The following is a 57671-nucleotide window of genomic DNA, read 5'->3' as shown; positions in this document are numbered from 1 at the left end:
TTAGTGTTACCCAACCTTCAACCTGCCCATGGATAGATCGCCCGGTTTCGGGTCTATACCCAGCGACTGTCGCCCTATTAAGACTCGCTTTCGCTACGCCTCCCCTATTCGGTTAAGCTCGCCACTGAATATAAGTCGCTGACCCATTATACAAAAGGTACGCAGTCACCCAACAAAGTGGGCTCCCACTGCTTGTACGCATACGGTTTCAGGATCTATTTCACTCCCCTCTCCGGGGTTCTTTTCGCCTTTCCCTCACGGTACTAGTTCACTATCGGTCAGTCAGTAGTATTTAGCCTTGGAGGATGGTCCCCCCATATTCAGACAAAGTTTCTCGTGCTCCGTCCTACTCGATTTCATTGATAAGAGATTTTCGTGTACGGGGCTATCACCCACTACGGCGGCACTTTCCAGAGCCTTCCACTAATCTCAAATCAACTTAAGGGCTAGTCCCCGTTCGCTCGCCACTACTAAGGGAATCTCGGTTGATTTCTATTCCTCAGGGTACTTAGATGTTTCAGTTCCCCTGGTTCGCCTCACACACCTATGTATTTAGTGTGTGATAACCAGCTTATGCTGGCTGGGTTCCCCCATTCAGAGATCTCCGGATCAAAGTCTGTTTGCCGACTCCCCGGAGCTTATCGCAGGCTACAACGTCTTTCATCGCCTCTGACTGCCAAGGCATCCACCGTATGCGCTTCTTCACTTGACCATATAACCCCAAGCAATCTGGTTATTGTCTCTAACGTGAAGACGACATTCGCCGAAAATTTGCAATTGAGAACTACAAATTTTACCTTGACCAAATTAATTACCAGTGAAAGTAATTAATCAGTCACTTCTATCACATACCCAAATTTTTAAAGAACGATTTTCTTACTGGTCAAAGACCAGAAATCAACATTCATCTGCTGTTAGCAGGAACGTTCATTTCTGAACTCTTACTATGCTGTATATGGTGGAGCCAAGCGGGATCGAACCGCTGACCTCCTGCGTGCAAGGCAGGCGCTCTCCCAGCTGAGCTATGGCCCCATATTCGTACAAGGCCAAACCCCACAACAATTGGTGGGTCTGGGCAGATTCGAACTGCCGACCTCACCCTTATCAGGGGTGCGCTCTAACCAACTGAGCTACAGACCCAATCGTCTTTTTCAATGAATCAAGCAATTCGTGTGGGAACTTATGAAGAAGCTGAAGTCTTCGATTAAGGAGGTGATCCAGCCGCAGGTTCCCCTACGGCTACCTTGTTACGACTTCACCCCAGTCATGAATCACACCGTGGTAACCGTCCTCCCGAGGGTTAGACTAGCTACTTCTGGTGCAACCCACTCCCATGGTGTGACGGGCGGTGTGTACAAGGCCCGGGAACGTATTCACCGTGACATTCTGATTCACGATTACTAGCGATTCCGACTTCACGCAGTCGAGTTGCAGACTGCGATCCGGACTACGATCGGTTTTATGGGATTAGCTCCACCTCGCGGCTTGGCAACCCTTTGTACCGACCATTGTAGCACGTGTGTAGCCCTGGCCGTAAGGGCCATGATGACTTGACGTCATCCCCACCTTCCTCCGGTTTGTCACCGGCAGTCTCCTTAGAGTTCCCACCATTACGTGCTGGTAACTAAGGACAAGGGTTGCGCTCGTTACGGGACTTAACCCAACATCTCACGACACGAGCTGACGACAGCCATGCAGCACCTGTGTCTGAGTTCCCGAAGGCACCAATCTATCTCTAGAAAGTTCTCAGCATGTCAAGGCCAGGTAAGGTTCTTCGCGTTGCTTCGAATTAAACCACATGCTCCACCGCTTGTGCGGGCCCCCGTCAATTCATTTGAGTTTTAACCTTGCGGCCGTACTCCCCAGGCGGTCAACTTAATGCGTTAGCTGCGCCACTAAGAGTTCAAGACTCCCAACGGCTAGTTGACATCGTTTACGGCGTGGACTACCAGGGTATCTAATCCTGTTTGCTCCCCACGCTTTCGCACCTCAGTGTCAGTACCAGTCCAGGTAGTCGCCTTCGCCACTGGTGTTCCTTCCTATATCTACGCATTTCACCGCTACACAGGAAATTCCACTACCCTCTACCGTACTCTAGCTCAGCAGTTTTGGATGCAGTTCCCAGGTTGAGCCCGGGGATTTCACATCCAACTTACTGAACCACCTACGCGCGCTTTACGCCCAGTAATTCCGATTAACGCTTGCACCCTTCGTATTACCGCGGCTGCTGGCACGAAGTTAGCCGGTGCTTATTCTGTCGGTAACGTCAAAGTAGCAACGTATTAAGTTACTACCCTTCCTCCCAACTTAAAGTGCTTTACAATCCGAAGACCTTCTTCACACACGCGGCATGGCTGGATCAGGCTTTCGCCCATTGTCCAATATTCCCCACTGCTGCCTCCCGTAGGAGTCTGGACCGTGTCTCAGTTCCAGTGTGACTGATCATCCTCTCAGACCAGTTACGGATCGTAGCCTTGGTGAGCCATTACCTCACCAACTAGCTAATCCGACCTAGGCTCATCTAATGGCGCGAGGCCCGAAGGTCCCCCGCTTTCTCCCGTAGGACGTATGCGGTATTAGCGTCCGTTTCCGAACGTTATCCCCCACCACTAGGCAGATTCCTAGGCATTACTCACCCGTCCGCCGCTCTCAAGAGAAGCAAGCTTCTCTCTACCGCTCGACTTGCATGTGTTAGGCCTGCCGCCAGCGTTCAATCTGAGCCATGATCAAACTCTTCAGTTCAATACTGCTTGGGTTTTGAGAAAACCCTAAACCTAGCTCAGCAATCGTTGGTTACATCTTTGATTTCTCGCGGAGTAACTTGTGATGCTGATAATCTTGCGACTAGCAGTCTTACCTCACAAGCACCCACACGAATTGCTTGATTCAGTTGTTAAAGAGCGGTGGTTAAGTCTTTCGTCTCAACCGAGGCGCGAATTCTACAGCAGCCTCTTGTTTAGTCAAGCTGTTTTTCGAAGATTTCTCTTTCTAGTCAACGACTTGCATTACATCTCTAGGTAGTAGTTTTGATCGCTCAAAACTTCATGCCTGTACTAATAGTAAAACCCCCGACCAGTTTCCTGATCGGGGGTTTTGGTATAGGTGCTTGACGATGACCTACTCTCACATGGGGAAACCCCACACTACCATCGGCGATGCATCGTTTCACTACTGAGTTCGGGATGGGATCAGGTGGTTCCAATGCTCTATGGTCGTCAAGCGATTCAGCTGGAGTATCGTCGTTAGACGCTGCTCCGAATTGGGTATGTGATAAAGGTAGCTGTGTTCTTACAAATTTTCGGCTGTTGCAGTCTTCATAGAGACACACAAACATCAAATTGTTTGGGTGTTATATGGTCAAGCCTCACGGGCAATTAGTATTGGTTAGCTCAACGCCTCACAGCGCTTACACACCCAACCTATCAACGTCGTAGTCTTCGACGGCCCTTTAGGGAACTCAAGGTTCCAGTGAGATCTCATCTCAAGGCAAGTTTCCCGCTTAGATGCTTTCAGCGGTTATCTTTTCCGAACATAGCTACCCGGCAATGCCACTGGCGTGACAACCGGAACACCAGAGGTTCGTCCACTCCGGTCCTCTCGTACTAGGAGCAGCCCCTTTCAAATCTCAAACGTCCACGGCAGATAGGGACCGAACTGTCTCACGACGTTCTAAACCCAGCTCGCGTACCACTTTAAATGGCGAACAGCCATACCCTTGGGACCGGCTTCAGCCCCAGGATGTGATGAGCCGACATCGAGGTGCCAAACACCGCCGTCGATATGAACTCTTGGGCGGTATCAGCCTGTTATCCCCGGAGTACCTTTTATCCGTTGAGCGATGGCCCTTCCATACAGAACCACCGGATCACTAAGACCTACTTTCGTACCTGCTCGACGTGTCTGTCTCGCAGTCAAGCGCGCTTTTGCCTTTATACTCTACGACCGATTTCCGACCGGTCTGAGCGCACCTTCGTACTCCTCCGTTACTCTTTAGGAGGAGACCGCCCCAGTCAAACTACCCACCATACACTGTCCTCGATCCGGATAACGGACCAGAGTTAGAACCTCAAGGTTGCCAGGGTGGTATTTCAAGGTTGGCTCCACGCGAACTGGCGTCCACGCTTCAAAGCCTCCCACCTATCCTACACAAGCAAACTCAAAGTCCAGTGCAAAGCTATAGTAAAGGTTCACGGGGTCTTTCCGTCTAGCCGCGGATACACTGCATCTTCACAGCGATTTCAATTTCACTGAGTCTCGGGTGGAGACAGCGCCGCCATCGTTACGCCATTCGTGCAGGTCGGAACTTACCCGACAAGGAATTTCGCTACCTTAGGACCGTTATAGTTACGGCCGCCGTTTACCGGGGCTTCGATCAAGAGCTTCGCGTTAGCTAACCCCATCAATTAACCTTCCGGCACCGGGCAGGCGTCACACCCTATACGTCCACTTTCGTGTTTGCAGAGTGCTGTGTTTTTAATAAACAGTCGCAGCGGCCTGGTATCTTCGACCGGCATGGGCTTACGCAGTAAATGCTTCACCCTCACCGGCGCACCTTCTCCCGAAGTTACGGTGCCATTTTGCCTAGTTCCTTCACCCGAGTTCTCTCAAGCGCCTTGGTATTCTCTACCTAACCACCTGTGTCGGTTTGGGGTACGGTTCCTAATTACCTGAAGCTTAGAAGCTTTTCCTGGAAGCATGGCATCAACCACTTCGTCATCTAAAAGATAACTCGTCATCAGTTCTCGGCCTTGAACGCCCGGATTTACCTAAGCATTCAGCCTACCACCTTAAACACGGACAACCAACGCCGTGCTGGCCTAGCCTTCTCCGTCCCTCCATCGCAGTAATTAGAAGTACGGGAATATTAACCCGTTTCCCATCGATTACGCATTTCTGCCTCACCTTAGGGGCCGACTCACCCTGCGTCGATTAACGTTGCGCAGGAAACCTTGGTCTTTCGGCGTGGGAGTTTTTCACTCCCATTGTCGTTACTCATGTCAGCATTCGCACTTCTGATACCTCCAGCAAGCTTCTCAACTCACCTTCACAGGCTTACAGAACGCTCCTCTACCGCTCATCCTAAGATGAACCCGTAGTATGGTTTGAGCCCCGTTACATCTTCCGCGCAGGCCGACTCGACTAGTGAGCTATTACGCTTTCTTTAAAAGATGGCTGCTTCTAAGCCAACTTCCTAGCTGTCTAAGCCTTCCCACATCGTTTCCCACTTAACCATAACTTTGGGACCTTAGCTGACGGTCTGGGTTGTTTCCCTTTTCACGACGGACGTTAGCACCCGCCGTGTGTCTCCCGTGCTGACACTTGTTGGTATTCGGAGTTTGCATCGGTTTGGTAAGTCGGGATGACCCCCTAGCCGAAACAGTGCTCTACCCCCAACAGTGATACACGAGGCGCTACCTAAATAGCTTTCGAGGAGAACCAGCTATCTCCGAGCTTGATTAGCCTTTCACTCCGATCCACAGGTCATCCGCTAACTTTTCAACGGTAGTCGGTTCGGTCCTCCAGTTAGTGTTACCCAACCTTCAACCTGCCCATGGATAGATCGCCCGGTTTCGGGTCTATACCCAGCGACTGTCGCCCTATTAAGACTCGCTTTCGCTACGCCTCCCCTATTCGGTTAAGCTCGCCACTGAATATAAGTCGCTGACCCATTATACAAAAGGTACGCAGTCACCCAACAAAGTGGGCTCCCACTGCTTGTACGCATACGGTTTCAGGATCTATTTCACTCCCCTCTCCGGGGTTCTTTTCGCCTTTCCCTCACGGTACTAGTTCACTATCGGTCAGTCAGTAGTATTTAGCCTTGGAGGATGGTCCCCCCATATTCAGACAAAGTTTCTCGTGCTCCGTCCTACTCGATTTCATTGATAAGAGATTTTCGTGTACGGGGCTATCACCCACTACGGCGGCACTTTCCAGAGCCTTCCACTAATCTCAAATCAACTTAAGGGCTAGTCCCCGTTCGCTCGCCACTACTAAGGGAATCTCGGTTGATTTCTATTCCTCAGGGTACTTAGATGTTTCAGTTCCCCTGGTTCGCCTCACACACCTATGTATTTAGTGTGTGATAACCAGCTTATGCTGGCTGGGTTCCCCCATTCAGAGATCTCCGGATCAAAGTCTGTTTGCCGACTCCCCGGAGCTTATCGCAGGCTACAACGTCTTTCATCGCCTCTGACTGCCAAGGCATCCACCGTATGCGCTTCTTCACTTGACCATATAACCCCAAGCAATCTGGTTATTGTCTCTAACGTGAAGACGACATTCGCCGAAAATTTGCAATTGAGAACTACAAATTTTACCTTGACCAAATTAATTACCAGTGAAAGTAATTAATCAGTCACTTCTATCACATACCCAAATTTTTAAAGAACGATTTTCTTACTGGTCAAAGACCAGAAATCAACATTCATCTGCTGTTAGCAGGAACGTTCATTTCTGAACTCTTACTATGCTGTATATGGTGGAGCCAAGCGGGATCGAACCGCTGACCTCCTGCGTGCAAGGCAGGCGCTCTCCCAGCTGAGCTATGGCCCCATATTCGTACAAGGCCAAACCCCACAACAATTGGTGGGTCTGGGCAGATTCGAACTGCCGACCTCACCCTTATCAGGGGTGCGCTCTAACCAACTGAGCTACAGACCCAATCGTCTTTTTCAATGAATCAAGCAATTCGTGTGGGAACTTATGAAGAAGCTGAAGTCTTCGATTAAGGAGGTGATCCAGCCGCAGGTTCCCCTACGGCTACCTTGTTACGACTTCACCCCAGTCATGAATCACACCGTGGTAACCGTCCTCCCGAGGGTTAGACTAGCTACTTCTGGTGCAACCCACTCCCATGGTGTGACGGGCGGTGTGTACAAGGCCCGGGAACGTATTCACCGTGACATTCTGATTCACGATTACTAGCGATTCCGACTTCACGCAGTCGAGTTGCAGACTGCGATCCGGACTACGATCGGTTTTATGGGATTAGCTCCACCTCGCGGCTTGGCAACCCTTTGTACCGACCATTGTAGCACGTGTGTAGCCCTGGCCGTAAGGGCCATGATGACTTGACGTCATCCCCACCTTCCTCCGGTTTGTCACCGGCAGTCTCCTTAGAGTTCCCACCATTACGTGCTGGTAACTAAGGACAAGGGTTGCGCTCGTTACGGGACTTAACCCAACATCTCACGACACGAGCTGACGACAGCCATGCAGCACCTGTGTCTGAGTTCCCGAAGGCACCAATCTATCTCTAGAAAGTTCTCAGCATGTCAAGGCCAGGTAAGGTTCTTCGCGTTGCTTCGAATTAAACCACATGCTCCACCGCTTGTGCGGGCCCCCGTCAATTCATTTGAGTTTTAACCTTGCGGCCGTACTCCCCAGGCGGTCAACTTAATGCGTTAGCTGCGCCACTAAGAGTTCAAGACTCCCAACGGCTAGTTGACATCGTTTACGGCGTGGACTACCAGGGTATCTAATCCTGTTTGCTCCCCACGCTTTCGCACCTCAGTGTCAGTACCAGTCCAGGTAGTCGCCTTCGCCACTGGTGTTCCTTCCTATATCTACGCATTTCACCGCTACACAGGAAATTCCACTACCCTCTACCGTACTCTAGCTCAGCAGTTTTGGATGCAGTTCCCAGGTTGAGCCCGGGGATTTCACATCCAACTTACTGAACCACCTACGCGCGCTTTACGCCCAGTAATTCCGATTAACGCTTGCACCCTTCGTATTACCGCGGCTGCTGGCACGAAGTTAGCCGGTGCTTATTCTGTCGGTAACGTCAAAGTAGCAACGTATTAAGTTACTACCCTTCCTCCCAACTTAAAGTGCTTTACAATCCGAAGACCTTCTTCACACACGCGGCATGGCTGGATCAGGCTTTCGCCCATTGTCCAATATTCCCCACTGCTGCCTCCCGTAGGAGTCTGGACCGTGTCTCAGTTCCAGTGTGACTGATCATCCTCTCAGACCAGTTACGGATCGTAGCCTTGGTGAGCCATTACCTCACCAACTAGCTAATCCGACCTAGGCTCATCTAATGGCGCGAGGCCCGAAGGTCCCCCGCTTTCTCCCGTAGGACGTATGCGGTATTAGCGTCCGTTTCCGAACGTTATCCCCCACCACTAGGCAGATTCCTAGGCATTACTCACCCGTCCGCCGCTCTCAAGAGAAGCAAGCTTCTCTCTACCGCTCGACTTGCATGTGTTAGGCCTGCCGCCAGCGTTCAATCTGAGCCATGATCAAACTCTTCAGTTCAATACTGCTTGGGTTTTGAGAAAACCCTAAACCTAGCTCAGCAATCGTTGGTTACATCTTTGATTTCTCGCGGAGTAACTTGTGATGCTGATAATCTTGCGACTAGCAGTCTTACCTCACAAGCACCCACACGAATTGCTTGATTCAGTTGTTAAAGAGCGGTGGTTAAGTCTTTCGTCTCAACCGAGGCGCGAATTCTACAGCAGCCTCTTGTTTAGTCAAGCTGTTTTTCGAAGATTTCTCTTTCTAGTCAACGACTTGCATTACATCTCTAGGTAGTAGTTTTGATCGCTCAAAACTTCATGCCTGTACTAATAGTAAAACCCCCGACCAGTTTCCTGATCGGGGTTTTGGTATAGGTGCTTGACGATGACCTACTCTCACATGGGGAAACCCCACACTACCATCGGCGATGCATCGTTTCACTACTGAGTTCGGGATGGGATCAGGTGGTTCCAATGCTCTATGGTCGTCAAGCGATTCAGCTGGAGTATCGTCGTTAGACGCTGCTCCGAATTGGGTATGTGATAAAGGTAGCTGTGTTCTTACAAATTTTCGGCTGTTGCAGTCTTCATAGAGACACACAAACATCAAATTGTTTGGGTGTTATATGGTCAAGCCTCACGGGCAATTAGTATTGGTTAGCTCAACGCCTCACAGCGCTTACACACCCAACCTATCAACGTCGTAGTCTTCGACGGCCCTTTAGGGAACTCAAGGTTCCAGTGAGATCTCATCTCAAGGCAAGTTTCCCGCTTAGATGCTTTCAGCGGTTATCTTTTCCGAACATAGCTACCCGGCAATGCCACTGGCGTGACAACCGGAACACCAGAGGTTCGTCCACTCCGGTCCTCTCGTACTAGGAGCAGCCCCTTTCAAATCTCAAACGTCCACGGCAGATAGGGACCGAACTGTCTCACGACGTTCTAAACCCAGCTCGCGTACCACTTTAAATGGCGAACAGCCATACCCTTGGGACCGGCTTCAGCCCCAGGATGTGATGAGCCGAGACATCGAGGTGCCAAACACCGCCGTCGATATGAACTCTTGGGCGGTATCAGCCTGTTATCCCCGGAGTACCTTTTATCCGTTGAGCGATGGCCCTTCCATACAGAACCACCGGATCACTAAGACCTACTTTCGTACCTGCTCGACGTGTCTGTCTCGCAGTCAAGCGCGCTTTTGCCTTTATACTCTACGACCGATTTCCGACCGGTCTGAGCGCACCTTCGTACTCCTCCGTTACTCTTTAGGAGGAGACCGCCCCAGTCAAACTACCCACCATACACTGTCCTCGATCCGGATAACGGACCAGAGTTAGAACCTCAAGGTTGCCAGGGTGGTATTTCAAGGTTGGCTCCACGCGAACTGGCGTCCACGCTTCAAAGCCTCCCACCTATCCTACACAAGCAAACTCAAAGTCCAGTGCAAAGCTATAGTAAAGGTTCACGGGGTCTTTCCGTCTAGCCGCGGATACACTGCATCTTCACAGCGATTTCAATTTCACTGAGTCTCGGGTGGAGACAGCGCCGCCATCGTTACGCCATTCGTGCAGGTCGGAACTTACCCGACAAGGAATTTCGCTACCTTAGGACCGTTATAGTTACGGCCGCCGTTTACCGGGGCTTCGATCAAGAGCTTCGCGTTAGCTAACCCCATCAATTAACCTTCCGGCACCGGGCAGGCGTCACACCCTATACGTCCACTTTCGTGTTTGCAGAGTGCTGTGTTTTTAATAAACAGTCGCAGCGGCCTGGTATCTTCGACCGGCATGGGCTTACGCAGTAAATGCTTCACCCTCACCGGCGCACCTTCTCCCGAAGTTACGGTGCCATTTTGCCTAGTTCCTTCACCCGAGTTCTCTCAAGCGCCTTGGTATTCTCTACCTAACCACCTGTGTCGGTTTGGGGTACGGTTCCTAATTACCTGAAGCTTAGAAGCTTTTCCTGGAAGCATGGCATCAACCACTTCGTCATCTAAAAGATAACTCGTCATCAGTTCTCGGCCTTGAACGCCCGGATTTACCTAAGCATTCAGCCTACCACCTTAAACACGGACAACCAACGCCGTGCTGGCCTAGCCTTCTCCGTCCCTCCATCGCAGTAATTAGAAGTACGGGAATATTAACCCGTTTCCCATCGATTACGCATTTCTGCCTCACCTTAGGGGCCGACTCACCCTGCGTCGATTAACGTTGCGCAGGAAACCTTGGTCTTTCGGCGTGGGAGTTTTTCACTCCCATTGTCGTTACTCATGTCAGCATTCGCACTTCTGATACCTCCAGCAAGCTTCTCAACTCACCTTCACAGGCTTACAGAACGCTCCTCTACCGCTCATCCTAAGATGAACCCGTAGCTTCGGTGTATGGTTTGAGCCCCGTTACATCTTCCGCGCAGGCCGACTCGACTAGTGAGCTATTACGCTTTCTTTAAAAGATGGCTGCTTCTAAGCCAACTTCCTAGCTGTCTAAGCCTTCCCACATCGTTTCCCACTTAACCATAACTTTGGGACCTTAGCTGACGGTCTGGGTTGTTTCCCTTTTCACGACGGACGTTAGCACCCGCCGTGTGTCTCCCGTGCTGACACTTGTTGGTATTCGGAGTTTGCATCGGTTTGGTAAGTCGGGATGACCCCCTAGCCGAAACAGTGCTCTACCCCCAACAGTGATACACGAGGCGCTACCTAAATAGCTTTCGAGGAGAACCAGCTATCTCCGAGCTTGATTAGCCTTTCACTCCGATCCACAGGTCATCCGCTAACTTTTCAACGGTAGTCGGTTCGGTCCTCCAGTTAGTGTTACCCAACCTTCAACCTGCCCATGGATAGATCGCCCGGTTTCGGGTCTATACCCAGCGACTGTCGCCCTATTAAGACTCGCTTTCGCTACGCCTCCCCTATTCGGTTAAGCTCGCCACTGAATATAAGTCGCTGACCCATTATACAAAAGGTACGCAGTCACCCAACAAAGTGGGCTCCCACTGCTTGTACGCATACGGTTTCAGGATCTATTTCACTCCCCTCTCCGGGGTTCTTTTCGCCTTTCCCTCACGGTACTAGTTCACTATCGGTCAGTCAGTAGTATTTAGCCTTGGAGGATGGTCCCCCATATTCAGACAAAGTTTCTCGTGCTCCGTCCTACTCGATTTCATTGATAAGAGATTTTCGTGTACGGGGCTATCACCCACTACGGCGGCACTTTCCAGAGCCTTCCACTAATCTCAAATCAACTTAAGGGCTAGTCCCCGTTCGCTCGCCACTACTAAGGGAATCTCGGTTGATTTCTATTCCTCAGGGTACTTAGATGTTTCAGTTCCCCTGGTTCGCCTCACACACCTATGTATTTAGTGTGTGATAACCAGCTTATGCTGGCTGGGTTCCCCCATTCAGAGATCTCCGGATCAAAGTCTGTTTGCCGACTCCCCGGAGCTTATCGCAGGCTACAACGTCTTTCATCGCCTCTGACTGCCAAGGCATCCACCGTATGCGCTTCTTCACTTGACCATATAACCCCAAGCAATCTGGTTATTGTCTCTAACGTGAAGACGACATTCGCCGAAAATTTGCAATTGAGAACTACAAATTTTACCTTGACCAAATTAATTACCAGTGAAAGTAATTAATCAGTCACTTCTATCACATACCCAAATTTTTAAAGAACGATTTTCTTACTGGTCAAAGACCAGAAATCAACATTCATCTGCTGTTAGCAGGAACGTTCATTTCTGAACTCTTACTATGCTGTATATGGTGGAGCCAAGCGGGATCGAACCGCTGACCTCCTGCGTGCAAGGCAGGCGCTCTCCCAGCTGAGCTATGGCCCCATATTCGTACAAGGCCAAACCCCACAACAATTGGTGGGTCTGGGCAGATTCGAACTGCCGACCTCACCCTTATCAGGGGTGCGCTCTAACCAACTGAGCTACAGACCCAATCGTCTTTTTCAATGAATCAAGCAATTCGTGTGGGAACTTATGAAGAAGCTGAAGTCTTCGATTAAGGAGGTGATCCAGCCGCAGGTTCCCCTACGGCTACCTTGTTACGACTTCACCCCAGTCATGAATCACACCGTGGTAACCGTCCTCCCGAGGGTTAGACTAGCTACTTCTGGTGCAACCCACTCCCATGGTGTGACGGGCGGTGTGTACAAGGCCCGGGAACGTATTCACCGTGACATTCTGATTCACGATTACTAGCGATTCCGACTTCACGCAGTCGAGTTGCAGACTGCGATCCGGACTACGATCGGTTTTATGGGATTAGCTCCACCTCGCGGCTTGGCAACCCTTTGTACCGACCATTGTAGCACGTGTGTAGCCCTGGCCGTAAGGGCCATGATGACTTGACGTCATCCCCACCTTCCTCCGGTTTGTCACCGGCAGTCTCCTTAGAGTTCCCACCATTACGTGCTGGTAACTAAGGACAAGGGTTGCGCTCGTTACGGGACTTAACCCAACATCTCACGACACGAGCTGACGACAGCCATGCAGCACCTGTGTCTGAGTTCCCGAAGGCACCAATCTATCTCTAGAAAGTTCTCAGCATGTCAAGGCCAGGTAAGGTTCTTCGCGTTGCTTCGAATTAAACCACATGCTCCACCGCTTGTGCGGGCCCCCGTCAATTCATTTGAGTTTTAACCTTGCGGCCGTACTCCCCAGGCGGTCAACTTAATGCGTTAGCTGCGCCACTAAGAGTTCAAGACTCCCAACGGCTAGTTGACATCGTTTACGGCGTGGACTACCAGGGTATCTAATCCTGTTTGCTCCCCACGCTTTCGCACCTCAGTGTCAGTACCAGTCCAGGTAGTCGCCTTCGCCACTGGTGTTCCTTCCTATATCTACGCATTTCACCGCTACACAGGAAATTCCACTACCCTCTACCGTACTCTAGCTCAGCAGTTTTGGATGCAGTTCCCAGGTTGAGCCCGGGGATTTCACATCCAACTTACTGAACCACCTACGCGCGCTTTACGCCCAGTAATTCCGATTAACGCTTGCACCCTTCGTATTACCGCGGCTGCTGGCACGAAGTTAGCCGGTGCTTATTCTGTCGGTAACGTCAAAGTAGCAACGTATTAAGTTACTACCCTTCCTCCCAACTTAAAGTGCTTTACAATCCGAAGACCTTCTTCACACACGCGGCATGGCTGGATCAGGCTTTCGCCCATTGTCCAATATTCCCCACTGCTGCCTCCCGTAGGAGTCTGGACCGTGTCTCAGTTCCAGTGTGACTGATCATCCTCTCAGACCAGTTACGGATCGTAGCCTTGGTGAGCCATTACCTCACCAACTAGCTAATCCGACCTAGGCTCATCTAATGGCGCGAGGCCCGAAGGTCCCCCGCTTTCTCCCGTAGGACGTATGCGGTATTAGCGTCCGTTTCCGAACGTTATCCCCCACCACTAGGCAGATTCCTAGGCATTACTCACCCGTCCGCCGCTCTCAAGAGAAGCAAGCTTCTCTCTACCGCTCGACTTGCATGTGTTAGGCCTGCCGCCAGCGTTCAATCTGAGCCATGATCAAACTCTTCAGTTCAATACTGCTTGGGTTTTGAGAAAACCCTAAACCTAGCTCAGCAATCGTTGGTTACATCTTTGATTTCTCGCGGAGTAACTTGTGATGCTGATAATCTTGCGACTAGCAGTCTTACCTCACAAGCACCCACACGAATTGCTTGATTCAGTTGTTAAAGAGCGGTGGTTAAGTCTTTCGTCTCAACCGAGGCGCGAATTCTACAGCAGCCTCATCTTCCGTCAAGTGATTTCGAAAATTTCTTTTCAAACTCAACCACTTGCGCTTTCGATCAACTCCTAGCTTCTCGTCAGCGGGAGGCGAATTCTACAGCGTTTCAAACCGCTGTCAACCGCCTCTTTTACCGCTTTCGATTGCCTCAACCGAACCACCAACAGAATCAAACCACTACCCTGCCAGCCACGCATATTCTACGCAGCTTTCGCAGCTTTGCAACCCATTCTTGAAAACCAACCTATTGTTTTATAAGGATTTTAAGGAATCGTATACGACTGAAGGACTGCGAAGCATAGAGAGGACACCACTAAGACCACGCAATTGATAAGCCTTTTCGTCAACACCCACCGCATGCACCCGACTCGCCACCCCATGTGCGCGCCCGCAGAAACGACAAAGCCGTTGAAGCTGACGCTTCAACGGCTTTGTCGAACTTAACGCGCAATAGCTGGGCGAGCAGCCACACAGCACTCGAGCCTTAAGCGCTACTCAAGTTTAAGCGTGATACGCGCAAACGATTTCTTGCCAGCCTGACAGACATGCACTGCGCCTACCTTGTATATAAAGGTGCGATCTACAACGTCACCATCCACACGCACACCGCCAGAGGCCAGCAGATCACGCGCCATCGCCGCGTTTTTCACCAAGCCTGCTTTATTCAGCAACGCAGAAATCGGCATATCATCAGTTGACAGTACTTCGATCTCTGGAAGATCCTCAGGCAGCTCTCCTTCTTTCATGCGGTTACCCGCCGAGCGATGGGCCGTGAGCGCAGCCTCTTCACCATGGAAGCGAGCAACAATCTCTTCCGCCAGCTTGATCTTTACATCCCGAGGGTTAGCGCCTTGCTCAACATCACGCTTGAACTGCTCGATCTCTTCCATTGAGCGGAAGCTGAGCAGCTCGAAGTAGCGCCACATCAACGCATCTGGCATGGAAACCAGCTTGCTGTACATCACGCCCGGCGCTTCTTGAATACCTATGTAGTTGCCCAGGGACTTGGACATCTTTTTCACACCATCCAGCCCTTCCAGCAGCGGCATGGTGACAACACACTGGGATGACTGCCCGTAAGAGCGCTGCAACTCACGCCCCATCAGCAAGTTGAATTTCTGATCGGTGCCGCCCAGCTCAACGTCTGCATGCAGCGCAACCGAGTCATAGCCCTGAACCAGCGGGTAGAGGAACTCATGAATAGCAATAGGCTGCTGAGTTGAATAGCGCTTACTGAAGTCATCACGCTCAAGCATACGGGCGACGGTGTACTGCGAGGTCAGACGAATGAAGTCGGCCGACCCCATCTTGTCCATCCACGTGGAATTGAAAGCGACTTCGGTTTTCGCTGGATCGAGAATTTTGAACACCTGCGTCTTGTAGGTCTCCGCATTCTCTAAAACCTGCTCACGGGTCAACGGCGGGCGCGTCGCACTCTTACCACTCGGATCACCAATCATCCCAGTGAAATCGCCGATCAAGAAGATCACCTGATGCCCCAGTTCTTGGAACTGACGCAGCTTATTAATAAGCACGGTATGCCCAAGGTGAAGATCCGGTGCAGTCGGATCAAAACCTGCCTTGATGCGCAGCGGTTGACCACGCTTAAGCTTTTCAACCAGCTCAGCCTCAACCAGAACCTCTTCCGCGCCGCGCTTGATCAGCGCCAACTGCTCTTCAACCGACTTCATGACAGGACTCACGACCACTCAAAAACAAAAGGGAACCAACCATACAAGATCGCAGACAAATCACAAGTTCTGCCATCCACCCACCATAGCTAAGATCACCTCGCGACAACCGGGGTTGCCTAGCAAGCGATTTGGTTATATTTTATACAGTTGGTGCATATTCATCATTTTTTTATCTATTTCTTTCCATTTTTAAAGTCAAAAACCGCCTATGACCTCTACAACTAAAGCGCCACCGCTCTACCCAAAAAGCCATATTTTGGCGGCCAGTGGCGTCGCCGCACTACTGAGCCTAACCCTACTGGTATTCCCCACTCGCGAAGTTGAAGCCAAGAAAACCTACCTCAACCTTGAACTGGACAACGGCTCCGAGTACGCCGAACAACAAGCTGAGGCTACACCGACAACGTCACAGCCGAACCAGTCCCCCTTCGCCAATACCGCCGCTGCCGAGACTTCGGCTGTCGATGAGCTGAAAACCACTCAGATTGAGACGCTAGAAGAAGCCGACCCACTGCACCACATTATTAACGTGCAAAACGGCGACACCCTGTCCACGGTATTTGCCAAAGTCGGCTTGAGCGCAACGACCCTGCATGAAGTGCTCAGCAGCAGTAAAGAAGCCAAACAACTAACGCGGTTAAAGGTAGGCCAGCCGCTTGAGTTCAATCTGAGCGCTGACGGCCAGCTTGAAAGCCTGCACAGTAAGCTCAGCGACCTGGAAAGCATTGTTCTGGCTAAGAGCGAGAAAGGTTTCACCTTCAAGCGTGAACTGGTCAAGCCAGAGATTCAAACCAGCTACAGCCATGGCGTGATCAACAGCTCGCTGTTTCTCTCTGCCAAACGTGCCGGCCTGTCGCATAACCTGACCATGGATCTGGCCAACATATTCGGCTACGACATCGATTTCGCCATGGATATTCGTGAAGGCGACGAATTCGAGCTGATTTTCGAAAAGAAAGTGGTCAACGGCAAGCAGGTCGGAACCGGTGACATTCTCTCCGCACGCTTCACCAACCGCGGCAAGACATACACCGCGGTACGCTATACCAATAAACAGGGTAATAGTAGTTACTACAGTGCCAATGGCGAAAGCATGCGCAAGGCTTTTATCCGCACACCGGTAGACTTCGCGCGTATCAGCTCGCGCTTTTCCAATGGCCGCCGCCACCCAATCCTGAACAAGATTCGCGCCCACAAAGGCGTTGACTATGCAGCCCCACGTGGCACCCCAATCAAAGCAGCGGGCGACGGTCGCATTTCATTGGCCGGGCGACATGGCGGCTATGGCAATGCAGTCATCATCCAGCACGGTCAGCGCTACCGTACGCTGTACGCGCACATGCAGGGCTTCGCAAAAGGTGTACGCACCGGCGGCAACGTCAAGCAAGGTCAGATCATTGGTTATATTGGCACCACAGGCCTGTCCACAGGGCCACACCTGCACTATGAATTCCAGGTCAATGGGGTACACGTTGACCCGCTAAGCCAGAAGCTGCCAATGGCCGACCCTATCGCCAACAGCGAGAAATCCCGGTTTATGCAGCTGAGCAAACCGCTGATGGCGCAAATGGACAAAGAGAAGTCCACAATGCTCGCCCTGAATAATCAGCGCTGAACCATGCCCCTCTACCTTGGCGTGATGTCCGGCACCAGCCTGGATGGACTGGACATTGCGCTAATCGAGCAAGAACATGACACCCGCCTGATCGGCACGCTTTACCTGCCCATGCCAGACGAGCTGCGTGGCGCCCTACTTAGCCTATGCGCCTCCGGCCACGATGAACTGGCCCGCGCAGCTATTGCCGAGCAGCAGTGGGTACAGCTCGCTGCTCAAGGCATCAATGAGCTACTCAAGCAACATGGCATAGCAGCAGACAACGTCCGCGCTATTGGCAGCCATGGACAAACCGTGCGCCACGAGCCCACTCGCGGCTTCAGCATCCAGATTGGTAACCCTGCCTTACTCGTCGAACTGACCGGCATCAGCGTCGTTAGCGACTTCCGCCGCCGGGATGTTGCCGCCGGAGGCCAAGGCGCGCCTCTGGTTCCGGCATTCCACGACGCATTGTTCGCGCACGCAAACAGCACACGGGCCATTCTCAATATTGGCGGCTTCAGCAACCTCAGCCTGCTAGAGCAAGAGCGCCCCGTACACGGTTTCGACTGCGGGCCAGGCAACGTACTGCTTGATGCCTGGATCAAACGCCATCAAGGCCTGACATACGACCAAGGTGGTCAATGGGCCGCCAGCGGATCGGTGCAAATGCCGCTCCTGCAGGCCTTGCTGAGCGACGCCTACTTCCAAACCCAAGGACCGAAGAGCACAGGCCGCGAGCTGTTTAACCTTGGCTGGCTGGACCAACACCTGCAGAAGCAGCCCGTACTAGCAGCAGCTGACGTGCAAGCTACCCTGCTGGAATTGACCGCCATAAGCATTACCGACGCACTCAAGGGCGCCCAGCAAAACACCGAGATGCTGCTGGTCTGCGGCGGCGGCGCGCACAACCGCACGCTGATGCGTCGACTTGCGCAGCTGCTGCCCAACAGCCAGGTGAGCAGCACCGATGAGCATGGCGTACCCGCTGACTGGGTAGAAGCTATGGCGTTTGCCTGGCTGGCGCACTGCTGCCTGGAGGGCATACCCGCTAACCGGCCGAGCGTCACAGGCGCAAAAGGGCTGCGCGTGCTCGGAGCGATCTACCCCGCCTGATTAACCGCCTAAGCATCTGCTGCGCGCAGAAACGAAAACGCCGTACACAAAGCACGGCGTTGACTTGAACAGCCTAGAACCTAGATCGAAAACGAAGAACCACAGCCACAGGTAGTTGTGGCGTTCGGATTGTTAATCACAAACCGCGAGCCTTCCAGACCCTCCTGATAATCGACCTCGGCACCGGCCAGGTACTGGAAACTCATCGAGTCGACCACCAGGCTCACGCCTTCGCGCTCGACGATGGTGTCATCCTCAGCGACGTCTTCATCGAAGGTGAAACCATACTGGAAGCCAGAACAACCGCCGCCGGTTACAAACACACGCAGCTTCAAGCGCGGGTTGCCTTCTTCATCGACCAGGTTCTTCACCTTATTCGCCGCGCCCTGCGTAAATTGCATAGCACTAGGGGTGAAGGTTTCGACGCTCATGCTGATTAACTCCCGGCGCTAAGCGCCATACTGCAGTTTGATAGGCATTATCCGCTTACCCTACAAATGCGGTCAACTATTGCGCTTCATCCAGAGACGCTGGCAACTCCAATGGGCGCGCTTCGTCCTGCAACCGACAGAGACGCCCATCAATTTGCGCCCCCATGGCCATTTCCATTAAGGCGTAGTGCAGGTTGCCGCGCACTCGCGCGCGCGTACCGAGTTCAAGACGGCCATTGGCGTGCACATCACCCTCGACTTCGCCATCAATCACTATATGGGGTGCACGGATCTCGCCTTCAACCCGGCCCTGCACGCTGACACGCACCATACCTTCGCTGGCGACCAGGTTACCGATAACCTTTCCATCGACCTGAACAGCCCCTTGAAAGCGCAAATCGCCATGCAATTCAGCCCCAACCGCAATCAGGCTGGTCTTGCCCGCGAAACGCTGCACATCAGCGCGCGCCTTGTCTTTACTCCACATACAGAACCATCACTCCTCTTTGTTCCATTTGAATGTGCGCAACAAGGGCTTTTCACCCTGTACCTCGGCACGCACTTTAATCTCACGCGGGACAAACCCCTCAGGCAGCTTCAACTCAGCGAATCGTCCGGCCTCAGGGATTGCCTGAAAGTGCTTGAAGGAAAAGGCAAACGCTTGCTCAGGCAACGCATCTGGCAAGCCAGTGCTCAGCGCCGCCAACTCAAGTGTTAAGGGCTGCTCACCTTGTTGACCGACGATTGAGACTTGCAACTGGCCTTCCAGCGGCGCCTCACCTTTACCCACGCGACTGAGGAGTATCTTGTAGCGGAAATACTCAGGCCTGTCCGTGGCCTGCAACTCAAAGGTCTTAATACGTAGACCTTCGCGACGACTGGCCGGAGCCAGAACGCCTTTGTAGGACGCCAGATCCTGCTGCTGCTTATAAATCTGTTCTTCCAGCAACTTGATCGTCAGACGACTCTGCTCGTTGGCCTGCTGGCTGAGCGTTTCCGTACTGCTCAGCACCGCCACGCGCTGGCGTAACTCTTCGACCTCACGGGCTAACGATTCATCCGGGGCCTGTATGGTCGAGTGCACGGCAACCGCTATGGACTGCTGCCACACACTGCCGGCATAAAAAGCCAGCGCAATACACAGCAGCATCAGCACACTCAGCAGGCACCGCCGTCGAGCACGCCCGGGATCGCTTGGCCGAACCTCCCAACCCGTCATCAGGGCAGCATGGCGGCGTGGGACAGCCCAAGACGCTCATCAAGACCGAAGACAGTGTTCATGTTCTGCACCGCCTGGCCCGACGCTCCCTTGACCAGGTTGTCAATGACGGACAACACCACCACCAGATCACCATCCTGCGGGCGGTGCACAGCGATACGGCAGACGTTGGCGCCACGCACGCTACGGGTTTCCGGATGACTGCCGGCGGGCATCACATCCACAAAAGGCTCGTTTGCATAGCGCCTTTCGAACAGCGCCTGCAGATCAACCGAGCGATCCACTACGGTGGCGTAAAGCGTCGCGTGAATGCCGCGAATCATCGGCGTCAGGTGCGGCACGAAGGTCAGACCGACATGTTGACCCGCCGCTCGTTGCAGGCCCTGACGAATTTCCGGCAAGTGCCGATGCCCCTTGACTCCATAAGCCTTCATGCTTTCGCCCGCCTCGCTAAACAGCGAGCCGACACTGGCACCGCGCCCGGCACCGCTCACCCCAGACTTACAGTCGGCGATAATTTGCGAGGTATCGGCCAGGCCAGCCTCAAGCAACGGGATCAGCGCCAGCTGCGCAGCCGTGGGGTAGCAACCCGGCACGGCGATCAGACGCGCCTGCTTGATCGCTTCACGATTGACCTCAGGCAAGCCGTAGACTGCCTCAGGGAGCAGGTCTGGTGCGCCGTGTGGCTGGCCGTACCATTTCGCCCACTCGTCGGCGTCCTGCAGACGAAAGTCCGCCGACAGGTCGATCACCTTGGTTCCCGCCGCCAGCAGCTCGCCCGCCAGCGCATGAGCAACACCGTGCGGCGTGGCGAAAAACACCACATCGCAAGCGCCCAACGTAGCGGCGTCCGGCACGCTGAACGCCAAGCTGTCGTAATGACCGCGCAGGTTCGGGTACATCTCGTCGACACGCATGCCGGCCTCGGAGCGCGAGGTAATCACCTCGACCTGTGCTTGCGGGTGCTGCGCCAACAAACGCAACAATTCGACTCCGGTATAACCCGTGCCGCCGACGATTCCGACCTTGATCATCACTTGCCCCTTTGCCTTACCAGCAGTGGAAAGCTGCCGATGATACGGCCGCTTCGGCCAGGGGCCAACCGCCAGTGATGACGCAGACGCTCATGACCACTACTATCGAGGCACTTTTCAGCACGAGTTCAAACAATGCTCTATCTATGGCTCAAGGCCCTGCACATCATTGCTATGGTCTGTTGGTTCGCCGGCTTGTTCTACCTGCCACGTCTATTCGTCTACCACGCCATGAGCACCGACGAGGTCAGCCGCGAACGCTTTTGCATCATGGAGCGCAAGCTCTACCGCGGGATTATGTGGCCGTCGCTGATCCTCACCGTCGGCCTCGGCCTGTGGCTGATCAGCCTCAATCCCAGCTACTACTTCAGCCAGGGCTGGATGCACGCCAAGCTGAGCCTGGTTGCCCTGCTGGTGATTTACCAGTTCATGTGCGGCGCCCAACTCAAGGCATTTGCCCGCGATGAAAACCAGCGCGGCCATGTGTTCTACCGTTGGTTCAATGAAGCGCCCGTGCTGGCCTTGCTGGGCATCGTCATTCTGGTCGTGGTTCGTCCTTTCTAATCACTGCAACAAGAGGATTTCTGCATGTCGCTGCCAGCCCTGCTTGAACAACGCCTGCGCCTGCCCGTCGTTGCTGCACCGATGTTTCTGGTCTCCAACCCGCAACTGGTTCTGGCCTGCTGTAACAACGGTATCGTCGGCAGCTTCCCGGCGCTTAACCAGCGCGAGAGCAGCGGTTTCAGAGGCTGGATAGAGGAAATCGAAGCAGGCCTGGACGGCGCGGCGGCGCCCTATGCCGTCAATCTGATCGTGCATGGCAGTAACCCACGCTTGCAGGCGGACCTGGCCATCTGCGTCGAGCAGCGCGTGCCCATCGTGATCACCAGCCTCGGCGCAGTAAAAGAAGTGGTCGACGCTGTGCACAGCTACGGCGGCTTGGTGTTCCACGACGTGACCACGCGCCGGCATGCCGAGAAAGCGGCCGAAGCCGGCGTCGATGGTTTGATCGCAGTGGCCGCCGGCGCTGGGGGGCATGCCGGCACCTGGAGCCCGTTCGCGTTGGTTGCCGAGATTCGCCAATTCTTCGACAAGACACTGCTACTGGCTGGCTGCCTCAACCAAGGCCATGAAGTGCTGGCCGCCCAGCTGCTCGGCGCCGACCTTGCCTACCTCGGCACCCGTCTGATCGCCACCCAGGAAAACGCCGCCTCCGACGCCTACAAGCAGATGATCCTCGACGCCAAAGCCGCCGATATCATTCACACCCCGGCCGTTTCCGGAGTGCCCGCGAGCTTTATGCGCCAAAGCCTAGAGCTGGCCGGCTACGACCTCAAGCAACTGCAGAGCAAAGGCGAAATCAACTACGGCGAGAAACTCAAACCCATGGATGAAGAGGCCAAGGCTTGGAAAACCGTGTGGTCGGCAGGCCAGGGTGTTGGCAACATCAGCGATCTGCCCAGTGTTGAGCAATTAATCACCCGCCTCGACCGTGAATACCGAGAAGCACTCAAGCACAGCCTGCAACTACAACAGTGCTGGCCACGATAAAGCCCCCTGTACTCGGCCAAGTAACCTCAAGGCGCTGCAGTGAGTCAGCACAAGCAACCTACCTCTTCATGCTAGGCCTAGCATGAAGAGGTAGAGCGTAAGCAAGCACACATTTGCGTGCAAAGTGGCTTGTTTACTGGCCTGCGCGGCAGATAGTCTGTAACGCAAATCCACTCAGGCACCGACAAGGACGCCGACATGACCCAAGCCCGCTTCAAGATTGTGTTCAACGGCGAGTTGATGCCTGACATAAGCTTGGAAACCGCCAAGGAGAATCTCGCGCGGTTGTTCAAGAGCGACCACACCCGAATTAACTCGCTGTTTAAAGGCGGCACTGTCGAGATCAAACGTGACCTCAGCGAAAACGAGGCCGACCAGTACCTCAAGGCCCTGCAGGGTGCCGGGGCAAAGGTGCGCAAAGAGCCGGACTTGGCTGCCAGCCTGAGCCTAGTAGAAACCGATGACCACCGCGGGCAAGGCAATGAAGCTCCAAGCGACGCCCAGATGATCTGCCCCAAATGCGCTCACCCACAGGCAAAAGCCATCGAGTGCTCAGCCTGCGGCATAGTTATCGAGAAATTCATGGCGCGACAGGCCCAGCTCGCGGAAAACCCGCCACAAGTGACCAGCGCAGTCACCACACCTTACGCCACTCCCAAGGCAGCAGTGGGCGAAACACTGCCGGCGTTTGGCGAGTTGAATACCTTTACCACCGACGGACGAATCGGCCGCTTGCGTTACCTGGCATGGTCGATGGTGCTGATGCTGACGTGCTTGCCGTTGTTCGGTATCGCGGCCGGGTTCTTTGCGGTCTCGGAGATTCTTGGCGGTCTTTTGATGGTCGTGGTGGGGATTGCGGTGGCGGTGGCCGGCATCATGTTCGGCGTGCAGCGCCTGCATGACATTGGCTGGTCTGGCTGGCTGTTGCTGGTCACCTTGGTACCCGTGATCGGCGGGGTGTTTTCTCTGCTGATGTTCGTCATTCCCGGCAGCACCGAAGCCAATCGCTTCGGCCCACCGCCCCCCCCGAACAGCACCGCCGTTAAAGTGTTGGCCGGCTTGTGGCTGGCCGCGATAGCACTGGGTATTGTTCTGGCGATTGCGCTACCTTCGCTGGCTTTTTTGACCGGCGCCAACCTCTAACCCCATCACCACCTTAGCCAGTGCATGGAGCCGCAAGGCTCCTTCACGGAGAACCCATGAGCCGTTACGCGCTTATCACTGGAGCCTCCAGTGGCATTGGCCTAGCACTTGCCGAAGCCCTGGCCCGACGGGGTCGTAATCTCATTTTGGTGGCACGCCAGCGCGACGCCTTGGAAAGTATCGCCAGCGAACTGACCCAGCGTTTCGCGGTGGAAGTGCTGTTTCGTACCTGTGATTTGAGCAAGCCCCTTCGCGTCAGCGGCCTGTTGCATGAACTGGAAGAAAGCGGACTGCATATCGACCTGCTGGTGAATAACGCCGGCATTGGCACCTGTGGCGTCTATGTAGCCCAGGACTGGGCGCGCGAACAGGCGTTGATCGAGCTGAACGTCCTCGCCCTCGCCCGCCTCTGTCACGCCATCGGCACCGTTATGGCCGGCCAAGGCAGCGGGCAGATTCTCAACGTGGCCTCGGTGGCAGGCTTTCAACCGGGCCCAGGCATGAGCAACTATTACGCAAGCAAAGCCTATGTGCTGCACTTCTCTGAAGGCTTGCGCGAGGAGCTCAAGCCCTACGGCGTCAAGGTGTCCGTCCTGTGTCCGGGCCCAACCCGCAGCGCGTTTTTCCGCAGCGCGAACATGGACGCCACAACCCTGCAGGGCAGTAAGTTGATGATGAGTGCCGAAGAAGTCGCACTCATCACTGTTAGGGCGCTGGATAAGAATCGCGCGATCATAATCCCTGGCTGGCGCAACCGCCTGCTCGCACTCAGCCCACGCTTGGGGCCACGCTGGCTGGTACGACGGATCAGCGCACGCTTGAATCGCCAGTTCGGCAAACCGCTCTAACCCCCTAGCTCGCACTCACCGTGCGCCCATCCGCCCAGGCGCGCAGGGCCGCAAGGTCTTCGGCCATGATCACTGAAAGCGGCGCAGTGGTCTGAATGCTTTGCAGCAATACGGCCTGGGCAACCGGCTGCTGCTGCGCTTGTGCGGCATACAGGGCACTCACCACTGCCTGTTCGATCTCAGCACCGGAAAACCCTTCAGAAGTCGCCGCCAGCTCAGCCAAATCAAAGCCCGCCGGATCCAACTCGCGGCGCATCAGGTGAATACGGAAGATTTCGCTACGCACGGCCGCATCCGGCAGGTCGACAAAGAACAGCTCATCAAACCGTCCCTTGCGCACCAACTCCGGCGGCAATCGCGAGATGACGTTGGCGGTGGCCACCATAAATACAGGGGCCTTGCGCTCGGCCATCCAGGTCAGCAGGGTACCGAGTACACGCTGGCTGACGCCGCCATCGTGGTCGCCGCTGGCCAAGCCCTTTTCAATCTCGTCGATCCACAGCACACACGGCGACATCTGCTCGGCCAGTTTGAGAGCTTCGCGCAGGTTACGCTCGGTCTCACCGAAGAACTTGTTGTACAGGCAGGCAAAGTCCAGACGCAATAAAGGCAAGCCCCAGAGACCGGCGATCGCCTTGGCGGCCAGGCTTTTGCCGCCGCCCTGTACACCGACCAGCAGCGCGCCCTTGGGCAGATCAACGCCTTTACCCTCAAGGAAGATGCTCTGCCGCTCACCCAGCCAGCGCTTGAGGTTGCCAAGCCCGCCCACCTCGGCGAAACGTGCCGTGTCGTACTCAAAACTCAACACACCATCGAGGTCAAGCAACTGGAACTTGGTCTTGTTCAGCTCCGGCAAATCTTCCTGGGTAATCGCACCGTCGTCACAGATCACATTACGCGCCAGCGCACGCGCCTCGGCATGGCTGAGACCACGCAGATTCTTCACCACCTGCTGCAAGGTGCGGTTATCGGTGCGTACGCGGGCATTGCGGTTGCGCGTACTCCAGCCGGCGGCTTCGTCGCGCACAATGGCCAGTAACTCTTCTTCAGATGGCAGCGACAGACTGAAGCGCGAGGCGTAACGCTGCACCTCCGGCGGCAACCGGCACGCGTGGGACACCAGCACCAGCGTCGGCTTGCTGGGCAGCTCGCTCATGGCGATTTCCTTGAGCAGGCGCACCAGCTTGGGGTTGTCGTCGAGAAACGGATGCAGGTCACACATCACATACAGCGTCGGCTGCGGATCAGCCTTAATCAGGCGTAGCGCAGTTTCCGGCTCCAGGGTGGTGCTGTCGACGGGCTCTTGTACAGAAAAGCCCAGACGCTGCAGGCCCTCGGTCACCGACCACACCTGCAAGCCAAGACCGCGGCGCACCGCCAGGCTGGTGAGGGTTTCCAGAACCCGCACCTCATCCCAAGACTCAATCAGCACCAGCTTGGTTTTGGAATCCAGCACCAGCCCAAGATCGTGAATATCGTTTTTCACCCGCACCCCTTGCCCACAAAAAGGCCGTTGAAAAATGTCGGCGAGGCAGCCGGGACAAGGCAAAAGCAGACGAAAAAGCGGAGTTTACGAGTAGTAAATGAGCATTTTGAGTCTGTTTTTAACGCAGTATCGGCAACGCAGGTAGTTTTTCAACGGCCTGTTAAACTCGGCCTCTTTATATTGGCCAGGAGACTGTCCATGGACTGTCTGTTCTGCAAGATCGTCGCTGGTGAAATACCGGCGCGCAAGCTTTATGAAGATGATCAGGTGATTGCCTTCCACGATATCGGCCCACAAGCGCCGGTGCATTTCCTGGTCATCCCGAAAAAACATATCCGCACCCTCAATGACCTGAACGCAGCCGATACCGCATTGGCGGGGCACATCCTCATCACGGCCCAGCGCCTAGCCAAAGAGCAAGGCTGCGATGACGGTTTCCGGGTGGTGATGAACTGCAACGAGCTGGGCGGCCAAACCGTCTATCACATCCATATGCACGTATTGGGTCAACGGCAGCTGGCATGGCCGCCGGGTTGAAGCGCCAGTACCTGGCGACGCTGATGCTGCTCGGCCTGTTGGGCAGTGCTCCGACGCAAGCACAAACACCAGGCCGTGTATTCAGCGACCCTCTGGGCGAAGACAAGCAGGGGCCGTCACTGATTGTGGTACCGGCCGGCCATTACGTGTTGGGCGACCACAGCGGCCGCGGTAATCATAATGAACGCCCGCTGACGCCCATTGAAATCAACCACCCATTTGCTATGGGGCGCTACGAGGTCAGCTTTGCCGACTGGCAGCAGTATGCCGCTGCCACCGACACGGTGATGCCTAATAACGAAGGCTGGGGCTTGTCGGCGCAGCGGCCAGTGATCAATGTCTCCTGGTATCAGGCCGTGGCCTACTGCCAATGGTTATCCAAGGTCACCGGGCAGCGCTATCGACTGCCCACTGAAGCCGAGTGGGAATATGCCGCACGCGCGGGGACTGATAGCTATTACTGGTGGGGCGAACAGCTCAATAGCCCGGAAACGCAGCCGCGCGCGCATTGCCGTGGCTGCGCGACCTCACGCCTAATCCAGAATAAGAGCGCGTTCATCGGCCAATTCAGCGCCAACGCCTTTGGCTTGCACGACACCGCAGGCAATGTCTGGGAATGGACGGCCTCGCGGTTTGTCAGCCCCTTCGACGGCAGCGAGCAGGTCGCCGCGGGGTTACTCGACAACAGCCCGCGGACGGTTCGCGGCGGTGCGTGGAACAGCGGCCCCAGCTATCTCCATAGCAGCCAGCGCGACATGAAGCAACCGCAGCACAAGAACTACGCCCTGGGTTTTCGCGTACTGCGCGAGCTACCTTGACGACGCGGCCCAACCTTGTGGGTGACGCAAAGGCTGCGACGAAACGTCAACAGACCCTCCGCATGGTTTGGAGTAAACTGACCGCCGTAGTCATCGCCGGAGGTCCCAATGGCCAGCGAACGTCAATTTTCACCTGTTGATCGCCTGTTACTGCAAGCCGATGCCGCGCTGCGGACCCTGCTGCCCTTCAGTGGCCAGCCCACTCGACCGTCACCGGCCATCGTGCAGCCAGAAGCCGAGCTGGATGACGCGCAGACCCAGCATATTGCCGGCCTGATGCGCATCAACCACACCGGTGAGGTGTGCGCCCAGGCGCTGTATCAGGGTCAGGCCCTGACCGCCAAGCTGCCACAGGTGCGCCAGACCATGGAGCATGCCGCCGATGAAGAAATCGACCATTTAGCCTGGTGCGAACAACGCATCCGCCAACTCGGCAGCCAGCCCAGTATTCTTAACCCGCTGTTCTACGGCCTGTCTTTTGGCGTCGGCGCGGCTGCTGGGCTGATCAGTGACAAAGTCAGCCTGGGTTTTGTGGCGGCCACCGAAGATCAAGTGGTCAAGCACCTCGACGAGCACCTGCAGCAAATCCCTCAGGACGACCAGAAGTCCCGGGCGATTCTCGAGCAGATGCGCGTCGATGAAGAACAGCATGCCTGCAACGCCCTGGATGCCGGCGGCCTGCGCTTCCCCGCACCGGTGAAGTTCGGCATGAGCCTGCTGGCCAAGGTGATGACCAGCACCACGTACCGCGTATAACGCTGAATCAGCGGCACAAAAAAGGGCACCTCGGTGCCCTTTTGCCTATCACGAGAATCGCGCGACAGCTTATTCAGCCAGCTCGATAATTTCGTAATCATGCGTGATTTCGACACCACCACGCCCCAGCATGATCGACGCCGAGCAGTATTTCTCAGCCGAGAGCTCGACCGCACGCTTGACCTGTGCCTCTTTCAGGCCACGGCCCTTGACCACAAAATGCAGGTGGATCTTGGTAAACACCTTGGGCTCTTCCGTGGCCCGCTCAGCCTCCAGAAACGCCTCGCAGCTTTCTACAGCCTGGCGCGACTTCTTCAGGATGCTGACGACATCGAAGTTACTGCAGCCACCCAGGCCGATCAGCAGCATTTCCATCGGCCGCACACCCAGATTACGTCCACCGCTCTCAGGCGGACCGTCCATGACCACTGCATGGCCGCTACCCGACTCACCAATAAACAGGGCTTCGCCGGCCCACTGAATCCGCGCTTTCATTGCCCAGGCTCCGCTGTTAAAAAGGAACGCAGCTTAGCACAGCACTTTTGCCAAGCTGCCATGCTCCACTTGCGCTTAAGTTCCGCGCTTAAGTGTTAGCCAGGTCGCAAAACCACACCAGGTATAAGGGTGTTTGTTAAGATGGCGCCTAATTACTGGCACACTTGTACAGATAACTATTATTAGAAACGCCAGCCAAACAACGGCTTACTCTTATAAATTCGGGATTCGGGCATGGTTGCTATTACCCTCACACCTAAAATAAAAAATCTCGACAAGCTTCTCGCGCATTGCCACCGTCGCCGCTACACCGCCAAAAGCACCATCATCTATGCAGGTGATCGCTGCGAAACGCTGTTCTTCATCGTCAAAGGTTCGGTCACCATTCTGATCGAAGACGATGATGGTCGGGAAATGATCATTGCTTACCTCAACTCCGGCGATTTCTTTGGTGAAATGGGCCTGTTCGAAAAGGACGGAGCGGAAAAAGAACGCAGCGCCTGGGTGCGCGCCAAGACTGAGTGCGAAGTCGCGGAACTGAGCTACGCCAAGTTCCGCGAACTCACCCAGCAAGACCCCGACATCCTCTACGCCCTGGGCAGCCAGATGGCCGAACGTCTGCGCAACACCACGCGCAAAGTGGGCGATCTGGCTTTTCTCGATGTCACTGGCCGCGTAGCGCGCACCCTGTTGGACCTATGCAAACAGCCCGACGCCATGACGCATCCTGACGGCATGCAGATCAAAATTACCCGCCAGGAAATCGGCCGTATTGTCGGCTGTTCGCGGGAGATGGTCGGACGCGTACTCAAGGCCTTGGAAGAACAAGGCTTGGTCAACGTCAAGGGCAAGACCATGGTGGTCTTCGGCACCCGCTGAGCCCGCAAACGCCAACAAAAAAGCCGACGCATGCGTCGGCTTTTTTATGGTTTGATGGATCAGTCCACGTCAGGCGAAACGACCATCCGCTTGCGCTCGGGGAAGAACAACCGCTCCAGCTCAGCCCCAGGGTTGTCGGCGCGCATAAACGCCTCGCCCACCAGAAAGGCATAGACCTCGCTGATCTCCATCAACTCAACATCAGCGCGATTGAGAATGCCGCTCTCGGTCACCACCAAGCGGTCACGCGGAATCCGCGGCAGCAGGTCAAGGGTGGTCTCTAAGTTAAGCTCGAAGGTGTGCAGGTTACGGTTGTTAATGCCCACCAGCGGCGTATCCAGCGTCTTCAGCGCTCGCTCCAGCTCGTCGCCGTCATGCACTTCCACCAGCACATCCAAATCAAAAGCTTTGGCCGTGGCGGCCAGCTCTGCCATCTGCCCATCTTCCAGCGCAGAAACGATCAGCAGCACGCAATCGGCACCGAGCGCGCGGGCCTCGACGATTTGGTACGGGTCGATCATAAAGTCTTTGCGGATCACCGGCAGTGAACAGGCCGAGCGGGCTTCTTGCAGGTAACGATCCGCGCCCTGAAAGAAATCGATATCCGTGAGCACCGACAGACAGGTGGCGCCACCGCTCTGATAACTTTGAGCCAGCTCCGCCGGCACGAAGTGCTCGCGCAGCACACCCTTGCTCGGCGAAGCTTTCTTGATTTCTGCTATCACCGCGGGTTGCTTGCGCTTAGCCTGAGCCATTAAGGCCTGAGCAAAACCGCGTACGGGATCGGCGCTGCGCGCCTGCTGCTCAATGTCAGCGAGACTAATGATGGCGCGACGCGCGGCCACTTCCTCAGCCTTTCGCGCAAGAATCTTCTCCAGAACAGTTGGAATACTCACCCGGCATTCTCCTCATTGAATACGGCGGTAAAGGACACCAACTCCTGCAACTTCTCCCAGGCCAAGCCTGTATGCAAAGCATCGTGAGCCAGCGCCACCCCTTCTTTCAGGCTAGCCGCCAGATCTGCCGCATACAACGCCGCACCGGCATTCAGCGCGATCATATCAGCGGCCTTCTGCCCGGCTTCAGTTTTACGCTTGCTCAGCGCGTCACGGATCAAGGCCAGCGAAGCCTCCGGGCTTTCCACGGCCAAACCGACCAGGCTCTGGCTCTTTAGGCCGAGATCTTCCGGCAGCACTTCATATTCACTGATTACCCCGTCCTTCAACTCGGCTACATGGGTCGCGGCTGCCAGGCTGAATTCATCCAAGCCGTCGCGCGAGTGCACCACCAGAATATGCTGACTGCCCAGGCGCTTGAGCACCTCGGCCAGTGGTCGGCATAGCGCCTGACTGAATACGCCAACCACCTGATGCTTGACCCCAGCCGGATTGGTCAGCGGGCCGAGCATATTAAAGATGGTGCGCAGGCCCAGCTCACGACGCGGCACGGCGGCGTACTTCATCGCCGAGTGATGCACCTGGGCGAACATAAAGCCTACGCCGACGCTGTCGATACACCGCGCCACTTGCTCCGGCGTCAGCTGCAGGTAAATACCCGCGGCCTCAAGCAGATCGGCACTGCCGCTCTTGCCCGACACCGCACGGTTGCCATGCTTGGCCACCTTGCCGCCGGCGGCGGCTACCACAAAGCTTGCCGCCGTAGACACGTTGAAGATATTGGCGCCATCGCCGCCAGTACCCACCACATCCACCACATGATCGAGGGTCTGCAGGTGCACATGGCTGGCCAGCTCACGCATGACCGAGACCGCACCGACGATCTCGTCGATGGTCTCGCTCTTCATGCGCATGCCCATCAGGAATGCGCCTATTTGAGCGTCCGCGCATTGGCCGGTCATGATCTCGCGCATCACGTCCTGCATTTCTTCGGTCGACAGATCGAGCTGGCTGACCACCCGGTTAAGGGCTTCCTTGATATTCATCAGCGCAGGCCTCCTTGCTGTTTGAGGAAGTTAGTGAACAGTTCATGGCCCTGCTCGGTGAGGATCGACTCGGGGTGGAATTGCACACCCTCGATATGCAGAGTCTTGTGACGCAGGCCCATGATTTCGTCCACCGCGCCATCCTCATGTTGAGTCCAGGCGGTGACTTCCAGGCAATCTGGCAGGGTTTCACGCTTGACCACCAGCGAGTGGTAGCGGGTGACCGTCAGCGGATTGTTTAAGCCGGCGAACACACCCAGATCACGATGAAAGACCGGGCTGGTTTTGCCGTGCATCACCTGGCGTGCGCGCACCACATCGCCGCCAAAAGCCTGACCAATACTCTGGTGGCCGAGGCACACACCGAGAATTGGCAGCTTACCGGCAAAATGCAGAATGGCCTCGATGGACACCCCCGCCTCAGTCGGCGTGCACGGGCCGGGCGACACCACGATGCGCTCAGGCTGCAGCGCTTCGATCTCGGCAATCGACAGCTCGTCGTTGCGGATCACGTGCACGTCAGCACCCAGCTCGCCCAGGTACTGCACCACGTTGTAGGTAAAGGAGTCGTAGTTATCAATCATCAGCAGCATGGCAGGACTCCTCAGCGCTTGGTCTGATCAGAAACGGTTTGCTCGGAGGCAGTTTGTTCGGCGAGCGCCACAGCACGGAACATGGCGCGACGCTTGTTCAGCGTTTCCTCCCACTCCAGCGCGGGCACTGAGTCGGCCACAATGCCGGCCCCCGCCTGTACATGTAGCTCACCGTTTTTGATCACCGCGGTCCGAATAGCGATGGCGGTGTCCATGTTGCCGTTCCAGGCCAGGTAGCCCACGGCACCACCGTAGACGCCACGTTTGACCGGCTCTAGTTCGTCGATAATTTCCATGGCGCGGATCTTCGGCGCACCGGACAAGGTGCCCGCTGGCAGAATAGCGCGCAGCGCGTCCATCGCGGTCAGGCCTTCTTTAAGCTGGCCGGTAACGTTAGAAACAATGTGCATCACGTTGGAATAGCGCTCGATCACCATCTTCTCGGTGAGTTTGACGCTACCGGTACTGGCCACCCGGCCGACATCGTTGCGGCCCAGATCAATCAGCATCAGGTGCTCGGCGACTTCTTTGGCATCGGACAGCAGGTCTTCTTCCAAAGCCAGGTCGGCTTCTTCATTGGCGCCACGCGGGCGTGTGCCGGCAATCGGCCGTACCGTCACCAAGCCATCTTCTAGGCGCACCAGCACTTCCGGCGAACTGCCGACCACATGGAAGTCGCCGAAGTTAAAGAAGTACATATAAGGCGTCGGGTTGATACACCGCAGCGCGCGATACAGATCAATCGGCGCAGCCTTAAAGGGAATCGACATGCGCTGCGAGATCACCACCTGCATGCAGTCGCCAGCGAGGATGTAATCCTTGATCGCCTTAACCGCGTGCTCGTAGTCGTCGCGTTTGAAACTGGAAACAAAATCCGGATCAGCAGCAGCAGGCGCTGCCAAGTCCACCCCCAAGCGCGGCGTAATCGGCTGACGCAACTTGTGCAGAATTTCCTGCAAGCGCGCCTGCCCCTGTTCCAACGCATCCGCATCAGCGGGGTCAACCAGCACGATGGCGTGCATCTTGCCGGCGAGGTTGTCGAACACCACCACGGCATCGGAGACCATCAGCAGAATATCCGGTGTGCCCAGCGCATCCGGGTTTACACCCTTGGCCAGTTTTGGCTCGACATAACGCACGCTGTCGTAACCGAAGTAACCGACCAGCCCACCGTTAAAACGCGGCAGACCTGGCAGGGTCGGCACTTTGTAGCGATCTTTGAACTGCTCGACAAAGGCTAACGGGTCTTCGCAGTGATGGCGTTCAACCTCCACGCCATCGACGCTGACCGTCACATCGTGCTCATAAGCCCGCAGCACGGTGCGCGCCGGCAGGCCGATGATCGAGTAACGCCCCCACTTCTCACCGCCCTGAACGGACTCGAGCAAGTAGGTGTTGGCTTCATCAGCCAGCTTCAAATAGATGGACAGTGGCGTGTCGAAATCCACAAGGGTTTCGCAGGCAACAGGAATACGGTTATAGCCGGCAGCGGCTAAACGCAGGAATTCTTCGCGGGTCATGATCAGCCTCGTGGCTTGAGGTAATTCGGTCGTGTGCAAGCGTGCCGACTGGGCGGCCAAGATCAGGTCAGAGGCGCCAGCGCCAACGGGCCAGGGCCTTGATGATTTTCATATCGGCGCTTGCCGACCAACGCGTGCAGGTAACCACCACGAAGCTCTCTTAATTCAGGCGGGATAGGAGTGCGGCCACACTAGCGCAGGGTTAGAGCCGAATCAACCCGCAAGGCCCGGCAAAAGCAGCGACTCGGCCGGGCACACCAAGCCCGCCAGATTATCCAGCACCTGCGCGGGGTTCTCCTCGGCAATCGGCCGGCCATGGTTGTAGCCATAACTCAGCGCCACGCACAGCACACCCGCCGCGCTGGCCGCCAACACATCGTTGCGCGAGTCGCCAATAAACAGCGCCTGGGCGGCGTCAACCCGCGCCAACTGCATCACATGCAGCAACGCCGCCGGGTCAGGCTTCTGCTGAGGCAGGGTATCGCCACCAATGATCCAGCGGAAATAGCCACCCAGGCCCTTCTCATCCAGCAAGGGCGCGACAAACTGTTCAGGCTTGTTCGTCACTATCGCCAACTCAACCTGCTGCTCGCGCAACCAGTCCAGGGTTTCTCGCACGCCAGGGTAAACCTGGGTCAGCGTATGGCTTTCGGCGTAGTACTGCATAAACAGCTGCAGTGCCTGCTCGGCGTGCGCCTCATCGACCTCGGTGTGCTCAAGGCTGCCAGCCAGGGCGCGGCGCACTAAAACCCGCGCGCCATTGCCCACCCAATTACGCACCTGCTCTAAACCCGCCGCCGGGTGCCCCAACAAGAGCAAAGTCTTATCGACCGCTGCGGCCAGGTCCGGCACCGAATCCACCAGGGTGCCGTCCAGGTCAAACATCACCAGGCGCGGCAGCTCCCCGTGAAATAACTCGCGTAGCAGGCTCACCCGCGCGCCAGCGCCAATTCGGCGCGCATGGCGTCAATCACCGCTTTGTAGTCGGGCTGATTGAAGATTGCCGAACCGGCAACAAAGGTGTCAGCACCTGCAGCAGCAATCTCGCGGATGTTCCGCACATTGACCCCACCGTCGATTTCCAGGCGGATGTCGCGCCCGGACGCATCGATAAGCGCGCGCGCCTCTTTGAGCTTTTCCAAGGTGTGGGGGATGAACTTCTGCCCACCGAAACCGGGGTTAACGCTCATCAACAGGACCATGTCGACCTTGTCCATCACGTGTTTGAGCACATCCAGCGGCGTGGCTGGGTTGAACACCAAGCCAGCCTTGCAGCCGCCCTCGCGGATCAGCTGCAGGGAGCGGTCGATATGCTCGGACGCCTCCGGGTGGAACGTGATGTAGCTCGCGCCCGCCTCAATAAAGTCACCGATGATGCGATCCACGGGCTTGACCATCAGATGCGCATCAATTGGCGCGGTGATGCCGTACTTGCGCAGCGCCGCGCAGACCATCGGGCCAATCGTCAGGTTCGGCACATAGTGGTTGTCCATCACATCGAAGTGCACGATGTCAGCCCCGGCGGCGAGCACCTTGTCCACTTCCTCACCCAGGCGAGCGAAGTCAGCAGAAAGGATCGACGGAGCAATGGCGAAGGGTTGCATAACGCACCTCGGGGGTATTCACGGATGGCGCGCATTGTACCAGCCCCATCGCAGGCCTGGCGCGCTCAGCGACACCTGACAAAGCAGGACTGAAAAGGCTAGGCTGAGCGAATACGACACATCCTGGAGAGCACCATGTTTTCGCGCGCTGCCGCATCCGCTCTGAGCCTGCTGCTATTAACCGGCCCGCTGCATGCCGAGGAGCAGGCCGGCGCAAACGCTGCTTCAACTGACACTGCTGCCGAAGCAACCGAGCCCGTGCGCGCGCCCCTGGCCGAGCGCAGCGAAATGGAAGCGACTGCACTTGAACAGCAGTTGGGGCAGCAGGAGCAACAACAACTGCAGGCCGGCGATGAACGCTTCCTCGCGCTTTGGCTACCCGCCAACGCCGCAGAACCCAGCGGAGTGGTAATCATCTTGCCGGGCGATGCTGAAACGGCCGACTGGCCGCAAAGCGTTGGCCCTTTACGCCACAAACTGCCCAATGGTGGCTGGCACAGCCTCAGCCTGACCCTGCCCGACCCGAACGGCGATGCCCCCCATTGCGCAGCCCAGCACCGCAAACTGAAGCTCCAGGTAAAGCTCCGGTCGAAGCCGATCCGGCAACGGCGTCGACCGAGGAAGCCAACACACCCGTAGATGCGCCCCGCGCAGACACACGCGACAGCGCCGAAACCGCGACAAGCAAAGCGAAAAACATCGAAGAAAAGCAGCAAGCCCATGCCGACCGAGTTTTGGCGCGCATCGAATCGGCCATCGGTTTTGCCGAACAGCAGCAAGCCAAGACTGTCGTCCTGCTGGGGCACGGCAGCGGCGCCTACTGGGCCGCGCGCTACCTGGCCGAACGCAAGCCAGGCAATATCCACAACCTGTTATTAGTGGCCGCAGCGTTGCCGGCCGGCTACACACCGCCACTGGATGAGTTGATCCCGCAACTTCCGCAGGCCACCGGCGACTTCTATTACAAGGATCTGCCCGCCGACCGCCAGGCCGCGCTCAAACGCTCGCAAGCCAGCAAACGGCAAAAGCAGACCACCTATACACAGGTCGCAATGAAAGCCCTGCCGGGCAACCGCGACGCCGAACAGGAGCAGCTCTACCGGCGTATCCGCGGCTGGCTAACACTCAAGCTGCAGGCCAAATAGCCCTAACGGAAGCCATGACGCTGACGAATCAGATCATAGGCCTGATGCAAGTCACGGGTTCGCTCGGTCGCCTCACGGACACGCTCTGGCGAGGCGTTACTCCCCGCCAGCTTGTCGGGGTGATGGCGACTGAGTAAGCGCCGGTAAGCCTGCTTGATTTGCGCAGGCTCGGCATCGGCACTGACATTCAACAGACTCAGGGCGCGCTGATAGGCACCACTGACCGTCGAAGCCAGATGCACCCGCTGAGGCGCGTAGGCGTCACTGAACTGCGCCTGGGTAGCCGACGACACGTGCAACCACTTGCCCCACAGCATGATCAGTTCACGCTCAGCCTGACCGACCTGACCATCAACCCACGCCATACGCCAGCAAGCGCGCAGCAGCATCTCTGCGTGCTCATGCTGGCGTCGTAACGGGCCGCGCAGGCTGTCACGTCCGGTCTTACCCTGGGCAAATGCCGCAACCGCCTGACGCTGCCCTTCGCTACTCAGCCCCAGACGCTGCATTTCTGCCCGCGCCTGCTGAATATGCGCCGGCAACACACGTCCACCACTTTTGGCCAAACGCCCCAGCAGAACAAACAGCAGCCACTCATCACGCGTTTCCGCACGCCCCCCCAAGCGCTCACGCAGGGCAGACCAGGACTGCAGACGCAAACGTCGATCCAGCACCTGCCCCAACAAACCGCCCAGCAGGGCACCCGGAATACTCGCGACTGCCAGCCCGGCAACCGCCCCAGCAGGGTCGCAGGCCAGAGCATCTTAGCGGCGCGCCTCAAGTAAACGCTCAACTTCCGCCAGCCGCTCATGAGTGCCGACATCCACCCAGCAGCCGACAAATTGCTCACCACTGACCTGCCCTGCCGCCATCGCCGCACGCAGCAAAGGCGCAAGCTTGAAGGCGCCGGGCTGGCAGCTGGCAAACAACGTCGGCGACAATACTGCCATGCCGCTGTAGGTCAAACTTTCCTGGGCAACCTGCGCATCGCTGACCTGGCCAGATCGCAGGTAAAAATCACCGCCCGCGTGATGGCCGGGGTTCACCACCAGCACCAGATGGGCCAGCCCAGCCAACGGACGGCGCAACTCGGCAAAGGGGTAGTCGGTGAAAATATCGCCATTGATCAACGCAAAAGGCTGATCACCCAGCAATGGCAGGGCCTTGAAAATCCCGCCGCCGGTTTCCAGCGGCTCGGCTTCCGCGGAATAGGCGATGCTGACGCCGAAGCGCGAACCATCACCCAGATAATCCTCAATCTGCTGCCCCAGCCAGGCGTGATTGATCACCACCTCGGTAAACCCGGCCGCCGCCAAGGCGCGCAGGTGATACTCAATCAGCGGCACACCCGCCGCGCGCACTAACGGCTTGGGGGTGTGCAGGGTCAGCGGACGTAACCGCTCGCCTTTGCCCGCGGCCAGAATCATCGCCTTCATGCCGACGCCCGCTGCAGACTGGCCAGCAACTCACCCAACTCAGCCAACTCCGGCCGGCGAGCCAATACCGCTTCTATATAAGAGAAGAAGCGCGGCACGTCCCCCAGGTACTTGGGCTTGCCATCGCGGTGGCAAATGCGCGCGAAGATGCCAATCACCTTGAGATGCCGCTGCACCCCCATCAGATCGCTGGCGCGCAGAAAGTCTTCCAGCAACGGTTGTACCGGCACACCCGCATCACGCGCTTGCTGCCAATACTGCTCCAGCCAACTGCGCACGCGCGCCTCCGGCCAGCTGAGGAACGCATCCTTGAACAGACAGGTGATGTCATACGTTACTGGACCGTAGACCGCATCCTGAAAATCCAGAACACCGGGGTTAGGCTCACTGAGCATCAGGTTGCGCGGCATATAGTCGCGATGCACCAGCACCTTGGGCTGCGCCAGGGCGCTGTCGATCAACAGCTGACTCGCGCGCTGCCAGGCCGCCTGCTGCGCCGGCGTGAACTCAACCTCAAGATGCCGTTGCACATACCACTCAGGGAATAGCTGCAACTCACGACGCAGCAGCGCGTCGTCGTAACTGGGCAATGGCGTAGTCACCGGCAGCTGCTGAAACGCCAGCAGTGCCTGCATGGCATCGGCAAACAACACATCCGCATTGTCTTCATTAATGACATCCAGGTAGGTCTGCCGGCCTAAATCGTTGAGCAAGAGAAAACCACGCTCAAGGTCAGCCGCAAGAATCAGCGGCACATTGAGGTGGGCCTCAGCCAGCAACTGCGCGACCTTGACGAAAGGCCGGCAATCCTCCAACGGCGGCGGCGCGTCCATCACGATCAGTGTCCGCGCACCACCTTGCCAGCGGAAATAACGGCGAAAACTGGCATCGCTGCTCGCAGGCGTCAGCGTGGCAGCGGGTACGGCGCCCCAGCCCTGCTCAGCAAACAGCCCTGGCAGCAGCGAGTCCAGCCAGTTTTCGAGAAGTTTTAAGCGTACATCTTCATCAGGCATTACAAGGTCTCCGACGGCGCTAGCCGTTGCGCGGGTCATGCTTTATTATCCAGCATCTTTTCAAGCCCATCGAGAGGCGTGCGGCCTCAGGGCCATTGGCGCGCAGGAAGCCCGGATAAAATAAGATGGCAGTAAAATACCCCGCGTTTCGTAAAAAATTCCCACTCCTGGTTACTAGCAGCCTCCTGGCGCTTCAACCCGTGGCCATTCCATTTGCCGTTGCTGCCGAGCAGTACGATTGCCAGGTTTCCGCCAGCGGCGGCTGGGCATGCGCCCCAAAAGCCAGCAATGCTGCCCTGCCAGCCCGGCCAGTACAACGTGATTCGCTCGCCAGTAGCAAGGCCGCAGACGGCACAGCCGAACCCGCCCAGGCAAAAGCCGCGCAGGCGACACTGGTTACTGAAAGCCGTGGCAAGGTACTGGCATCACGCAGCGCCGACTACAGCCACCTCGACTGGGTGCCGCGTGAAAACCTCAGCGCCGCCCAGCTGGCTGAAACCGGCCCCTACTGCGCAGGCGCTTATGTCGAGCCAATTCGGCCCGGCATGAACGACCAGACGCCGATGAGCGAAGCACCGATGTTCCTCTCGGCCAAAGCGTCGCGCTATGAGCAGGAAGAACAGGTCGCCACCCTCGCGGGTGATGTGGTGCTGCGTCAGGCCGGCATGCAGGTCGAAGCAGATGAAGCCAACCTGCGCCAGGCAGAAAACCGCGGCGAACTGATCGGCAACGTGCGCCTGCGTGACCAGGGCATGCTCGTAGTCGGTGATCGCGCCGAGCTACAGCTGGACAACGGCGAAGCCAAAGTCGACAACGCCGAATATGTGCTGCACAAGAGTCATATCCGCGGTAATGCGCTCTACGCTAAGCGTGAAGAAAGCGCCATTATCCGCCTCAAAGACGGCACTTACACCAGTTGCGAACCAGGCAGCAACGCCTGGCATCTCAAGGGTAATAACATCACCCTGAACCCAGCCACCGGCTTCGGCACCGCGACCAACGTGACCCTGCGGGTGAAGAATATTCCGGTGTTCTACACGCCGTATATCTACTTCCCAATTGATGACCGTCGCCAGTCCGGCTTCCTCCCGCCGAGCATCGGTAGCTCAAGCGGTAATGGCCTGACACTGCAAACACCGTATTACTTCAACCTGGCGCCAAACTACGACGCCACGTTGTACCCGACCTATATGAGCGACCGCGGCTTGCTGATGGAAGGCGAATTCCGCTACCTCACCAAGAACAGCGAAGGTCAAGTCGGCGGCGCCTTCCTGCAAGACAGCAATGACGACCGTAAACTGCAGTCAGACGCTGAAGACCAACGCTGGATGTACAGCTGGCAGCACAAGCAGGGGCTTAACGACCGCCTGCTGGCCGAAGTCGATTACACCGACATCAGTGACCCGTACTACTTCCAGGACCTGAGCACAGACCTGGGCCTTGGTATCGACACCTACGTCAACCAACGCGGCACCCTGACCTATCGTGGTGACGGCTATACAGCACGGTTGAACGCGCACGCTTACGAGCTGGCCAATATCACCGATGTCACCCCCTATAACCGCCTGCCGCAACTGACCCTGGATGGCGTACTGCCATTTAAACCTGCAGGGGTTAACTTCAGCTATGGCACGGAGTACGTGCGCTTTGACCGCAGCTTGCGTAACGGCAACTTTATTGATGAAGACGGCGGCCCGCTCAACGCCGATGGCACAGTTGGCACACCTTGGTACGACACCCGACTGAAAGGGCTGGCGCGCGCCAACGGCGAGCGTTTGCATGTTGAGCCAGGCATTAGCCTGCCGTTGAACTGGAGCTGGGGTTATATCAAGCCGCAGGTCAAATACCTGCAGACCCAATACAACTTGAGCCTGGATCAACAAGGCAAAAACACCTTACTGGCTGAACAGGAATACAAGAGCAGCCAGAATCGTGGCGTCGGCATGCTTAGTCTGGACAGCGGCCTGTACTTCGACCGCAATACTCAGCTGTTCGGCACCCAGTTCCGTCAAACGCTGGAGCCGCGCGCCTTCTACCTCTATGTGCCGGAAGAAGACCAAACCGATATCCCGGTTTTCGACACGGGTGAAAGTACCTTTAGCTATTCCTCGCTGTGGCGTGAAAACCGCTTCTCCGGCAAGGACCGTATCGGCGACGAGAACAAGTTGTCGCTGGGCATAACCAGCCGCTTGATTGAAAGCAACGGCTTTGAACGCCAGCGTTTCAGCATTGGCCAGGCCTTCTATTTTGAAGACCGCCAAGTGCAGCTGCCAGGTATTGACTACCGTACGCGCGCTGATGCGACAGCCTCGGTTTCGCCTTATGCGCTCGAGTACCTCTATCGCTTTAACCGCGACTGGCGCTTCTCGTCGGATTTCAACTGGGACCCGGATAGCGGCAGCACCCGCTCCGGCAGTGCGATGTTCCACTACCAGCCAGAAGACAACCCGAACAAAGTGGTTAACGCCGGTTATCGCTACCGCAATGACACCGTGCGCTTTGACGAAGCCAGTGGTAACTGGGTAGTCGGTGGCGGAGACTACGGAACAGCTGGCTCACCCGAATACATCAAGGACTACTACAAGATCAGTCAGCACGACTTCTCGGTTATCTGGCCGATCGTGCCGCAGTGGAACGTGATTTCACGCTGGCAGTATGACTACAGTCAAGATCGCACCCTGGAAGCCTTCGCCGGCTTCGAGTACGACAGCTGCTGCTGGAAACTGCGACTGATCAACCGCTACTGGATCGACTACGACGAAGTCAGCCTGAACCCGTCGCTAAATGACCAGGCTGACCGCGGCATCTTCCTGCAGATCGTTCTCAAGGGTCTGGGCGGTGTAGTCGGCAATAAAGTGGAGTCTTTCCTCGACCAAGGCATTCAAGGTTATCGTGAACGTGAAGATCAAGCTTTCTGATTGCGTGCGCCCGCTGCTGTTGGGCGCGCTGTTTCTGGGTACTGCAGCACAGGCTGAAGTACAACCACTCAACCGCGTTGTGGCGATTGTAGATAACGATGTCGTCATGCAAAGCCAACTCGACTCACGCCTGCGTGAAGTGCAGCAGACCATCGCCCAACGCGGTGCCGCTGTGCCGCCCGCAAGCGTACTCAGCCAGCAGGTGCTGGAGCGCCTGATCATCGAGAACATCCAGCTGCAGATTGGTGAGCGCTCAGGCATTCGCATTACTGACGAAGAGCTGAACCAGGCTATCGGCACCATTGCCCAGCGCAACGGCATGAGCATCGAGCAGTTCCGCGCTGCGCTGGCGAAAGACGGTCTGTCCTACACCGATGCGCGTGACCAGGTGCGCCGCGAGATGATCATCAGCCGCGTGCGTCAACGTCGCGTAGCGGAGCGCATCCAGGTGACCGATCAGGAAGTGCAGAACTTCCTCGCGTCCGATCTGGGCAAGATGCAGCTGTCTGAAGAGTTTCGTCTGGCCAACATCCTGATCCCTGTGACCGAAGGCGCCTCGCCTGAGGAAATTCAGGCCGCTGAGCGTAAAGCCCGTGACCTGTATCAACAGCTGCAACAGGGTGCCGACTTCGCCCAGCTGGCCATTGCCAACTCGGCCAGTGAAACTGCGCTGGAAGGCGGCGAAATGGGCTGGCGTAAGGCAGGTCAACTGCCTCCACCGTTTGACGCCATGCTGAGTGCCTTGTCGGTTGGCCAAGCGACTGAGCCGATGCGCACACCCGGCGGCTTTATTATGATCAAGCTGCTGGAGAAACGCGGCGGCGACAGCCAGGTGCGTGACGAAGTCAATGTTCGTCACATCCTGATCAAGCCTAGTGAGATCCGCAGTGAAGCCGAGACCAAGCGATTGGTCGAGCGCCTCCATCAGCGCATTCTGGCCGGCGAAGATTTTGCCGAATTGGCGAAGAACTTCTCCGAAGACCCAGGCTCAGCACTAAACGGCGGTACATTGAGCTGGATCGACCCGAGCGTCTTGGTGCCTGAGTTCCGCGAGGTGATGAACAACACGCCAGCGGGCGAATTGTCCAAACCCTTCAAGAGCCCTTACGGCTGGCACGTACTGGAAGTCATGGGCCGCCGCGCCACTGACAGCAGCGCCCAGTTCCGCGAGCAGCAAGCCCTGACTGTGCTGCGTAACCGCAAGTACGATGAAGAGCTGCAAGCCTGGTTGCGCCAGATCCGTGACGAAGCCTACGTCGAGATCAAACTCTGACCAGCTAGGCGCACGCCACGCTGACGGACGCTACAGATCAAGCCCGGCTTATGCACACGCATCGCCGGGCTTTTTCATGCTGAACGATAACCGCAGCGCTACCCTTAACTGACGCACCAACCGAGTTGGCGCATAACCGAGAGCCCGCCGATGACCGCCGTCCGCCTTTTTGCCCTCACTCCCGGCGAGCCCGCCGGCATTGGCCCCGACCTGTGCCTGCTACTCGCCAGAGAGGCGCAGCCGCATGCGCTAATTGCCATCGCCAGCCTGGACTTGCTGGCCGAGCGCGCCCAGCTGCTGGGTGTGAACATTCAACTGATCAGCGTCGGCCCTGAATCCTGGCCAAGCCAGGCTGCGCCCGCCGGTAGCCTGTATGTCTGGAACACCCCACTGGCCGCCCCCGTCAAGCCGGGCCAGCTGAACGCAAGCAATGCGCACTATGTGCTGGAGACGCTTACCCGCGCAGGCCAAGGCTGCCTCGATGGGCACTTTGCCGGGATGATTACCGCCCCGTGCATAAAGGCGTGATCAACGAAGCCGGGATTACCTTCTCCGGGCATACCGAATTTCTTGCCGAACTGACCCACACCGAGCAAGTGGTGATGATGCTCGCGACCCACGGCCTACGCGTAGCGCTGGTGACCACCCACCTGCCGCTCAAGGATGTGGCGGAGGCCATCACCGCAGAGCGCATAAGCCGCGTCACGCGCATTCTCGACCATGACCTGCGCACAAAATTCGGCATCGCTAAGCCGCGCATCCTGGTTTGCGGCCTCAATCCGCATGCCGGCGAAGGCGGCCATCTGGGCCGTGAAGAGATCGAGATCATCGAGCCCGCGCTGCAACAATTGCGCAACGAAGGCATCAACCTGATCGGCCCGCTACCGGCGGACACCCTGTTCACCCCCAAACACCTGGAGCATTGCGACGCGGTGCTGGCCATGTACCACGATCAAGGGCTGCCCGTGCTCAAGTACAAAGGCTTTGGTGCAGCGGTGAACGTCACCCTTGGCCTGCCCATCATCCGCACCTCAGTCGACCACGGCACCGCGCTGGATCTGGCCGGCAGCGGCAAGATCGACAGTGGCAGCCTAAAGGTCGCCCTGCAAACCGCTTACGCAATGGCCGAAAGCCAGGTGGCAAGCTACTGAGCACGACGCCAAGCGCAGGCGTGCGCCGCCAATGCTGTTAAACTGCCGGGCTTTCTACCCCCGTTACATTCGCTTCAAACCTCTGGGTTGAAGCCTGGAGCTGCTGCATGTCCGAATACCAACACCGCGCGCGCAAGCGTTTTGGCCAGAACTTCCTGCATGACGCCGGGGTTATTCACCGCATCCTGCGCGCCATCCATGCCCGCGACGGCGAGCACATGCTGGAGATCGGCCCGGGCCAAGGCGCGCTGACCGAAGGCCTGCTCAACAGCGGCGCGCAACTCGACGTAATTGAGCTCGACCGCGATCTGGTGCCTATCCTGCAACACCAGTTCGGCAGTAACCCGCGCTTTCGCCTGAATCAGGGCGACGCCCTCAAATTCGATTTCAACCAACTGCAGGCCGTGCCACACAGCCTGCGCGTGGTCGGCAACCTGCCGTACAACATCTCCACACCGCTGATCTTCCACCTGTTGAACAACGCCGCGCTAATTCGCGATATGCACTTTATGCTGCAAAAGGAAGTGGTCGAGCGTCTGGCGGCAACGCCGGGGGTGGCGACTGGGGCCGTCTGTCGATCATGGTGCAGTACCACTGCCGCGTGGAGCATCTGTTCAATGTTGGCCCCGGCGCGTTCAATCCGCCGCCCAAGGTCGACTCGGCCATTGTCCGCTTGGTGCCGCATGAAGTGCTTCCGCACCCGGCCAAGGATCATCGCCTGCTCGAGCGCGTGGTACGTGAGGCCTTTAACCAACGCCGCAAAACCCTGCGCAACACCCTTAAAGCCTTGCTAACCGCCGATGACATCGAGGCTGCAGGCGTAGATGGCAGCTTGCGCCCGGAGCAACTGGACCTGGCCGCATTTGTCCGCTTGGCGGACAAGCTGGCCGAACAACCTGCCGCGACTGACAGCGACTAAACTGGCTTTCTGCCTACCGAGCTAATGACCCATGAGCGATTCGCGCTACAACATCGACGTCAGCGTCGTGACCCGCTACCTGCCAGAGCAATCGCAGCCGGAGCAGAGTCGTTTTGCCTTCGCCTACACCGTAACGGTGAGCAACACCGGTGAGATCCCGGCAAAACTGCTCTCACGGCACTGGGTCATTACCGATGGCGATGGCCGTGTGCAGGAGGTGCGTGGCGCCGGGGTTGTTGGCCAGCAACCGCTGATCGAGTCGGGCGCCAGCCACACTTACAGCAGCGGCACGGTGATGACCACCCGCGTCGGCATCATGCAGGGCAGCTATCAAATGCTCGCCGAAGACGGCAAACGCTTTGACGCCACAATTGCACCCTTCCGCCTGGCGGTGCCGGGTTCGCTGCACTGATGGCCACCTACGCCGTCGGCGACCTGCAAGGTTGCCTGAAACCCCTACAGTGCCTGCTTGAGCGCGTGGCCTTTGATCCGGCACACGACAAACTGTGGCTGGTTGGTGACCTGGTCAACCGCGGCCCCGACTCCCTGGCGACGCTGCGCTTTCTCTACAGCATCCGTGACGCACTGACCTGCGTGCTGGGTAATCACGACCTGCACCTGCTAGCGGCGGCGCACAATATTGAGCGACTGAAAAAAGGCGACACCCTGCGCGAGATTATTGATGCGCCGGACGCCGCCGACCTGCTCGATTGGCTGCGCCGGCAAAAACTGCTGCACTACGATGAGACCCGCGACACCGCGCTGGTGCATGCCGGTATCCCGCCACAATGGACCATGAACAAAGCCCTAAAACGTGCCGCCGAGGTCGAGGAAGTCCTGCGCGATGATGCACGCCTACCGCTGTTTCTCGACGGCATGTACGGCAATGAACCGGCCAAGTGGGAAGGCGACCTGCACGGCGTGCCCCGTTTGCGGGTGATCACCAATTACTTCACACGCATGCGCTTCTGCAAAGCCGATGGCACCCTCGACCTGAAAAGCAAGGAAGGTGTGGGCAGCGCCCCACCTGGTTACGCGCCCTGGTTCAGCTACAAACAGCGCAAAACCCGCGGCCAACGGATCATCTTCGGCCACTGGGCAGCGCTCGAAGGCCAATGCCAGGAACCCGACGTGGTCGCCCTGGACACCGGCTGTGTATGGGGCGCTAGCATGACCCTGATGAATATCGATAGTGGCGAGAAATACAGCTGCGACTGTAAGGAGCAAGCATGAGCGAATTCAAACGCATCCCCCCGAGCAGGCTCAGGCCTTACGCCAGCAAGGCGCCGTGGTGGTCGACATCCGTGACCCGCAGAGCTTCGCCGCCGGCCACATCATTGGCGCGCAACACCTCGACAACCACTCGCTGCACGGCTTTATTACGCAGGCTGATCTCGATGCGCCATTGATCGTCGCCTGCTATCACGGCAACTCCAGCCAGAGTGCGGCGGCCTACCTAGTCGGCCAGGGCTTCAGTGATGTCTACAGCCTCGATGGCGGTTTCGAGCTGTGGCGCGCCACCTTCCCCGACCAGACGGCACAATCACCCGAAGAATAATTTTTTAAGCGCCAGGCCGCACCAGCAGCGGCCTGCCGACCACTCCCGACCAACGGTAATATCCTGTTATCGTTGCGCGCCCCTTGCCCCTGCCGATTCCGAACTATCCTTTAGCTCAGGCCATCCAAAACAAGGTAGAGCCGGCCAAACGGCATCGGGCCATCGGTATGACTTTTAGGTGATCTGGGGGATTTATCCCGGCTGCATCCGCACCGGGGCGACCAAGCACCTGACCGACCCCGCACCGGCTCTGCGCATCGAGCGAGGTGAAGTCATGAGCATTTTCAGCCACTTCCAACAACGTTTCGAAGCGACTCGCCAGGAGGAACTCTCCCTCCAGGAGTACCTCGAACTGTGCAAGCAGGACCGCAGCGCCTATGCCTCAGCAGCCGAGCGCCTGCTGCTGGCCATTGGCGAACCTGAACTGCTCGACACCTCAACCGACCCACGGCTGTCGCGCATCTTCTCCAACAAGGTAATCCGCCGCTATCCGGCCTTTGCCGACTTCCACGGCATGGAAGAATGCATCGACCAGATCGTCTCCTACTTCCGCCATGCCGCTCAGGGCCTGGAAGAGAAGAAACAGATTCTCTATTTGCTTGGCCCGGTGGGCGGCGGTAAATCGTCCCTGGCAGAAAAGCTCAAGCACTTGATCGAAAAAGTGCCGTTCTACGCGATCAAGGGCTCGCCCGTATTCGAGTCGCCGCTTGGCCTGTTCAGTGACGCCGAAGATGGCGGGATTCTCGAGGAGGATTACGGCATCCCGCGGCGTTACCTAGGCAGCATCATGTCGCCCTGGGCAACTAAACGCCTGCAGGAGTTCGGCGGCGATATCAGCCAGTTCCGCGTGGTCAAGCTTTACCCCTCGATCCTCAACCAGATCGCGGTGGCCAAAACCGAGCCGGGCGATGAGAACAACCAGGATATTTCTGCCCTGGTCGGCAAGGTGGATATCCGCAAGCTGGAAGAATTTCCGCAGAACGATGCCGACGCCTACAGCTACTCAGGCGCACTGTGCCGGGCCAACCAGGGCCTGATGGAATTCGTCGAGATGTTCAAGGCACCGATCAAGGTGCTGCACCCGCTGCTCACCGCGACCCAGGAAGGCAACTACAACAGCACCGAGGGCCTGGGGGCGATTCCTTACAGCGGCATTCTGCTGGCGCACTCCAACGAATCGGAATGGCACAGCTTCCGCAATAACAAGAACAACGAGGCGTTCATCGACCGTATCTACATCGTCAAAGTGCCGTACTGCCTGCGCGTGACTGACGAGATCAAAATCTACGACAAGCTGCTGTTCAACAGCTCCCTGGCTAATGCCCACTGCGCGCCGGACACGCTGAAGATGCTCGCGCAGTTCACCGTACTCAGCCGCCTGAAAGAGCCGGAAAACTCCAACGTTTACTCGAAGATGCGCGTGTATGACGGTGAGAACCTCAAAGACACCGACCCCAAGGCCAAGTCGATTCAGGAGTACCGCGATACCGCCGGCGTCGACGAGGGCATGAACGGCCTGTCGACCCGCTTTGCCTTCAAAATCCTCTCCAAGGTATTCAACTTCGACCCGCACGAAATCGCCGCCAACCCGGTGCACTTGCTCTACGTGCTGGAGCAGCAGATTGAGCAGGAACAGTTCCCGGCGGAAACCCGCGAGCGCTACCTGCGCTTTATCAAGGAGTACCTGGCGCCGCGCTATATCGAGTTCATCGGCAAGGAAATCCAGACCGCCTACCTGGAGTCTTACAGCGAGTACGGCCAGAACATCTTCGATCGCTACGTGCTGTACGCCGACTTCTGGATTCAGGACCAGGAATACCGCGACCCGGAAACCGGCGAAATCCTCAACCGCGTGGCCCTCAACGAGGAGCTGGAGAAGATCGAAAAACCTGCAGGCATCAGCAACCCCAAGGACTTCCGCAACGAGATCGTCAACTTCGTCTTGCGCGCCCGCGCCAACAACAATGGCAAGAATCCGACCTGGCTCAGCTACGAGAAACTGCGCGTGGTGATCGAGAAGAAGATGTTCTCCAACACCGAAGACCTGCTGCCGGTTATCAGCTTCAACGCCAAGGCGAGCAAGGAGGATCAACAGAAGCACAACGACTTCGTCACTCGCATGGTCGAACGCGGCTACACCGACAAGCAGGTGCGCCTGCTGTCCGAGTGGTATCTACGGGTTCGTAAATCGCAATAAAACGACCTGACGCTTCAGCTGCCGGCGCTGCAGAGCACGCAACTAAACGGCTCTGCAACGACGGCACTTGATACCTGCAGTGCACGGAGGGCAGTGATGAGCCATGTGATCGACCGACGCCTGAACGGCAAGAACAAGAGCACGGTGAACCGCCAGCGCTTCCTGCGGCGTTACCGTGACCATATCAAGAAGGCCGTGGAAGAGGCGGTCAGCCGCCGCTCCATCACCGACATGGAGCACGGCGAACAAATCAGCATCCCCGGTCGCGACATCGACGAGCCGATACTGCATCACGGCCGCGGCGGCCGTCAGACCACCGTGCACCCCGGCAACCGCGAATTTACCACTGGCGAGAAGATTGCCCGCCCGCAAGGCGGTGGTGGCGGCCAAGGCGCCGGTAAGGCGAGCAACTCCGGCGAAGGCATGGATGAGTTCGTCTTCCAGATCACCCAGGAGGAGTTTCTCGACTTCATGTTCGAAGACCTGGAGCTGCCCAACCTGATCAAGCGCCACCTGACGGGCAGCGACACCTTCAAGAGCGTGCGCGCCGGCATCAGCAACGAAGGTAATCCGTCACGCATCAACATCGTCCGCACCCTGCGCTCGGCCCACGCCCGGCGTATCGCCCTGTCCGGCAGCAGCCGCAACAAACTCAAGGAGGCCCAGGCCGAACTGGAACGCCTGAAGCTGGAGCAGCCGGACAACCTTGTCGATATCCAGGCGCTTGAAGAGGACATCAGCAAACTGCGCGCACGGATCAAGCGTGTGCCATTTCTCGACACCTTCGACCTCAAGTACAACCTGCTGGTCAAACAGCCCAACCCCAGTTCCAAGGCGGTGATGTTTTGCCTGATGGACGTTTCCGGCTCGATGACCCAATCAACCAAAGACATCGCCAAGCGCTTCTTTATCCTGCTGTACCTGTTCCTTAAGCGGAACTACGAAAAAATCGACGTGGTGTTTATCCGCCACCACACCAGCGCCAAAGAGGTCGACGAGGAGGAGTTTTTCTATTCGAGGGAAACCGGCGGTACCATCGTCTCCAGTGCACTCAAGCTCATGCACGAGGTCATGACCGAGCGCTACCCGATCAACGAATGGAATATCTACGCCGCTCAGGCTTCGGATGGCGATAACTGGAATGACGACTCCCCCGTATGCCGGGACCTGTTGATCAATCAAATCATGCCGCTTGTGCAGTACTTCACCTATGTTGAGATCACCCCGCGCGAGCACCAAGCGCTGTGGTTCGAGTACGAGCAGGTCAGCGAGGCATTTGCCGACACCTTTGCTCAGCAGCAGCTGGTTTCTGCAGGCGACATCTACCCGGTATTCCGCGACCTGTTCCAGCGGAGGCTTGCCACATGACCCATGCCCAAGATAAACGGCGTCAACCGATCTCGACCGGTTCAGAGTGGACCTTCGACCTCATTCGCCAATACGATCGAGAAATCAGCCGGCTGGCCGAACGCTACGCGCTGGACACCTATCCCAATCAAATCGAGGTGATCACCGCCGAGCAAATGATGGACGCCTACGCCTCGGTCGGCATGCCGCTGGGCTATCACCACTGGTCCTATGGCAAACACTTCCTCAGCACCGAGAAAGGCTACCAACGCGGGCAGATGGGCCTAGCCTACGAGATCGTAATTAACTCTGACCCATGCATCGCCTACCTGATGGAAGAGAACACCATCTGCATGCAGGCCTTGGTGATCGCCCACGCCTGTTACGGCCACAACAGCTTTTTCAAGGGCAACTACCTGTTCCGCACCTGGACCGATGCCAGCTCGATCATCGACTACCTAGTGTTCGCTAAGCAGTACATCATGCAGTGCGAGGAGCGCCACGGCATCGACGCCGTGGAGGACCTGCTCGATTCCTGCCACGCCCTGATGAACTACGGCGTCGACCGCTACAAGCGCCCCTACCCGATCTCCGCCGAGGAAGAGCGGCGGCGCATGAAAGACCGCGAAGAGCACCTGCAAAAGCAGATCAACGACCTCTGGCGCACCATCCCGAAAAGCGCGAGCAAAGGCGGCGAGAAGGACGACAAACGCTTCCCTGCCGAGCCGCAGGAAAACATCCTCTACTTCCTGGAAAAACACGCGCCACTCCTGGAACCCTGGCAGCGCGAGATCATCCGCATCGTGCGCAAGATCGCCCAGTACTTTTACCCACAGCGCCAAACCCAGGTGATGAACGAAGGCTGGGCAACCTTCTGGCACTACACCCTGATGAACGACCTGTACGACGAAGGGCTGGTGACCGAAGGCTTCATGATGGAGTTTCTGCAATCGCACACCAGCGTGGTCTACCAGCCGCCGTTCGACAGCCCCTACTACAGCGGCATCAATCCCTACGCCCTGGGCTTTGCCATGTACCGCGACATCCGCCGCATCTGCGAGGCGCCCACCGAAGAGGACCAGCGCTGGTTCCCGGAGATCGCCGGCAGCGACTGGCTGAGCACCCTGAAATTCGCCATGACCAGCTTCAAGGATGAGAGCTTCATCCTGCAGTACCTGTCGCCCAAGGTAATCCGCGACCTCAAGCTGTTCAGCATTCTCGATGACGACCAGAAAGACGAACTGTATGTCCCGGCGATTCACGATGAACCCGGCTACCAGCAGATTCGTGAAACCCTGGCCGCGCAGTACAACCTGGGTAACCGCGAGCCCAACGTACAGATTTGGAGCATCGACCGCCGCGGTGACCGTTCATTGACCCTGCGCCACCAACAGCATGACCGCAAACCGCTGGGCAACTCCACTGAGGAAGTCCTGAAGCACCTGCACCGTTTGTGGGGCTTCAATATCCACTTAGAAATGTACCAAGGCGATCAACTGATCGGCACCCAGCACGTACCGCCGCAGCATGAAACGGCACAAGGCAGCGACTACCCGCGCCTCGACCTGATGATTCCGCCCATTTGAGCATTGGCACCGCTTTATGCGGCGCCCCCCCACCTAAGCACCGCATCTGGCCGGACACTGAGCGTATGCCCAGTACCCGGCCAAGGCGCCAACCAGACAGCCGCACCATCCAGCCGTTATGCTTTGCACAACGGAGGATTAGTCATGCAGATTTTTAAAGTGGGCGGCGCTGTGCGTGATCGCTTACTCAACAGAGACATCAGTGAAATCGATTGGGTAGTGGTCGGTGCCAGCGCCGAACAAATGCTCGAATTGGGCTACCGCCCGGTAGGCGCGGACTTTCCGGTATTCCTGCACCCCAAAACCGGCGAGGAATACGCCCTGGCTCGCACCGAGCGCAAAAGCGGGCGCGGCTATGGCGGCTTCACCTTCTTTGCCAGCCCGGACGTGACACTGGAAGAAGACCTGATCCGCCGCGACCTCACGGTAAACGCCATGGCCGAAGATGACCAAGGCAACCTGATCGACCCTTATGGCGGCCAGCGCGACCTCGACGCCAGGGTGCTGCGCCATGTCTCCCCGGCCTTCGCCGAAGACCCGTTGCGCGTGCTGCGCGTGGCCCGCTTTGCTGCCCGATACGCCCCACTGGGTTTCAGCGTCGCAGGCGAAACCATGGCGCTGATGCGCGAGTTGAGCGCGTCGGGTGAACTCACCGCGTTGACGCCCGAACGCAGCTGGAAGGAAATATCCCGCGCCCTGATGGAGCCGCGCCCAGATGTGTTTATCCAAGTGCTGCGCGACTGCGGCGCCTTGCAGGTCCTGCTACCCGAAGTCGACACCCTGTTCGGCATCCCGCAGCCAGCAGCCCATCATCCGGAAATCGACACCGGCGAGCATGTGCTGAGCGTGCTGCGCCAATGTGCCGAGCACCAGCAGCCGCTTACCGTGCGCTGGGCGTGTTTGCTGCACGATGTCGGCAAGGGCCTGACGCCCGAAACTGAATGGCCGCGGCATATCGCCCATGAGGTAAAAGGCTTGAAACTGATCCGCGCGATCAACCAACGCTGCAAAGCCCCCAAGGATTGCCAGGAACTGGCCCTGCAGGTCGGTGAATTCCACACCCACGGTCATCGCGCCCTGGAGCTGAAGGCGTCGACATTGCTGAAACTGCTGCAGGGCTTCGATGTATTCCGCCGCCCGCAACGCTTTGAAGAGTTTATCGCTGCTTGCGAAATGGATGCGCGCGGGCGCCTTGGTCTGGAACAACGCCCCTACCCGCAGGCCGACTACCTGCGTGCTGCCATGCACGCAGCCCGAGCGGTCGCGGTGCAACCCCTGCTGGCGCAAGGGTTCAAGGGCGCGGAGCTGGGCGAGGCGTTAAATCGCGAGCGGCTGAATGCACTGACTGCATTCAAGGCCGACCATGCCGCGCCGGCATCGCAGCACTAGGCGGCGGGGTAAGCCTCAAGCAACGGCGCCGGGGTTAACGGCTGGCCACGCCAGCTGAATGCCACCGGCCACAGCTGCTGTTCAATCTGCGCGCCCTGCCAGAGCTCGGCAAAGCTGCGCTGCTGCCCCGGATGCAAGACATCCGGCACCAGCAACGACAGGGGCCAGAGCACAAAGGCATTCCTCAAGATTTCCGCACGCGGCAGAATCAGGCCGTCGTAATTGCCGACTAAGTCGCCATACAGCAAGACATCGATATCCAGCGGTAAGCCTTTGCGCTCAGGCGCATAGCGGCCGTTGTCGGCTTCGATAAACTTCAGCCGCCGATCCAGGTCCGCCAGAGACAGCTCGCTATAACCGGCCACCACAAGATTGAAGAACGGTCCGCTCTTGATGCCGACCGCCTGGCTTTCGAATACCGGCGAGCAACGCATCTCGCGCAACAGCTCCGCCAAGGCTTCGAGGCCGGCATGCAAGTGCATTTCGCGCTCGATATTGCTGCCCAGCCCCAATAAAACCCGAGTTAGCGACATCCGCGCTCGATCTCCACGCCGACACCACCGCTGGCCGCTGGTACCGCACCGGGCTTAGTCAGTTTGAGGCGCACCCAAGGGATGTGGAACTCGCTCATCAGCACCTGCACAAGGCGCTCGGCAAAGGTTTCCACCAGGATGAATTGCGACTCGCTGGCAAACGCCTGGATACGCTGCGACACACAGGCGTAATCCAACGCTTTCTCCAGCTCATCACCGGCCGCAGCGGGACGGTTATCCCAGCCCAAGTACAGATCCAAGCGCAAGCACTGGCGAATGGTTCGCTCCCAGTCGTAGGCGCCAATCACTGTGTCGACTTCCAGACCCTCGATAAAAACTGTGTCCACGCACGCTCTCCGCGGCACGACAAGGCTGTCGCACCTAGTTAGAATCAGGGCTCCCTTGCCCGGAATGGATACCATGTTTTGGCTGCTGGCGACCCTCGCCTACCTGCTCGGCTCGTTGTCCTTCGCCATTCTGCTCAGCCGCCTGGCCGGCGGACCTGATCCGCGCGCCAGTGGTTCAGGCAACCCCGGTGCGACCAATATGTTCAGGCTAGCCGGCAAACGCCTGGCCGTCCTGACGCTGCTCGGCGACCTGCTCAAAGGCCTACTACCGGTTGTGATCGCCAGCCTGCTCGGCTTCAACCTGCAGCAGCAAGCCTGGATCGGCTTGGCCGCCGTTATCGGCCACCTGTACCCGTTGTACTTCAACTTCCATGGTGGCAAAGGCGTCGCCACGGCCGCAGGCATGCTACTGGGCCTTTACCCACCGGCAGCCTTGCTGGCGATTACCGCCTGGTTGCTTACCTTTATTCTCACCCGTACCAGCTCAATGGCTGCACTGATTGCCACGCCGCTGACCTTGCCACTTTTAGCCTGGCAACAACCGGCAGCCCTGCTCCCCGTCTGTGTATTGACGGGGTTAATCGTCTGGCGACATCGCGGCAATTTACGCGATCTGTTCGCCGGCCGTGAGCGGCATTTCTAAATCGGCCAACCGAGCCCAGCCAGCATTTACAGCGCCGGCAGCTGCTCCATCGGCCAGCGCGCCTGCACCTTGATGCTTAAATCTTCGTGCTGCCCCGCCAGCAAACGCTGACAGCCGGCATAGGCGATCATTGCGCCGTTATCGGTGCAGAATGCCGGGCGGGCGTAGAACACCTCGCCCTTCAACTCGCCGAGCATTTTCTCCAGCGACTCGCGCAACGCACGGTTGGCACTCACACCGCCGGCGATCACCAGATTATTCAACCCAGTTTGCTTGAGGGCGCGTTTGCACTTGATCGTGAGGGTGTCGACCACCGCCTGCTGAAACGCCAAGGCGATGTCGCAGCGGGTCTGCTCAGAGTTATCACCCGCCGCCTGGCATTGCTGCCACGTATTCAGGGTGAAGGTTTTCAGGCCACTGAAACTGAATTCCAGCCCAGGGCGGTCGGTCATCGGCCGCGGAAACTTGAAGCGCCCTGGCGTGCCGCTCAGCGCTAAGCGAGCAATCTCCGGCCCACCCGGGTATTGCAGCCCCATTAGCTTGGCCGTCTTGTCGAACGCCTCACCGGCCGCATCGTCAAGGGACTCACCCAGCAACTGATAAAGGCCGATACCATCGACGCGAACCAGCTGGGTATGACCACCGGACACCAACAAAGCGACGAACGGAAACGCTGGCGGCTGTTCTTCCAGCATCGGTGCCAGCAAATGGCCTTCCATATGGTGCACACCGAGCGCCGGGATATCCCAGGCAAACGCTAACGCCTGCGCACAAGACGCCCCCACCAGGAGCGCGCCGACCAGGCCGGGGCCCGCCGTGTAAGCAATGGCGTCAATGTCAGACGCAACCTTGCCGGCCTCATCGAGCACTTGGCGAATCAGCGGCAGCATGCGTTTGACGTGATCGCGCGACGCCAGCTCCGGCACCACACCGCCATACACGCGGTGCAGGTCAATCTGGCTGAACAGCGCGTCGGCCAGCAGCCCCCGCTCGCTGTCATAGAGCGCGACACCGGTTTCGTCGCAAGAGGTTTCCAATCCCAGAACCAGCATGGGCAGTGCCTTTGTAGTAGAGTGTGCAACTTCGAAGGCGCGCATGATAAGGGCGGCTACCGCACGCCGGCCAGCGCTTTTCGATTAGAGGCTTTGCATTCCTCGCGATGAGGCGGTAACATCCGCAACCCTTAAAAACTACGTTCTCCAGCGTCATCTGCCAGGAGTAACGTTACCACCGGTAATAAAGAAGGTACGCCCTGGATGCCAGCCGTCAAAGTTAAAGAGAATGAACCCTTCGACGTAGCTCTGCGTCGTTTCAAGCGCTCCTGTGAAAAAGCCGGTGTTCTGGCTGAAGTTCGCAGCCGTGAATTCTATGAAAAGCCAACTGCCGAGCGTAAGCGCAAAGCAGCTGCTGCTGTTAAGCGTCACGCTAAGAAAGTGCAGCGCGAGCAGCGCCGCAGCGTTCGTCTGTACTAATTAGTACAAGCAGCGCCTGATACCCGGCTTCGGCCGGGTTTCGCTTTTAGACTCCGCGTAACCTTCGGGCGACGACGGAGTCTTTTAGTTTTTGCCCCTACCTGTTCTGCCTCAGCGCATAACAGTATCCTGAGCGCCTATGGCCGGCCTGATCCCACAGCCCTTTATCGATGACCTGCTCAACCGTACCGACATCGTCGACGTGGTGGCCTCGCGCGTCCAACTGAAAAAAGCCGGCAAGAACTACACCGCCTGCTGCCCGTTTCACAAAGAAAAGACCCCCTCGTTCAGCGTCAGCCCGGACAAACAGTTCTACTACTGCTTTGGCTGCGGCGCCGGTGGCAACGCCTTGGGCTTTGTCATGGACCACGACCAGCTGGACTTCCCCCAGGCCATCGAGGACCTGGCCAAGCGCGCCGGCATGGAAGTGCCACGCGAGGAAGGCGGACGCAATAACAAGCCACGCCAGCCCACCGACTCACCGCTTTACCCGCTGCTGACGGCTGCCGCCGAGTTCTATAAACAGGCCCTGAAAAACCATCCGCAGCGCAAAGCGGCAATCGACTACCTGAAAGGCCGCGGCCTCTCCGGCGAAATCGCCCGCGACTTCGGCATGGGTTTCGCGCCGCCCGGCTGGGACAACCTACTCAAGCACTTAGCCAGCGATAGCCTGCAACAAAAGGCGATGATCGACGCTGGCCTACTGATCGAGAACGCCGAAAGCGGCAAGCGCTACGACCGCTTTCGCGACCGCATCATGTTCCCTATTCGCGACAGCCGTGGCCGAGTAATCGCCTTTGGCGGCCGCGTATTGGGCGACGAAAAACCGAAGTACCTGAACTCCCCGGAAACCCCGGTATTCCACAAAGGCCAGGAACTCTACGGCCTGTTTGAAGCGCGCAAGCACAACCGCGACCTCGACGAGATCATGGTGGTTGAAGGCTACATGGACGTCATCGCCCTGGCCCAGCAAGGCTTGCGCAACGCCGTCGCCACGCTTGGCACCGCTACCAGCGAAGAACACCTCAAGCGCTTATTCCGCGTCGTGCCGAGCGTACTGTTCTGCTTCGACGGTGACGCAGCCGGGCGCAATGCCGCCTGGCGCGCCCTGGAAGCCACCCTGTCGAGCCTGCAAGATGGCCGCCGCGCACGCTTCCTGTTCCTGCCTGACGGTGAAGATCCCGACACACTCGTGCGCAGCGAAGGCACCGACGCCTTTCGCGCCCGCATCAACCAACACGCCCAGCCACTGGCCGACTATTTCTTCCAGCAACTCAGCGAGGAAGCCGACCCGCGCTCACTGGAAGGCAAAGCGCACCTGATGACTCTGGCTGCACCGCTGATCGACAAGATCCCCGGCAACAACCTGCGCATCCTCATGCGCCAGCGCCTGAGTGAGATCACCGGTCTTTCTGCGGACGCCACACCGCCGCCCGCTTCGGCCGCACGCAACAGCCAACCCAGCCACGGCAGCGCACCGC

Annotated in this window: 38 protein-coding genes, 6 tRNA genes, 8 rRNA genes and 6 pseudogenes (2 of these 58 cut by a window edge); 25 read left to right on the top strand and 33 right to left on the bottom strand. The window is 57.3% G+C overall.

Annotation, left to right across the window (positions count from 1 at the left end; genetic code table 11):
• From ACEPAJ_RS06010 to tyrS, 15 genes are all read right to left on the bottom strand, one after another.
• Window positions 1-712, bottom strand: a 23S ribosomal RNA gene (locus ACEPAJ_RS06010) (it extends 2178 nt beyond the left edge of the window).
• Window positions 713-956: 244 nt separating this feature from the next.
• Window positions 957-1032, bottom strand: a tRNA-Ala gene (locus tag ACEPAJ_RS06005).
• Window positions 1033-1063: 31 nt separating this feature from the next.
• Window positions 1064-1140: transfer RNA gene (locus ACEPAJ_RS06000), tRNA-Ile, on the bottom strand.
• Window positions 1141-1205: 65 nt separating this feature from the next.
• Window positions 1206-2742, bottom strand: a 16S ribosomal RNA gene (locus tag ACEPAJ_RS05995).
• A gap of 362 nt (window positions 2743-3104) precedes the next feature.
• Window positions 3105-3220, bottom strand: a 5S ribosomal RNA gene (gene rrf, locus ACEPAJ_RS05990).
• Between the two features lie 133 nt (window positions 3221-3353).
• Window positions 3354-6235: ribosomal RNA gene (locus ACEPAJ_RS05985) — 23S ribosomal RNA — on the bottom strand.
• Between the two features lie 244 nt (window positions 6236-6479).
• Window positions 6480-6555: transfer RNA gene (locus ACEPAJ_RS05980), tRNA-Ala, on the bottom strand.
• A gap of 31 nt (window positions 6556-6586) precedes the next feature.
• Window positions 6587-6663, bottom strand: a tRNA-Ile gene (locus ACEPAJ_RS05975).
• 65 nt (window positions 6664-6728) lie between these two features.
• Window positions 6729-8265: ribosomal RNA gene (locus ACEPAJ_RS05970) — 16S ribosomal RNA — on the bottom strand.
• 361 nt (window positions 8266-8626) lie between these two features.
• A 5S ribosomal RNA gene (rrf, locus tag ACEPAJ_RS05965) occupies window positions 8627-8742 on the bottom strand.
• A gap of 133 nt (window positions 8743-8875) precedes the next feature.
• Window positions 8876-11766: ribosomal RNA gene (locus tag ACEPAJ_RS05960) — 23S ribosomal RNA — on the bottom strand.
• A 244-nt stretch (window positions 11767-12010) separates the two neighbouring features.
• Window positions 12011-12086: transfer RNA gene (locus ACEPAJ_RS05955), tRNA-Ala, on the bottom strand.
• Between the two features lie 31 nt (window positions 12087-12117).
• Window positions 12118-12194 (bottom strand) — tRNA-Ile (locus ACEPAJ_RS05950).
• Between the two features lie 65 nt (window positions 12195-12259).
• Window positions 12260-13796: ribosomal RNA gene (locus ACEPAJ_RS05945) — 16S ribosomal RNA — on the bottom strand.
• The 16S, 23S and 5S rRNA genes sit together here with 6 tRNA genes alongside, the layout of an rRNA operon.
• A 698-nt stretch (window positions 13797-14494) precedes the next feature.
• Window positions 14495-15694, bottom strand: a complete 1200-nt coding sequence (tyrS, locus tag ACEPAJ_RS05940; protein WP_425914116.1) for a tyrosine--tRNA ligase — start codon at window positions 15692-15694, stop codon at window positions 14495-14497.
• Window positions 15695-15905: 211 nt separating this feature from the next.
• Here tyrS and ACEPAJ_RS05935 point away from each other — a divergent pair, with 211 nt between their 5' ends.
• Window positions 15906-17312 carry a peptidoglycan DD-metalloendopeptidase family protein gene (locus ACEPAJ_RS05935; RefSeq protein WP_425914114.1) on the top strand — a complete coding sequence of 469 codons (1407 nt, stop codon included), beginning with the start codon at window positions 15906-15908 and terminating at the stop codon, window positions 17310-17312.
• A gap of 3 nt (window positions 17313-17315) precedes the next feature.
• Window positions 17316-18407 (top strand): anhydro-N-acetylmuramic acid kinase, encoded by a 1092-nt coding sequence (locus tag ACEPAJ_RS05930; protein ID WP_425914112.1) that lies wholly within the window; start codon window positions 17316-17318, stop codon window positions 18405-18407.
• A gap of 80 nt (window positions 18408-18487) precedes the next feature.
• Here the strand turns inward: ACEPAJ_RS05930 and erpA are convergent, their stop codons facing one another.
• From erpA to argC, 4 genes are all read right to left on the bottom strand, one after another.
• Window positions 18488-18838, bottom strand: a complete 351-nt coding sequence (gene erpA, locus ACEPAJ_RS05925; protein ID WP_425914110.1) for an iron-sulfur cluster insertion protein ErpA — start codon at window positions 18836-18838, stop codon at window positions 18488-18490.
• A gap of 76 nt (window positions 18839-18914) precedes the next feature.
• Window positions 18915-19325, bottom strand: a complete 411-nt coding sequence (locus ACEPAJ_RS05920; RefSeq protein ID WP_425914108.1) for a bactofilin family protein — start codon at window positions 19323-19325, stop codon at window positions 18915-18917.
• Window positions 19326-19334: 9 nt separating this feature from the next.
• Window positions 19335-19988, bottom strand: a complete 654-nt coding sequence (locus ACEPAJ_RS05915; protein ID WP_425914106.1) for a DUF6776 family protein — start codon at window positions 19986-19988, stop codon at window positions 19335-19337.
• 68 nt (window positions 19989-20056) lie between these two features.
• The gene (argC, locus tag ACEPAJ_RS05910; protein ID WP_425914104.1) at window positions 20057-21091 is read right to left on the bottom strand and encodes an N-acetyl-gamma-glutamyl-phosphate reductase; all 1035 of its coding nucleotides are present in this window, start codon (window positions 21089-21091) and stop codon (window positions 20057-20059) included.
• 135 nt (window positions 21092-21226) lie between these two features.
• Here argC and hemJ point away from each other — a divergent pair, with 135 nt between their 5' ends.
• From hemJ to ACEPAJ_RS05890, 4 genes are all read left to right on the top strand, one after another.
• On the top strand, window positions 21227-21655 hold the full coding sequence (gene hemJ / locus ACEPAJ_RS05905) for a protoporphyrinogen oxidase HemJ (protein ID WP_425914102.1): 429 nt from the start codon (window positions 21227-21229) through the stop codon (window positions 21653-21655).
• A 24-nt stretch (window positions 21656-21679) separates the two neighbouring features.
• Window positions 21680-22642, top strand: coding sequence for an NAD(P)H-dependent flavin oxidoreductase (locus tag ACEPAJ_RS05900; protein WP_425914101.1), 963 nt, complete (start codon window positions 21680-21682; stop codon window positions 22640-22642).
• A gap of 198 nt (window positions 22643-22840) precedes the next feature.
• The gene (locus ACEPAJ_RS05895) at window positions 22841-23785 is read left to right on the top strand and encodes a DUF805 domain-containing protein (RefSeq protein ID WP_425914099.1); all 945 of its coding nucleotides are present in this window, start codon (window positions 22841-22843) and stop codon (window positions 23783-23785) included.
• Between the two features lie 56 nt (window positions 23786-23841).
• A complete protein-coding gene (locus ACEPAJ_RS05890) occupies window positions 23842-24633 on the top strand; it encodes an SDR family NAD(P)-dependent oxidoreductase (RefSeq protein WP_425914098.1) in 792 nt (263 codons plus the stop codon).
• Between the two features lie 4 nt (window positions 24634-24637).
• Here the strand turns inward: ACEPAJ_RS05890 and ACEPAJ_RS05885 are convergent, their stop codons facing one another.
• Window positions 24638-26119, bottom strand: coding sequence for an AAA family ATPase (locus tag ACEPAJ_RS05885; RefSeq protein ID WP_425914097.1), 1482 nt, complete (start codon window positions 26117-26119; stop codon window positions 24638-24640).
• Window positions 26120-26317: 198 nt separating this feature from the next.
• Between ACEPAJ_RS05885 and ACEPAJ_RS05880 the strand changes: the two genes are divergently transcribed.
• The 3 genes from ACEPAJ_RS05880 (at window position 26318) to coq7 (ending at window position 28230) form a co-directional block, all read left to right on the top strand.
• Window positions 26318-26656, top strand: coding sequence for a histidine triad nucleotide-binding protein (locus tag ACEPAJ_RS05880; RefSeq protein ID WP_425914095.1), 339 nt, complete (start codon window positions 26318-26320; stop codon window positions 26654-26656).
• Window positions 26641-27474, top strand: coding sequence for a formylglycine-generating enzyme family protein (locus ACEPAJ_RS05875; protein WP_425914093.1), 834 nt, complete (start codon window positions 26641-26643; stop codon window positions 27472-27474). Before ACEPAJ_RS05880 ends, ACEPAJ_RS05875 begins: the two co-directional genes overlap by 16 nt.
• Before the next feature lie 108 nt (window positions 27475-27582).
• A complete protein-coding gene (gene coq7 / locus ACEPAJ_RS05870; protein WP_425914091.1) occupies window positions 27583-28230 on the top strand; it encodes a 2-polyprenyl-3-methyl-6-methoxy-1,4-benzoquinone monooxygenase in 648 nt (215 codons plus the stop codon).
• A gap of 69 nt (window positions 28231-28299) precedes the next feature.
• Here the strand turns inward: coq7 and ACEPAJ_RS05865 are convergent, their stop codons facing one another.
• Window positions 28300-28725: an OsmC family protein gene (locus ACEPAJ_RS05865; protein WP_090243951.1), complete on the bottom strand. Its 426-nt coding sequence runs from the start codon at window positions 28723-28725 to the stop codon at window positions 28300-28302.
• Window positions 28726-28959: 234 nt separating this feature from the next.
• Between ACEPAJ_RS05865 and crp the strand changes: the two genes are divergently transcribed.
• Entirely contained in the window at window positions 28960-29604 is a 645-nt protein-coding gene (crp, locus tag ACEPAJ_RS05860) for a cAMP-activated global transcriptional regulator CRP (protein ID WP_090256093.1), read from the top strand.
• Between the two features lie 59 nt (window positions 29605-29663).
• On the opposite strand, the gene trpC is transcribed toward crp, so the two are convergent.
• The 6 genes and pseudogenes from trpC to rpe form a co-directional block, all read right to left on the bottom strand.
• Window positions 29664-30500, bottom strand: a complete 837-nt coding sequence (gene trpC, locus ACEPAJ_RS05855; RefSeq protein WP_425914089.1) for an indole-3-glycerol phosphate synthase TrpC — start codon at window positions 30498-30500, stop codon at window positions 29664-29666.
• Complete coding sequence (gene trpD, locus ACEPAJ_RS05850) at window positions 30497-31546, bottom strand: anthranilate phosphoribosyltransferase (protein ID WP_425914087.1); 1050 nt, start codon at window positions 31544-31546, stop codon at window positions 30497-30499. Before trpD ends, trpC begins: the two co-directional genes overlap by 4 nt.
• Window positions 31546-32139, bottom strand: coding sequence for an aminodeoxychorismate/anthranilate synthase component II (locus tag ACEPAJ_RS05845; protein WP_425914086.1), 594 nt, complete (start codon window positions 32137-32139; stop codon window positions 31546-31548). The genes trpD and ACEPAJ_RS05845 overlap by 1 nt, the downstream gene beginning before the upstream one ends.
• An 11-nt stretch (window positions 32140-32150) precedes the next feature.
• Window positions 32151-33659, bottom strand: coding sequence for an anthranilate synthase component I (gene trpE, locus ACEPAJ_RS05840; RefSeq protein WP_425914084.1), 1509 nt, complete (start codon window positions 33657-33659; stop codon window positions 32151-32153).
• Between the two features lie 67 nt (window positions 33660-33726).
• Window positions 33727-34592, bottom strand: a pseudogene (locus tag ACEPAJ_RS05835) (phosphoglycolate phosphatase).
• Entirely contained in the window at window positions 34589-35263 is a 675-nt protein-coding gene (gene rpe / locus ACEPAJ_RS05830) for a ribulose-phosphate 3-epimerase (RefSeq protein ID WP_425914083.1), read from the bottom strand. The pseudogene ACEPAJ_RS05835 and the gene rpe overlap by 4 nt, the downstream one beginning before the upstream one ends.
• Window positions 35264-35398: 135 nt before the next feature.
• Here rpe and ACEPAJ_RS05825 point away from each other — a divergent pair.
• Window positions 35399-36408, top strand: a pseudogene (locus ACEPAJ_RS05825) (alpha/beta hydrolase family protein).
• A 2-nt stretch (window positions 36409-36410) separates the two neighbouring features.
• Here ACEPAJ_RS05825 and ACEPAJ_RS05820 read toward each other — a convergent pair.
• From ACEPAJ_RS05820 to ACEPAJ_RS05810, 3 genes and pseudogenes are all read right to left on the bottom strand, one after another.
• Window positions 36411-37171: pseudogene (locus tag ACEPAJ_RS05820) on the bottom strand (DnaJ domain-containing protein).
• A 1-nt stretch (window position 37172) separates the two neighbouring features.
• Window positions 37173-37844, bottom strand: coding sequence for an N-acetylmuramate alpha-1-phosphate uridylyltransferase MurU (murU, locus tag ACEPAJ_RS05815; protein ID WP_425914082.1), 672 nt, complete (start codon window positions 37842-37844; stop codon window positions 37173-37175).
• Window positions 37841-38857, bottom strand: coding sequence for an aminoglycoside phosphotransferase family protein (locus ACEPAJ_RS05810; RefSeq protein WP_425914081.1), 1017 nt, complete (start codon window positions 38855-38857; stop codon window positions 37841-37843). The genes murU and ACEPAJ_RS05810 overlap by 4 nt, the downstream gene beginning before the upstream one ends.
• Window positions 38858-38982: 125 nt before the next feature.
• On the opposite strand from ACEPAJ_RS05810, the gene ACEPAJ_RS05805 reads away from it, so the two are divergent.
• From ACEPAJ_RS05805 to ACEPAJ_RS05755, 11 genes and pseudogenes are all read left to right on the top strand, one after another.
• Window positions 38983-41775, top strand: coding sequence for an LPS-assembly protein LptD (locus ACEPAJ_RS05805; protein WP_425914079.1), 2793 nt, complete (start codon window positions 38983-38985; stop codon window positions 41773-41775).
• Window positions 41756-43048 carry a peptidylprolyl isomerase gene (locus tag ACEPAJ_RS05800; RefSeq protein WP_425914077.1) on the top strand — a complete coding sequence of 431 codons (1293 nt, stop codon included), beginning with the start codon at window positions 41756-41758 and terminating at the stop codon, window positions 43046-43048. The genes ACEPAJ_RS05805 and ACEPAJ_RS05800 overlap by 20 nt, the downstream gene beginning before the upstream one ends.
• A gap of 150 nt (window positions 43049-43198) precedes the next feature.
• Window positions 43199-44199 (top strand): annotated as a pseudogene (gene pdxA / locus ACEPAJ_RS05795) (4-hydroxythreonine-4-phosphate dehydrogenase PdxA).
• Window positions 44200-44306: 107 nt separating this feature from the next.
• Window positions 44307-45118 (top strand): annotated as a pseudogene (gene rsmA, locus ACEPAJ_RS05790) (16S rRNA (adenine(1518)-N(6)/adenine(1519)-N(6))-dimethyltransferase RsmA).
• A 31-nt stretch (window positions 45119-45149) separates the two neighbouring features.
• On the top strand, window positions 45150-45530 hold the full coding sequence (gene apaG / locus ACEPAJ_RS05785) for a Co2+/Mg2+ efflux protein ApaG (RefSeq protein WP_425914076.1): 381 nt from the start codon (window positions 45150-45152) through the stop codon (window positions 45528-45530).
• On the top strand, window positions 45530-46351 hold the full coding sequence (locus ACEPAJ_RS05780) for a symmetrical bis(5'-nucleosyl)-tetraphosphatase (RefSeq protein ID WP_425914075.1): 822 nt from the start codon (window positions 45530-45532) through the stop codon (window positions 46349-46351). Before apaG ends, ACEPAJ_RS05780 begins: the two co-directional genes overlap by 1 nt.
• Window positions 46348-46676, top strand: a pseudogene (gene glpE / locus ACEPAJ_RS05775) (thiosulfate sulfurtransferase GlpE). The gene ACEPAJ_RS05780 and the pseudogene glpE overlap by 4 nt, the downstream one beginning before the upstream one ends.
• Window positions 46677-46950: 274 nt before the next feature.
• Window positions 46951-48873 carry a PrkA family serine protein kinase gene (locus ACEPAJ_RS05770; RefSeq protein ID WP_274089051.1) on the top strand — a complete coding sequence of 641 codons (1923 nt, stop codon included), beginning with the start codon at window positions 46951-46953 and terminating at the stop codon, window positions 48871-48873.
• Window positions 48874-48969: 96 nt separating this feature from the next.
• Complete coding sequence (locus tag ACEPAJ_RS05765) at window positions 48970-50241, top strand: YeaH/YhbH family protein (protein ID WP_425914074.1); 1272 nt, start codon at window positions 48970-48972, stop codon at window positions 50239-50241.
• Window positions 50238-51806, top strand: a complete 1569-nt coding sequence (locus ACEPAJ_RS05760) for a SpoVR family protein (protein ID WP_425914072.1) — start codon at window positions 50238-50240, stop codon at window positions 51804-51806. The genes ACEPAJ_RS05765 and ACEPAJ_RS05760 overlap by 4 nt, the downstream gene beginning before the upstream one ends.
• A gap of 144 nt (window positions 51807-51950) precedes the next feature.
• Window positions 51951-53195, top strand: coding sequence for a multifunctional CCA addition/repair protein (locus ACEPAJ_RS05755; protein WP_425914071.1), 1245 nt, complete (start codon window positions 51951-51953; stop codon window positions 53193-53195).
• Here the strand turns inward: ACEPAJ_RS05755 and folK are convergent.
• Window positions 53192-53728 carry a 2-amino-4-hydroxy-6-hydroxymethyldihydropteridine diphosphokinase gene (folK, locus tag ACEPAJ_RS05750; RefSeq protein WP_322948778.1) on the bottom strand — a complete coding sequence of 179 codons (537 nt, stop codon included), beginning with the start codon at window positions 53726-53728 and terminating at the stop codon, window positions 53192-53194. The two genes, ACEPAJ_RS05755 and folK, sit on opposite strands and share 4 nt — an antisense overlap.
• Complete coding sequence (gene folB / locus ACEPAJ_RS05745; RefSeq protein WP_274089056.1) at window positions 53719-54075, bottom strand: dihydroneopterin aldolase; 357 nt, start codon at window positions 54073-54075, stop codon at window positions 53719-53721. Before folB ends, folK begins: the two co-directional genes overlap by 10 nt.
• 73 nt (window positions 54076-54148) lie before the next feature.
• On the opposite strand from folB, the gene plsY reads away from it, so the two are divergent.
• Entirely contained in the window at window positions 54149-54718 is a 570-nt protein-coding gene (plsY, locus tag ACEPAJ_RS05740) for a glycerol-3-phosphate 1-O-acyltransferase PlsY (RefSeq protein ID WP_425914069.1), read from the top strand.
• Window positions 54719-54744: 26 nt separating this feature from the next.
• Here the strand turns inward: plsY and tsaD are convergent, their stop codons facing one another.
• Window positions 54745-55770, bottom strand: a complete 1026-nt coding sequence (tsaD, locus tag ACEPAJ_RS05735; RefSeq protein WP_425914068.1) for a tRNA (adenosine(37)-N6)-threonylcarbamoyltransferase complex transferase subunit TsaD — start codon at window positions 55768-55770, stop codon at window positions 54745-54747.
• 204 nt (window positions 55771-55974) lie between these two features.
• Between tsaD and rpsU the strand changes: the two genes are divergently transcribed.
• Together rpsU and dnaG are read left to right on the top strand one after the other, a co-directional pair.
• On the top strand, window positions 55975-56190 hold the full coding sequence (gene rpsU / locus ACEPAJ_RS05730; RefSeq protein ID WP_003290642.1) for a 30S ribosomal protein S21: 216 nt from the start codon (window positions 55975-55977) through the stop codon (window positions 56188-56190).
• Window positions 56191-56329: 139 nt separating this feature from the next.
• On the top strand, window positions 56330-57671 hold the 5' portion of the coding sequence (gene dnaG, locus ACEPAJ_RS05725) for a DNA primase (RefSeq protein ID WP_425914065.1). Its footprint extends 644 nt past the window's final position; the window shows 1342 of its 1986 coding nt (coding positions 1-1342); its start codon is at window positions 56330-56332; its stop codon lies off the right edge, out of view.

Source organism: Pseudomonas sp. GWSMS-1 (assembly GCF_049847425.1).
GTDB lineage: Bacteria > Pseudomonadota > Gammaproteobacteria > Pseudomonadales > Pseudomonadaceae > Aquipseudomonas.
Note: the sequence above shows the minus strand (reverse complement) of the source record. Positions and strands in the feature narration are given on the sequence as shown.

What these genes read in the sequence shown, in the direction of transcription:
- tyrS (WP_425914116.1), bottom strand. Translation starts at nt 15,694, where the DNA reads ATGAAGTCGGTTGAAGAGCAGTTGGCGCTGATCAAGCGCGGCGCGGAA.
- ACEPAJ_RS05935 (WP_425914114.1), top strand. Translation starts at nt 15,906, where the DNA reads ATGACCTCTACAACTAAAGCGCCACCGCTCTACCCAAAAAGCCATATT.
- ACEPAJ_RS05930 (WP_425914112.1), top strand. Translation starts at nt 17,316, where the DNA reads ATGCCCCTCTACCTTGGCGTGATGTCCGGCACCAGCCTGGATGGACTG.
- erpA (WP_425914110.1), bottom strand. Translation starts at nt 18,838, where the DNA reads ATGAGCGTCGAAACCTTCACCCCTAGTGCTATGCAATTTACGCAGGGC.
- ACEPAJ_RS05920 (WP_425914108.1), bottom strand. Translation starts at nt 19,325, where the DNA reads ATGTGGAGTAAAGACAAGGCGCGCGCTGATGTGCAGCGTTTCGCGGGC.
- ACEPAJ_RS05915 (WP_425914106.1), bottom strand. Translation starts at nt 19,988, where the DNA reads ATGCTGCTGTGTATTGCGCTGGCTTTTTATGCCGGCAGTGTGTGGCAG.
- argC (WP_425914104.1), bottom strand. Translation starts at nt 21,091, where the DNA reads ATGATCAAGGTCGGAATCGTCGGCGGCACGGGTTATACCGGAGTCGAA.
- hemJ (WP_425914102.1), top strand. Translation starts at nt 21,227, where the DNA reads ATGCTCTATCTATGGCTCAAGGCCCTGCACATCATTGCTATGGTCTGT.
- ACEPAJ_RS05900 (WP_425914101.1), top strand. Translation starts at nt 21,680, where the DNA reads ATGTCGCTGCCAGCCCTGCTTGAACAACGCCTGCGCCTGCCCGTCGTT.
- ACEPAJ_RS05895 (WP_425914099.1), top strand. Translation starts at nt 22,841, where the DNA reads ATGACCCAAGCCCGCTTCAAGATTGTGTTCAACGGCGAGTTGATGCCT.
- ACEPAJ_RS05890 (WP_425914098.1), top strand. Translation starts at nt 23,842, where the DNA reads ATGAGCCGTTACGCGCTTATCACTGGAGCCTCCAGTGGCATTGGCCTA.
- ACEPAJ_RS05880 (WP_425914095.1), top strand. Translation starts at nt 26,318, where the DNA reads ATGGACTGTCTGTTCTGCAAGATCGTCGCTGGTGAAATACCGGCGCGC.
- ACEPAJ_RS05875 (WP_425914093.1), top strand. Translation starts at nt 26,641, where the DNA reads ATGGCCGCCGGGTTGAAGCGCCAGTACCTGGCGACGCTGATGCTGCTC.
- coq7 (WP_425914091.1), top strand. Translation starts at nt 27,583, where the DNA reads ATGGCCAGCGAACGTCAATTTTCACCTGTTGATCGCCTGTTACTGCAA.
- ACEPAJ_RS05865 (WP_090243951.1), bottom strand. Translation starts at nt 28,725, where the DNA reads ATGAAAGCGCGGATTCAGTGGGCCGGCGAAGCCCTGTTTATTGGTGAG.
- crp (WP_090256093.1), top strand. Translation starts at nt 28,960, where the DNA reads ATGGTTGCTATTACCCTCACACCTAAAATAAAAAATCTCGACAAGCTT.
- trpD (WP_425914087.1), bottom strand. Translation starts at nt 31,546, where the DNA reads ATGAATATCAAGGAAGCCCTTAACCGGGTGGTCAGCCAGCTCGATCTG.
- ACEPAJ_RS05845 (WP_425914086.1), bottom strand. Translation starts at nt 32,139, where the DNA reads ATGCTGCTGATGATTGATAACTACGACTCCTTTACCTACAACGTGGTG.
- trpE (WP_425914084.1), bottom strand. Translation starts at nt 33,659, where the DNA reads ATGACCCGCGAAGAATTCCTGCGTTTAGCCGCTGCCGGCTATAACCGT.
- rpe (WP_425914083.1), bottom strand. Translation starts at nt 35,263, where the DNA reads ATGCAACCCTTCGCCATTGCTCCGTCGATCCTTTCTGCTGACTTCGCT.
- murU (WP_425914082.1), bottom strand. Translation starts at nt 37,844, where the DNA reads ATGAAGGCGATGATTCTGGCCGCGGGCAAAGGCGAGCGGTTACGTCCG.
- ACEPAJ_RS05810 (WP_425914081.1), bottom strand. Translation starts at nt 38,857, where the DNA reads ATGCCTGATGAAGATGTACGCTTAAAACTTCTCGAAAACTGGCTGGAC.
- ACEPAJ_RS05805 (WP_425914079.1), top strand. Translation starts at nt 38,983, where the DNA reads ATGGCAGTAAAATACCCCGCGTTTCGTAAAAAATTCCCACTCCTGGTT.
- apaG (WP_425914076.1), top strand. Translation starts at nt 45,150, where the DNA reads ATGAGCGATTCGCGCTACAACATCGACGTCAGCGTCGTGACCCGCTAC.
- ACEPAJ_RS05780 (WP_425914075.1), top strand. Translation starts at nt 45,530, where the DNA reads ATGGCCACCTACGCCGTCGGCGACCTGCAAGGTTGCCTGAAACCCCTA.
- ACEPAJ_RS05770 (WP_274089051.1), top strand. Translation starts at nt 46,951, where the DNA reads ATGAGCATTTTCAGCCACTTCCAACAACGTTTCGAAGCGACTCGCCAG.
- ACEPAJ_RS05765 (WP_425914074.1), top strand. Translation starts at nt 48,970, where the DNA reads ATGAGCCATGTGATCGACCGACGCCTGAACGGCAAGAACAAGAGCACG.
- ACEPAJ_RS05760 (WP_425914072.1), top strand. Translation starts at nt 50,238, where the DNA reads ATGACCCATGCCCAAGATAAACGGCGTCAACCGATCTCGACCGGTTCA.
- ACEPAJ_RS05755 (WP_425914071.1), top strand. Translation starts at nt 51,951, where the DNA reads ATGCAGATTTTTAAAGTGGGCGGCGCTGTGCGTGATCGCTTACTCAAC.
- folK (WP_322948778.1), bottom strand. Translation starts at nt 53,728, where the DNA reads ATGTCGCTAACTCGGGTTTTATTGGGGCTGGGCAGCAATATCGAGCGC.
- plsY (WP_425914069.1), top strand. Translation starts at nt 54,149, where the DNA reads ATGTTTTGGCTGCTGGCGACCCTCGCCTACCTGCTCGGCTCGTTGTCC.
- tsaD (WP_425914068.1), bottom strand. Translation starts at nt 55,770, where the DNA reads ATGCTGGTTCTGGGATTGGAAACCTCTTGCGACGAAACCGGTGTCGCG.
- rpsU (WP_003290642.1), top strand. Translation starts at nt 55,975, where the DNA reads ATGCCAGCCGTCAAAGTTAAAGAGAATGAACCCTTCGACGTAGCTCTG.